This window comes from Streptomyces sp. NPDC048636 (assembly GCF_040650655.1).
Lineage (GTDB): Bacteria > Actinomycetota > Actinomycetes > Streptomycetales > Streptomycetaceae > Streptomyces.
Genome location: NZ_JBEZHR010000006.1, coordinates 57,003 through 112,881 on the forward strand (window position 1 = coordinate 57,003; position 55,879 = coordinate 112,881).

The 55,879-nt window shown below is 72.5% G+C and carries 40 protein-coding genes and 1 pseudogene (1 of these 41 running past the window's edge); 20 read left to right on the top strand and 21 right to left on the bottom strand.

Going from position 1 to position 55,879, the window contains the following annotated elements:
- A protein-coding gene (locus AB0C66_RS18240) for a helix-turn-helix transcriptional regulator (protein WP_362438985.1) crosses the window boundary here: on the bottom strand, window positions 1-4 show its 5' portion. It extends 857 nt beyond the left edge of the window; only the first 4 of its 861 coding nucleotides appear in the window; it begins with the start codon at window positions 2-4; its stop codon lies off the left edge, out of view.
- Between the two features lie 248 nt (window positions 5-252).
- Between AB0C66_RS18240 and AB0C66_RS18245 the strand changes: the two genes are divergently transcribed.
- Window positions 253-717: a hypothetical protein gene (locus tag AB0C66_RS18245; RefSeq protein WP_362438988.1), complete on the top strand. Its 465-nt coding sequence runs from the start codon at window positions 253-255 to the stop codon at window positions 715-717.
- A 1-nt stretch (window position 718) separates the two neighbouring features.
- Here the strand turns inward: AB0C66_RS18245 and AB0C66_RS18250 are convergent, their stop codons facing one another.
- Together AB0C66_RS18250 and AB0C66_RS18255 are read right to left on the bottom strand one after the other, a co-directional pair.
- Complete coding sequence (locus AB0C66_RS18250; protein WP_362438991.1) at window positions 719-2,554, bottom strand: histidinol-phosphate transaminase; 1,836 nt, start codon at window positions 2,552-2,554, stop codon at window positions 719-721.
- A gap of 234 nt (window positions 2,555-2,788) precedes the next feature.
- A complete protein-coding gene (locus tag AB0C66_RS18255) occupies window positions 2,789-5,164 on the bottom strand; it encodes a LuxR C-terminal-related transcriptional regulator (RefSeq protein ID WP_362438994.1) in 2,376 nt (791 codons plus the stop codon).
- Between the two features lie 330 nt (window positions 5,165-5,494).
- Here AB0C66_RS18255 and AB0C66_RS18260 point away from each other — a divergent pair, with 330 nt between their 5' ends.
- The 8 genes from AB0C66_RS18260 (at window position 5,495) to AB0C66_RS18295 (ending at window position 17,918) form a co-directional block, all read left to right on the top strand.
- Window positions 5,495-5,689, top strand: a complete 195-nt coding sequence (locus tag AB0C66_RS18260; protein WP_362438997.1) for a DUF5999 family protein — start codon at window positions 5,495-5,497, stop codon at window positions 5,687-5,689.
- A complete protein-coding gene (locus AB0C66_RS18265) occupies window positions 5,686-6,171 on the top strand; it encodes an ATP-binding protein (RefSeq protein ID WP_362439000.1) in 486 nt (161 codons plus the stop codon). Before AB0C66_RS18260 ends, AB0C66_RS18265 begins: the two co-directional genes overlap by 4 nt.
- Before the next feature lie 271 nt (window positions 6,172-6,442).
- Window positions 6,443-9,349, top strand: coding sequence for a LuxR family transcriptional regulator (locus tag AB0C66_RS18270; RefSeq protein WP_362439003.1), 2,907 nt, complete (start codon window positions 6,443-6,445; stop codon window positions 9,347-9,349).
- A gap of 58 nt (window positions 9,350-9,407) precedes the next feature.
- Complete coding sequence (locus AB0C66_RS18275; RefSeq protein WP_362439006.1) at window positions 9,408-12,212, top strand: LuxR family transcriptional regulator; 2,805 nt, start codon at window positions 9,408-9,410, stop codon at window positions 12,210-12,212.
- On the top strand, window positions 12,202-15,021 hold the full coding sequence (locus tag AB0C66_RS18280) for an AAA family ATPase (protein WP_362439009.1): 2,820 nt from the start codon (window positions 12,202-12,204) through the stop codon (window positions 15,019-15,021). Before AB0C66_RS18275 ends, AB0C66_RS18280 begins: the two co-directional genes overlap by 11 nt.
- 241 nt (window positions 15,022-15,262) lie before the next feature.
- Entirely contained in the window at window positions 15,263-15,949 is a 687-nt protein-coding gene (locus tag AB0C66_RS18285) for a LuxR C-terminal-related transcriptional regulator (RefSeq protein ID WP_362439012.1), read from the top strand.
- Window positions 15,946-16,701 carry a hypothetical protein gene (locus AB0C66_RS18290; RefSeq protein ID WP_362439016.1) on the top strand — a complete coding sequence of 252 codons (756 nt, stop codon included), beginning with the start codon at window positions 15,946-15,948 and terminating at the stop codon, window positions 16,699-16,701. Before AB0C66_RS18285 ends, AB0C66_RS18290 begins: the two co-directional genes overlap by 4 nt.
- Complete coding sequence (locus AB0C66_RS18295; protein ID WP_362439019.1) at window positions 16,698-17,918, top strand: cytochrome P450; 1,221 nt, start codon at window positions 16,698-16,700, stop codon at window positions 17,916-17,918. The genes AB0C66_RS18290 and AB0C66_RS18295 overlap by 4 nt, the downstream gene beginning before the upstream one ends.
- On the opposite strand, the gene AB0C66_RS18300 is transcribed toward AB0C66_RS18295, so the two are convergent.
- On the bottom strand, window positions 17,892-19,541 hold the full coding sequence (locus AB0C66_RS18300; protein WP_362439022.1) for a PucR family transcriptional regulator ligand-binding domain-containing protein: 1,650 nt from the start codon (window positions 19,539-19,541) through the stop codon (window positions 17,892-17,894). The genes AB0C66_RS18295 and AB0C66_RS18300 overlap by 27 nt on opposite strands.
- 191 nt (window positions 19,542-19,732) lie before the next feature.
- Between AB0C66_RS18300 and AB0C66_RS18305 the strand changes: the two genes are divergently transcribed.
- From AB0C66_RS18305 to AB0C66_RS18315, 3 genes are all read left to right on the top strand, one after another.
- The gene (locus tag AB0C66_RS18305) at window positions 19,733-20,992 is read left to right on the top strand and encodes an aminotransferase class III-fold pyridoxal phosphate-dependent enzyme (RefSeq protein WP_362439025.1); all 1,260 of its coding nucleotides are present in this window, start codon (window positions 19,733-19,735) and stop codon (window positions 20,990-20,992) included.
- A 29-nt stretch (window positions 20,993-21,021) separates the two neighbouring features.
- Window positions 21,022-22,494, top strand: coding sequence for an NAD-dependent succinate-semialdehyde dehydrogenase (locus tag AB0C66_RS18310; protein WP_362439028.1), 1,473 nt, complete (start codon window positions 21,022-21,024; stop codon window positions 22,492-22,494).
- 126 nt (window positions 22,495-22,620) lie between these two features.
- The gene (locus tag AB0C66_RS18315; protein ID WP_362439031.1) at window positions 22,621-23,937 is read left to right on the top strand and encodes a CAP domain-containing protein; all 1,317 of its coding nucleotides are present in this window, start codon (window positions 22,621-22,623) and stop codon (window positions 23,935-23,937) included.
- Window positions 23,938-23,986: 49 nt separating this feature from the next.
- Here AB0C66_RS18315 and AB0C66_RS18320 read toward each other — a convergent pair whose 3' ends face one another.
- The gene (locus AB0C66_RS18320) at window positions 23,987-24,775 is read right to left on the bottom strand and encodes a peptidoglycan-binding protein (protein WP_362439034.1); all 789 of its coding nucleotides are present in this window, start codon (window positions 24,773-24,775) and stop codon (window positions 23,987-23,989) included.
- 207 nt (window positions 24,776-24,982) lie between these two features.
- Between AB0C66_RS18320 and AB0C66_RS18325 the strand changes: the two genes are divergently transcribed.
- On the top strand, window positions 24,983-26,230 hold the full coding sequence (locus AB0C66_RS18325) for an FAD-dependent oxidoreductase (RefSeq protein ID WP_362439037.1): 1,248 nt from the start codon (window positions 24,983-24,985) through the stop codon (window positions 26,228-26,230).
- Between the two features lie 11 nt (window positions 26,231-26,241).
- Here the strand turns inward: AB0C66_RS18325 and AB0C66_RS18330 are convergent, their stop codons facing one another.
- Complete coding sequence (locus AB0C66_RS18330; protein ID WP_362439038.1) at window positions 26,242-27,762, bottom strand: amino acid permease; 1,521 nt, start codon at window positions 27,760-27,762, stop codon at window positions 26,242-26,244.
- 96 nt (window positions 27,763-27,858) lie between these two features.
- Window positions 27,859-28,866, bottom strand: a complete 1,008-nt coding sequence (locus AB0C66_RS18335) for a hypothetical protein (RefSeq protein ID WP_362439040.1) — start codon at window positions 28,864-28,866, stop codon at window positions 27,859-27,861.
- Between the two features lie 402 nt (window positions 28,867-29,268).
- On the opposite strand from AB0C66_RS18335, the gene AB0C66_RS18340 reads away from it, so the two are divergent.
- Genes AB0C66_RS18340 through AB0C66_RS18350 form a run of 3 tightly spaced genes read left to right on the top strand, consistent with a single transcriptional unit; the run spans window position 29,269 to window position 33,463 of the window.
- Window positions 29,269-30,747: an FGGY family carbohydrate kinase gene (locus AB0C66_RS18340; protein WP_362439043.1), complete on the top strand. Its 1,479-nt coding sequence runs from the start codon at window positions 29,269-29,271 to the stop codon at window positions 30,745-30,747.
- Window positions 30,744-32,192 carry an NAD(P)/FAD-dependent oxidoreductase gene (locus AB0C66_RS18345; RefSeq protein WP_362439046.1) on the top strand — a complete coding sequence of 483 codons (1,449 nt, stop codon included), beginning with the start codon at window positions 30,744-30,746 and terminating at the stop codon, window positions 32,190-32,192. The genes AB0C66_RS18340 and AB0C66_RS18345 overlap by 4 nt, the downstream gene beginning before the upstream one ends.
- Window positions 32,189-33,463: an FAD-dependent oxidoreductase gene (locus tag AB0C66_RS18350; RefSeq protein WP_362439048.1), complete on the top strand. Its 1,275-nt coding sequence runs from the start codon at window positions 32,189-32,191 to the stop codon at window positions 33,461-33,463. Before AB0C66_RS18345 ends, AB0C66_RS18350 begins: the two co-directional genes overlap by 4 nt.
- 68 nt (window positions 33,464-33,531) lie before the next feature.
- On the opposite strand, the gene AB0C66_RS18355 is transcribed toward AB0C66_RS18350, so the two are convergent.
- Complete coding sequence (locus AB0C66_RS18355; RefSeq protein WP_362439051.1) at window positions 33,532-33,906, bottom strand: RNA-binding S4 domain-containing protein; 375 nt, start codon at window positions 33,904-33,906, stop codon at window positions 33,532-33,534.
- A gap of 30 nt (window positions 33,907-33,936) precedes the next feature.
- Here AB0C66_RS18355 and lpdA point away from each other — a divergent pair, with 30 nt between their 5' ends.
- A complete protein-coding gene (gene lpdA / locus AB0C66_RS18360) occupies window positions 33,937-35,337 on the top strand; it encodes a dihydrolipoyl dehydrogenase (protein ID WP_362439054.1) in 1,401 nt (466 codons plus the stop codon).
- Window positions 35,338-35,379: 42 nt separating this feature from the next.
- On the opposite strand, the gene AB0C66_RS18365 is transcribed toward lpdA, so the two are convergent.
- From AB0C66_RS18365 to AB0C66_RS18390, 6 genes are all read right to left on the bottom strand, one after another.
- The gene (locus AB0C66_RS18365) at window positions 35,380-36,372 is read right to left on the bottom strand and encodes an MBL fold metallo-hydrolase (protein WP_362439057.1); all 993 of its coding nucleotides are present in this window, start codon (window positions 36,370-36,372) and stop codon (window positions 35,380-35,382) included.
- A gap of 76 nt (window positions 36,373-36,448) precedes the next feature.
- On the bottom strand, window positions 36,449-37,948 hold the full coding sequence (locus AB0C66_RS18370) for a glutamate synthase subunit beta (protein WP_362439060.1): 1,500 nt from the start codon (window positions 37,946-37,948) through the stop codon (window positions 36,449-36,451).
- Between the two features lie 237 nt (window positions 37,949-38,185).
- Window positions 38,186-39,232 carry a nitronate monooxygenase gene (locus tag AB0C66_RS18375; RefSeq protein WP_362439063.1) on the bottom strand — a complete coding sequence of 349 codons (1,047 nt, stop codon included), beginning with the start codon at window positions 39,230-39,232 and terminating at the stop codon, window positions 38,186-38,188.
- Window positions 39,232-39,981: a CoA-transferase gene (locus AB0C66_RS18380; protein WP_362439066.1), complete on the bottom strand. Its 750-nt coding sequence runs from the start codon at window positions 39,979-39,981 to the stop codon at window positions 39,232-39,234. Before AB0C66_RS18380 ends, AB0C66_RS18375 begins: the two co-directional genes overlap by 1 nt.
- Window positions 39,978-40,826, bottom strand: coding sequence for a CoA-transferase (locus tag AB0C66_RS18385; RefSeq protein ID WP_362439941.1), 849 nt, complete (start codon window positions 40,824-40,826; stop codon window positions 39,978-39,980). Before AB0C66_RS18385 ends, AB0C66_RS18380 begins: the two co-directional genes overlap by 4 nt.
- Before the next feature lie 20 nt (window positions 40,827-40,846).
- On the bottom strand, window positions 40,847-41,602 hold the full coding sequence (locus AB0C66_RS18390) for an enoyl-CoA hydratase family protein (protein WP_362439069.1): 756 nt from the start codon (window positions 41,600-41,602) through the stop codon (window positions 40,847-40,849).
- A 79-nt stretch (window positions 41,603-41,681) separates the two neighbouring features.
- Between AB0C66_RS18390 and AB0C66_RS18395 the strand changes: the two genes are divergently transcribed.
- Both AB0C66_RS18395 and AB0C66_RS18400 read left to right on the top strand, forming a co-directional pair.
- Window positions 41,682-42,500, top strand: a complete 819-nt coding sequence (locus AB0C66_RS18395) for an SDR family oxidoreductase (RefSeq protein ID WP_362439072.1) — start codon at window positions 41,682-41,684, stop codon at window positions 42,498-42,500.
- A 1-nt stretch (window position 42,501) separates the two neighbouring features.
- Window positions 42,502-43,413 carry an SDR family oxidoreductase gene (locus tag AB0C66_RS18400; RefSeq protein ID WP_362439075.1) on the top strand — a complete coding sequence of 304 codons (912 nt, stop codon included), beginning with the start codon at window positions 42,502-42,504 and terminating at the stop codon, window positions 43,411-43,413.
- Window positions 43,414-43,416: 3 nt separating this feature from the next.
- On the opposite strand, the gene AB0C66_RS18405 is transcribed toward AB0C66_RS18400, so the two are convergent.
- The 7 genes and pseudogenes from AB0C66_RS18405 to AB0C66_RS18435 form a co-directional block, all read right to left on the bottom strand.
- The gene (locus AB0C66_RS18405) at window positions 43,417-44,673 is read right to left on the bottom strand and encodes a transglycosylase family protein (protein ID WP_362439078.1); all 1,257 of its coding nucleotides are present in this window, start codon (window positions 44,671-44,673) and stop codon (window positions 43,417-43,419) included.
- A 159-nt stretch (window positions 44,674-44,832) separates the two neighbouring features.
- A complete protein-coding gene (locus AB0C66_RS18410) occupies window positions 44,833-47,838 on the bottom strand; it encodes a glycoside hydrolase family 38 C-terminal domain-containing protein (protein ID WP_362439081.1) in 3,006 nt (1,001 codons plus the stop codon).
- 75 nt (window positions 47,839-47,913) lie between these two features.
- Entirely contained in the window at window positions 47,914-50,025 is a 2,112-nt protein-coding gene (locus tag AB0C66_RS18415; RefSeq protein ID WP_362439084.1) for an endo-beta-N-acetylglucosaminidase, read from the bottom strand.
- A 57-nt stretch (window positions 50,026-50,082) separates the two neighbouring features.
- Window positions 50,083-51,312 carry a glycosyl hydrolase gene (locus AB0C66_RS18420; protein WP_362439087.1) on the bottom strand — a complete coding sequence of 410 codons (1,230 nt, stop codon included), beginning with the start codon at window positions 51,310-51,312 and terminating at the stop codon, window positions 50,083-50,085.
- 14 nt (window positions 51,313-51,326) lie between these two features.
- Window positions 51,327-52,154, bottom strand: a pseudogene (locus AB0C66_RS18425) (carbohydrate ABC transporter permease); the annotation flags it as partial.
- The gene (locus AB0C66_RS18430) at window positions 52,154-53,053 is read right to left on the bottom strand and encodes a sugar ABC transporter permease (RefSeq protein WP_362439090.1); all 900 of its coding nucleotides are present in this window, start codon (window positions 53,051-53,053) and stop codon (window positions 52,154-52,156) included. The gene AB0C66_RS18430 and the pseudogene AB0C66_RS18425, both read right to left, overlap by 1 nt.
- Before the next feature lie 8 nt (window positions 53,054-53,061).
- Window positions 53,062-54,357: an extracellular solute-binding protein gene (locus AB0C66_RS18435; protein WP_362439093.1), complete on the bottom strand. Its 1,296-nt coding sequence runs from the start codon at window positions 54,355-54,357 to the stop codon at window positions 53,062-53,064.
- 199 nt (window positions 54,358-54,556) lie between these two features.
- Here AB0C66_RS18435 and AB0C66_RS18440 point away from each other — a divergent pair, with 199 nt between their 5' ends.
- Window positions 54,557-55,609, top strand: coding sequence for a LacI family DNA-binding transcriptional regulator (locus AB0C66_RS18440; RefSeq protein ID WP_362439096.1), 1,053 nt, complete (start codon window positions 54,557-54,559; stop codon window positions 55,607-55,609).
- The last annotated feature ends 270 nt before the right edge of the window (window positions 55,610-55,879 follow it).

Sequence of the window (55,879 nt, forward strand, 5' to 3'; positions counted from 1 at the left end):
TCACCAGATACCTCCCCTGACCTCCCCCTTGCTGATGTTCGCAGTGTGCCATGCTCAGTACGGTGCAGACACACTGCACTTGCGACTCTGCACATTTCAGAGTGCCCCTTGCCAAGTGTGAGGGGCGGTGCGCATAGTGGCGTCATGATCCCGTTAGCGCAGCCGTGGCCGGGCCCTGCCCCGGACCGCGGCCGTGACGCCGCCGCACTCCGCGCAGGCGCAAGCGGCCCGACCTTTGCGATGTGCCCGTAGATGACTCACGCCTTCGCCGGTGCGCTGCCCGGCCTCGCCCGCGGCCGGTTCCGGCCGCGGAAATCCCGTCCGGAACCGGGCGGCCGCCGTCGGCTGGCGCTGCCGCCCGCGCTGCGGGCGGGACGCGACTACGACGCCGTCGGGCTGGTCGAGCGCGACGGGCGCCGGGTGATGGATCTGCTGCCCCGGGCGGGATGTGTGCTCGCTCATGGGGGCCGCTGGTGGTGGATCGTGCCCCCGCAGTCGGATGTCGGGGTCGAGTGGCCGCCGATCGCGCTGTACGCGGTCGGCGGCATGGTGTCCGGCGGATCCGAGGGCCGTTCCGGTGGCGCGGACGAGGAGCCCCGTGTGGTGCACTCGCCGGACGACCGCGAGCCGTACACCCATCCGCTGCTGCTGCATATCGCGGTCTGCGCGGTGGCCGGGGTGGCCCCGGCCTGGCCGCGCGAGGACCGGCGGCCGTAGCTCAGGTCAGGGTGTCATCGGTCCGGAGGTACGCGGCGGGGCGCGGATAGCGCTGGAGCGCCGGGGTCAGCCCGTCGGGGTCGTCGTCGACCACGGGCCGGACGGTGGCCCTGAGCTCCGCGGGGTCGTAGTCGATGGCCTGGGTCCGCTCCACCGGGGACGGCTCCGCCGCGGTGGTGTCCGGCTGCTGCCCGTAGACCGGGATCTGGTCGATGGTGGTGTCCTCCCGGCCGCCCTGTGTGGCATAGGCCGCGGACGGGGCCCGGCTCTGGACCATGGGCATCACCGAGGTCTGGGCGGCGGACTGGGGCTGTGGCTGCTGGGTGATCTGGGCCTGCTGCTCGGCCTGCAACTGCGCCTGGAGCAGGGCGAGCTGGCTGCGCGCCGACTGCATCGGGGGCGCCTGGTACTGGGCCGTCTGCACCGGCGGAGTGGCGACATAGGCCGGTGACAGCTCCGCCATCGGCTGCTGTTGCCCGAACCCCGTCATGCCCGTGCCGTATCCCCCCGCCTGCGCGTAGCCGGGAGCCGTTCCGCCGCCCATCGGCAGGGCGGCCGGGGTGTACATCTGCTGCGGCTCGGGCGCCATCGGCGCGGCGGACAGCTGCGGCGTCTGCTGGTACAGATAGTCGAAGTGCTGCTGCGGGGCGGGGTTGAGCGGCAGCTGCTGCTCCCAGCCGACCTGGGGTGCGTAGAAGGACGTCCCGTACATCACGGTGCTCAGCCCGGTCAGCAGCCGCTGCACATCGGGCTGTGAACGCACCACCAGCCGCATGAACTGACTGCTGCTCCCCAGCTTGTTGCCGCATTCGCGGACCAGCACCCCGTGCTGGGCGAGCAGTTGATCCCGGACCCAGGTGCCCTCCAGGCCCGCCGGGAGTTTGACGAAGACGAAGTTGCCCTGGGAGGGGTAGACCGTCACCCCGGGCAGCCCGGCCAGCTGAGTGATCATCTGCTGTCGGTCCAGGCTGATCATGCGCAGGCTGTCCATGTACTCCTGCCGGTACCGCTTCAGCATGAAGACGATGACCTCGGCGAAGGAGTTGAGGTTCCACTTCGGCAGCCGGGAGCGGATCTGCACCGCCAGTGCCGGGTTGGCCACCAGATAGCCGAACCGGACGCCGTGCAGCCCGAAGTTCTTGCCGAGGCTGCGCAGCACGATGACATTGGGCCGCAGCACGGCCTCGTCCACCACGCTCGGATAGGCCTCGGTGTCCGCGAACTCCAGGAAGGACTCGTCGATCACGATCAGGTCGAGATCGGCGAGGGCGTCCATCATGCCGATCACGGCCTGCCGGGACAGCAGCCCGCCGTCGGGGTTGTTGGGGTTGCAGATGACGGCCACCCGCGAGCCCCGGGAGCGCACGAAGGAGACGAACGCCGACGGGTCCAGCGCGAAGCCGTTCATCTCGGGGAGCTGGAACATGTCGACCCGCTTACCGGTCTCCATCGGCTGGTCGGTCCACCGCCCGAAGGTGGGGATCGGCACCGCCAGGCTCTCCTTGACCAGCAGGTGGTCGATCCAGGTGATGAGCTCGGTCGAGCCGTTGCCCATCGCCATGGTCTGCGGCTGGAGCCCCAGCACATCGGCCAGTTCGGCGGTGATGGTGTCGGCGGGGCTGGGGTAGTACGTGAGGATGTCGCGCAGCCGGACCGCCATCACCGCGAACATGGCGGGGGTGGGGAAGTACGGGTTGCAGGGGATGCAGAAGTCCACGAGCTCCTGTCCGCCGCCCATGACTCCGGCGCGGTTGAGCGCGAAGTACGACGGGCTGTGGGCGGTGCCACGGAAGAGTTCCGTGGCATCACCGGTAGGACCGACTGCGGCTACAGTCACGGCGGGACCTCCTCGGTCGCGTCGGTCGTGCGGACACGACCGTTGCGGCTCGTCCCTCGAGCCTGACGCATGATCCCTCGAACCTGGGCCAGGTAACGATTTTCGTGTCGGCTGTGAAGAAACTGAGGACAACTGGGCCTGGTTCGAATAAAATTCCGCCCCCTGCCGCTCTTTCGGGCCTGTCTCAACCGGCCTCACCGGGTGGTTTCACCGGGAACGCGGCGGTTTCGACCCTCAGGGCGCGGTGTCGGACCGGTCTTCCCCGTCGGTGAGTGCGCTCCGGCCCTGTTCCGCTACCCACACCGCCACCTGCGCACGCGAGGTGAAACCGAGTTTGCTCAGAATGTGCTCAATATGGCCCTCGGCGGTGCGCTGGGCGATCACCAGGGACGCGGCGATCTCCTTGTTGCTCAGCCCCTGGGCGACCAGTTGCGCGATCTCGGACTCCCGGCGCGTCAAGGGAGACGGCCGTTCGGCCACCACCGGTTCCTCCGTGGGGAGTTCATTCTCCAGGGCGAAGACCAGCCCTTCCTCGTAGGAGAGCCGGGAGCCCTCCTTGACCGCCGCGTTGAAGGCCGATTTCCCCAGGGCCCGGCCCACCGCGGCCTCGCACTCCTCGTGATAGTGGACCAGATGACCGTAGCCGGAGAGCGGGGCGCCCACCGCCCGCCAGACCGTACGGACCACGCCCAGCAGCCGGGCCGCCCGCTCGGCGTCCCCTTCGGTGGCGGCGATCCAGGCCAGCACCTCGAGGTTGACCCCGACCCCCAGCGGGTCGTCCAGTGAGCGGTTGAAGTCGAGGCTCTCCCGCTCCAGGGCGGCGGCGCGCTCGGTCTCGCCCTGCCGCCACACCTCGACCCCCAGCGCCATCATCGTGTAGGCCCGGTGCCATCCCTCGCCGTAGGCGTCGCACACCGCCAGCGACTCCTCGCCCAGCGCGATGGCGCGCGGTGAGTCACCGATGAAGGAGTGGGCCAGCGAGAGCCGGATGAGCGACAGCGTCAGCCCCACCGGGTCGCCGGTGGCGCGGTGGCGGTCGACGGCCTCCTCGTAGAGCGCGATCGCGGCGTCCGCGTCGCCCCGGTACATCGCGACCATGCCCGAGTAGAGCGCGGTATAGGCGAGCACCGGCTCCAGACCCAGCCGCTCGCCGATGGCCCGGCTCTCCTCGAGCATGTCCGAGGCGGCGTCGGTGTCGGACTGGATGATGGCCAGCCAGCTGTCGGTCCACAGCGCCCGCGCCCGGACATCGGTCGGCTCGGGGCAGGCGGCGAGGCCGTCGTCCAGCCAGCGGCGCCCCTCGCTGAGGTAGTAGCTGGTGATCCAGTGGTAGAGCAGATCGGCCGCGATCCCCAGACCGCATACGGTCTCGCCCGGGTCGTCGTAGCAGGACTCCAGCGCGGTCCGCAGATCGGCGTGCTCGAGCTGGAGCCGGGAGAACCACTGCACCTGGGCCGGTCCGAACAGCGCCGCACGCGCGTCCGCCGCCAGCTGCCGGTAGTAGTCGCGGTGGCAGCGCAGCCGGGTGGCCTCCTCGCCGGACTCCTCCAGGCGCTCCCGGCCGTACGCGCGCAGGGTGTCCAGCATCCGGAAGCGCACCGCCGCGTCGTGCTCCTCGCGCAGCAGCACCGACTTGTCCACCAGCTCGGTCACCAGGTCGAGGATCTCCTCACGGACCAGGCCGTCGCCCGAGCAGACCGCCTCGACGGCCTCCAGGTCCAGGCTTCCGGCGAAGACCGAGACCCGGGCCCACAGCAACCGCTCGCGCTCGGTGCACAGGTCGTAGCTCCAGTCGATGAGCGCCCGCAGCGTCTTGTGGCGGGGGAGTACCGCCCGGGAGCCGGTGGTCAGCAGCCGGAAGCGGTCGTCGAGCCGGTCCAGCAACTGCTCCACGGACAGGGCGCGCAGCCGGACGACGGCCAGTTCGATACCGAGCGGAATCCCGTCCAGCCGCCGGCAGATCCCCTCCACGGCGTCCCGGTTGGCCTCGGTGACGGTGAAGCCGGGCAGCACCGCACGGGCCCGCTCGGTGAACAGCCGTACCGCGTCGCACTGGGCGAACGCCCCGAGGGACAGCCGGGGCCCGGCGGTGTCGGGCAGCGGCAGGGTGGGGACGGCCAGCGTCTGTTCGCTGCCGATGCCCAGCACCTGGCGGCTGGTGGCCAGCACCCGCAGCAGCGGGGCCTCGCGCAGCAGCCGGTCGGTGAGCAGGGCGCAGGCGTGCAGCAGGTGCTCGCAGTTGTCCAGCACCAGGAGGACCTGGCGGTCCCGCAGATGATCGATCAGCACGTCCATCGGCGGGCGGGAGGAGTGGTCCCGGATCTCCAGGGCCTCGGTGAGGCTCTGGGCGAGCAGCGCGGGACTGTCGAGTTCGGCGAGTTCGGCGAGCCAGACGCCGTCGGGGAAGGCCCGGCGCGCGTCCTCGGCGACCCGCAGGGCCAGCCGGGTCTTGCCGACGCCGCCGACACCGGTGAGGGTCACCAGCCGGGAAGCCGACAGCATCCTCTTGACCTCGGCCGCTTCATGCCGACGCCCTACGAAGCTCGTCACCTCGGACGGCAGCCTGCCGGTCTGCCGTCCGGTCGAGATGTCCGTTGCCACCGTACCCATCGATGCCTCGAACCCGGCTCGGTGGCGTGGGCGGGACCCCGCTCACGCGGACCCAGCCGATACCACCAAGGCTATGCCTCCGCCGAGGCCGTCGCACACCCCGTCGGACGGTCTCGGGGCGACGCTGTGTCCGCACTCCACGACCAGGGGTGCGGGTCTGTGTACCGGTGGTGAGCGGTGGTGGCCGGGTGTGACCTCCCCGGGGGTCGATGGGTGGGATCGGGTACCGATGCGGGGATATCTCCCCTCGTCGCGGACCCGCGCCCGGACCGATGCTGACGACGTTGGAAGAGTTCCGCCGACCGTCGGCGGAAGAGCGAAGGTTCAGTTATGTGCCTCCATCAGCCCACCTGTCCCTCTGCGGACGCGCCCGACCATGATTCCGCGCGTCTGGTGGCCACCCATCCCGAGCAGGGCTGGAGCCTGCTCTGCAATGGAGTGGTGATCTTCGCGGACACGGGCGAACTGCTCCCCGACGGGCGCGTCATCCCCGCGCCCCGGGCCTGCCCCGACCAGTCGGCATGAACGTCCCGACCCTCACCATCGCCCCGCCGGCCCCGATGAGCGCGGCCCGGCGTCCGGTGCGCAATGCCCCGGCCACCAGCGGTGGGACCTCGTGGCTGCTGCCGTCCGAACCCGCCTCGGTGTCCCAGGCCCGCCGTCTCACGGTCGCGCAGCTGACGGCCTGGGCCCTCAGCGATCACATCGACGACGCCGAACTGCTGGTGAGCGAGCTGGTGACCAATGCGGTGCGGCACGCCTGCGGCCCGATCCGGCTGACCTTCTCCCTGTGCGCGACCGACCGTGCCTTCCGGTGCGAGGTCGCCGACGAGGACTGCGGAAAGCCCCGGCTGTGCCGGGCGGGCGAGAACGACGAAGGGGGACGCGGGATCCATCTGCTGGAACTGCTCTCCCGCTGCTGGGGCAGTACCAGCACGGCGGTGGGCAAGGTCGTCTGGTTCGAGCTCCACGCGCTGACTCCGAACCGATCAGGCGTGACTCCGTAAGAAACGTGACTCGATCAGATTCGTGACGCGACGAAAGGAGACGCCATAGAGAACTCCACACCTCGTACCCACACGGTGAAACCGCACGGCCCGGGGTGCGGACCGGTGTAAGCCTCACCCACACCGCCCGCCTCCGGGCCCCTTCAGCCTCTGCGCACGTCATTGATCGTCCTCATACCGTTCATGTAGCCTGACGATCGCTCCGAGTAGCGTAGTTTTCGAGTTTTTCGCAGTTTGTAGTAGTGCCGTGTGTGGGGCCGAGGGGGCTGTCGTGGTGGACGAGCGGACCACGGCCTCCGGCCCCTCCGGCGCTCTCGTCGGCCGCACCGGGGAACTCGCGGCGCTCACCGCCCACGCCGAGTCCGCCGTCGCCGGACGCTCCGGACTCGTGCTGCTGACCGGCCCGGCCGGAATCGGCAAGACCAGTCTGCTCAGCGCCTTCCTCGAGAGCGACGCCTGCCGGAAGCTGACCGTGCTCCACGGCACCTGCCGTGAGGTCGCCGCCGGTACGGGCTACGGCGGCGTCCGCGCCCTCTTCGCCACCCTGGGACTCAACCACGCGAACGCCGGGGACTCCCCGCTGCTGCGCGGCAGCGCCGCCCGCGCCCTCCCCGCCCTCACCCCCGACCCCGGGCATGACGAGCCGTGCGCGGCGGCGCCCGCCTATCCGGTGCTGCACGGGCTGTACTGGCTCGCCGCCAATCTGATGGGCCAGGGCCCGCTGGTGCTCGTGCTGGACGATGTGCACTGGTGCGACGAACGGTCGCTGCGCTGGATCGACTTCCTGCTGCGGCGCGCCGACCACCTCCCGCTGCTCGTGGTGCTCGCCCAGCGCACCGAGGCCGAGCCCACCGCGCCCGCGGCCCTGGCCGATATCGTCGCCCACCCCCGTACCTCGGTGCTCCGCCTCGACCCGCTCACCGGTACGGACGTGGGCGAGATGGCGCGGCTGGTCTTCCCCACCCCCGTCGCGCCGACGTTCGCCGAGCGCGCCGCGGCCGTCTGCGGCGGCAATCCGCTCACCGTGGCCCGGCTGCTGCGCGAGCTGCGCGCCAAGGGCGTATCCCCGGACGAGCGCGGTATCCAGGAGATCGCCGAGGTCGGCCAGCACGTGGTCGCGCTGTCCGTGCGCGCGCTCTTCGACCACCGGCCCGACTGGGTCCGGGACGTGGCGACCGCGATCGCCGTTCTCGGCGACGAGGACACCGGACATATCGGCGCGCTCGCCGGTGTCCCCGCCACCCGGGTCGAGGAGGCCGTCGCACTGCTGCGGGACGCCGAGGTGATGGCGCCGGACCGCCCGGACCTGGCGCATGACGTGGTGCGTTCCGCGGTGCTCGAGACCGCCGGGGCCCCGGCGCTGGCCGCGCTGCGCGCCAGGGCCGCCCTGCTGCTGAGCGATATCGGACGGCCCGCCGAGGAAGTGGCCAACCAGGTGCTGCTGGTTCCCGGCACCCCCGAGCCATGGATGCGCATGGTGCTGCGCGAGGCCGCGTCGCAGGCCGAGCACCGGGGCGCCCCCGAGGCGACCGCCCGCTATCTGTACCGGGTCCTGGAGGCCGAGCCGGACAGCGTTCCGGTCCGGGTCCAACTCGCCCGGGCGCTGGCCGAGATCAATCCGGTGGAGGCCGTCCGGCTGCTCGAGCACGCGCTGTCGCTGACCTCCGACGTCCGCGCCAAGGCGCCCATCGCCGTGCAGTACGGCATGACCTGTCTGCCCGTGCAGCGTTCCCGCAGCGCCGTCCGGGTGCTCACCTGCGTACTGGACGCGCTCGAGGCGGCGACGGGACCCGATCCCGACCCGGCCGACGCCGAATTGCTCACCCTCGTCCGCTCCGCGCTGCTGATCACCGGCTCCGATGAGAAGGCGACCATCGACACGGTCCGGGAGCGGTTCGCGCGGCTGCCCGAGCCGCCCGGGGACACCCCCGCACAGCGCCAGGTCCTGGCCGTGATGACGCTGCACTCCGCGCTGGGCGGCAGCTCCGCCGCGCGAACGGTCTGCCGGGCCCGGCACACCCTCCGCTCCTCGGGGGTCGCGGTCGACAACTGGTCGGTGCTGCTGTCCTCGGTCAGCCTCAGCCTGGCCGACGACACCGAGGGCGCGCTGGAGGCGCTGGACCGCTCGCTGCGGCTCAGCCAGGACAACGCCGCGGTGTGGTCGTATGTGATCGCCCTGGCCAGCCGCGCCCTGGTGCTGCACGGGATCGGCGCGATGGCCGACGCGCTCGCCGACGCCCAGACCTCCGTGGAGATCATCGGCGAGGAGCGGTGGTGCACCAACGTGACCATGCCGCAGACCGCGCTGGCCACCGTCCTGATCGACCGCGGTGAACCCGAGCGCGCCGAAGAGCTGCTGGCGCGGGTCACCCGGCCGAACATCGACGGGTTCGCCATGGAGTACCACTGGTATCTGATGGCCCGCGCACGGGCCCGGTGGGCGCTGGGCGACGGCGACACCGCGCTGCGCCTGCTGCTGGACTGCGGAGCCTCGCTGGCCGAAGCCGGGCTCACCAACCCCGTCTTCGTCCCCTGGTGGGCCGAGGCGGCCTGTCTCTGCGCCGCGGAGAAGCGCCCCGACCGGGTGCGGGACGCCGTCGACCACGGCACCGAACTGGCCCGGCGCTGGAACACCCCCCGGGCGCTGGGTCTCGCCGCCCTCGCCCGCGGAGTGATCACCCCCGGGGCGTCCGGTATCGAACTGCTCACCGAGGCCGTCGACCAGCTGTCCGGCTCACCGGCCCGGGCCGAGTACGCCCGGGCGGAACTGCTGCTCGGCGGGGCGCTGCTGGACGCGGGCGATCCGCGCGGGGCGCGGGAGCGTCTGCGGACGGCCGCGGACCTGGCCCAGAGCTGTGGCGCCCTCGCGCTCGCCCGGGAGGCCCGGGGGCGGCTCGTCGCCGCGGGCGGCCGGATGCGGGAGATCACCGCCTCGCCGGTGGACCTGCTCACCGGCACCGAGCGCACCGTCGCCGGACTCGCCGCGCGCGGCGCCGGCAACCGGGACATCGCCGAGTCGCTGTTCGTCACGGTGCGCACCGTCGAAACCCATCTCACCAGCGTCTACCGCAAGTTGGGGGTGAACCAGCGCACCGAGCTCGCCTCGGTCCTGCACACCCCGAGCGTTCCCGATCCACGCGCCCCGGCCTGGGTCTCCGTCTCGCGCGGACGACACTGACCACTATGTGACGACCCGGGTCGGCTCCCGGGCAACGCCCCGGACATATAGTCACACCATGCAGTTCAACGGGCTCCCGTTCCCCGGGCGAGAACGAGAGCAGGCCGCGCTGTCGCGGGTCATCACCGACCTCGGCAGGGGTCGGTCGGCGATCGTGACGATCGCCGGGCGGCCCGGCTTCGGACAGCGCGCCCTGCTCGGATGGGCGGCCCGGCTCGCCGTCGACCGCGGAATGCGCGTCCTGCGTGCCGAGGCCACCGCCAGCGAGAGCGGCCTGCGCTACGGCGCCGTCGACCAGCTGCTGACCCCGGTGGACGGGCTCGGCGACGGCACCCGGCGGGCCCTGTCCGGACACGGCCCGGACAGCCGTTTACCGGGACTGGCCGAACTGCTGCGCACCGCCCGTGACCGGCCCACGCTGGTGACCGTGGCGGACGTGGGCCGACTGGACCCGGCCTCGCTGCGCTGGTTCGGAGCCCTGATACGCAGACTGCCCGGCACCCCGACGGCGGTCCTGGCCAGCAGCACCGGTGACCATCACGCGGGCTGGAGCGGCATCGTCTCCGCCGCCGACCCGGTACCCGTCACCCAGCTCACTCTGTCCGCACTGACCGACCGGGACATCGCCACCGCGGTGGCGATGCTCTGCGGTGAGCCCGGCGAGGAACCGTTCACCGCGGCCGCGGCGGAGGCCACGGCGGGCAATCCCGCGGTGGCGCACGAGGCGTTGAGCCGCTTCGCCGGGCGCGGCCTCCGGCCGCTGGCCTCGCGCGTGCCCGAGCTGCGCGCGCTCATCACCTCGGTCACCGGTGAGCACACCACCCGGGCGCTGAGCGGACTGCCGGACACCGCCGTGGCGGTGCTGCGGGCGCTGGCGGTCTGCGGTGAATTGCTCGATCTGCCCCTGTTGTACGCCCTCGCCGGGCCGAGAGCGGCCCGGGAGCCGGGGCTGCGCGCCACCCTGGAGGCGACCGGACTCACCGTCGCCACCGGCACCGGCACCGGCACCGCCACCGGCACCGCCACCGGCACCGGCACCGGCACCGGTCTTCGGCTGCGCAACGCCGACGTACGGGCCCGGGTCCTGGAGGAGATGACCGCCGCCGAGCGCGCCGACCTCTTCGCCCGGGCCGCCGAACTGGCGCACCGGGCCGCCGTGCCCGACGAGGACATCACCCGTCTGCTGCTCGCCGCCCGCCCCGCCGGAGAGCCCTGGGCCGTCCACACCCTGCGCCGCACCTGCGCCGCCGCACTGCGGGCCGGCCGGTCCGCCGAGGCCATCGCCTGTCTGACCCGAGCATTGGAAGAGCCCATGGAACCCGGATCGCGGGCCCGGCTGGGACTGGAACTGGCCGCCATCGAGGTGCTGGCCGCACCCGAGGCAGGGGACCGCCGCCTGGAGGAGATCATCCGCACCGGGGGCGATCAGCTCGCCCGGGCCCGCACCCGCGCCGCCGACCTGGGGCTGACCCGCGGCGATGTCGAGGGGCTGCGCCGCGCGGTGCTGAGCGCGCTGCCCGCCGCCCACGACGCCGAGCGGGCCGAACTGGCCGCCCTGTATTGGCTCTCCGAGGAGGAACGGGAGGGTGACAGCGCGCTGACGCTGGCCGATGTCCCCCCGCTGCCCGACCGGCCACCCTGCCCGGCGCAGGCCGGGGCGCGCGCCTGGCAGCTCGCCCTGCGCGCCGAGGACCTGCCCCTGACCCGGGAGCTGGCCCGCCGCGCGGTCACCGGCCAGGAAGGCGGCGGCGCGCTGATCCTGCCCCGGCTCGCCGCGGCCCGTGCCCTCTTTCTCACCGACGACGTGGAGGAGGCCGAAACCCGGCTGGACGTCCTCCACACCGAACTGCGCCGCCGCCACGCCCGCGCCGCCTCCGCGCTCGTCCTGGCCGTCCGCGGCGAACTCCATCTGCGCCGCGGACGGCTGGACATGGCCGAGCGGGACGCCGCCGCCGCCGAACGCTGTCTGCCCCACGCCCGCTGGCATCCCGACACCGCCCCGTATCTGTCCGCCGTGCAGATCATCGTCGCCCTGGAGAGCGGTCAGTCCGACCGGGCCCGGGCGCTCGCCGCGACCGCCCCGCCCACCGGGGAGCGGCAGGCCACGGCCTGGGCGTATCTGCTCTTCGCCCAGGGGATGGTGGACCTGCTGGACGGCCGCGTCACCGACGCCGGAGAGCGCTTCCGCTCCGCCGGACGACGGCTGCTGCGCCGCGGTCACCTCAACCCCGCGCTGATGCCCTGGCGTTCGATGGCCGCCCGCGCCTGCCAGCGGGCCGGGGACCATGAGGAGGCCGAGCGGCTGACGCAGGAGGAGCTTGCGCTGGCCCGGCGGTGGGGTGCGCCGAGCGCCCTCGGCTGGGCCCAGCTCGGTGCCGGGCGGGTGGCCCGCGAAGCCCGCGCCGAACGGCTCCGCGAGGCCGTGCGCACCCTCCGCGGCACCCCCTCCCTGCTGGCCTTCGCCGGGGCGCTCGCCGAGCTGGCCGGGACCGAACTCGACGCCGGGGACCACCGCGCGGCCTCCGCGCTCCTCGCCGAACTGGCCACGTTCACCACCACCCACCGGCCCTCCAGCAGGCTGGCCGCGCGGGTGCGCGTCCTCACCGGGCGACTGAGCCGGTCCGCCGCGTCCGGTGTGGTGCCGCATCCGGCGTGGGCCACGCTGACCGAGGCCGAACGGCGCACCGCGACCCTGGCCGGACATGGCCGCGGCAACCGCGAGATCGCCGAACTGCTGTCGGTGACCACTCGCACCGTCGAGCTCCGGCTCAGCGGCGCGTACCGAAAGCTGCGGATCCGCGGGCGGGCGGAACTGCGCACGCTGATCCGGGCGACAGAGGGGTACGGGACGGATGTTGCTTGAGCGCGAGGCCGAGCGGGCCCAGGTCGCCGAGGCCGTGAAGGCCGCCCGCGCGGGAGAGTCGTCACTGCTGCTGCTCACCGGCCAGCTCGGGATCGGCCGCACCGCGCTGCTGCAACAGCTGGCCGCGCCCACGGAGGACGACGACGTACGGGTGCTGCGCGCCAACGCCGCCCCCATGGAGCAGGACTTCGCCTTCGGTGTGGTCCGCCAGCTCTTCGACAGTCTGCTCACCGGCGCCCCCGAGGAGCTTCGCGAACGCTGGCTGCGGCAGCACGGCGGTTTCACCCGCACCGTCTTCGCCGACGACGCCGTCCCGGCGGGGGAGGGGCGGGCGGCCGCCGCCAGCGAGGCGGTTCTCTACGGTCTGCGTTCCCTGCTGGCCGACGTCTGTGCCGACGGCCCGCTGCTGATCCTCGTCGATGACCTCCAGTGGGTGGACACCCCTTCCCTGCGCTGGCTCGCCTATCTGGTCAAGCGGTTGCACGGCTTGCGCGTCGTCCTGGTGTGCACCCTGCGGGACGGCGATCCGCGCGCCCAGCACCCACTGCTGACCGAGGTCACCGATGGGGCCGCGCGGGTGCTGAGCCCCGCGCCGCTCACCCTCGAGGGCACCCAGGAGATGATCCGGGAGCAGTTCGGCGAGCGGGGGGATGAGGAGTTCGCGCGCGCCTGCCACGAGATATCCGGCGGCAATCCGCTGTTCCTGCTGTCGGTGCTGCTCGGCCTCGCCGTGGGCGGCCACCTGCCCACCGCGTGCCACGCCGACGCCGCCCGCGAACTGCGCCCCTCCCAGCTCCGGGAGCGGCTCGCGGGCTGTATGCGCACCCAGCCGCAGCCGGTACGGGACCTGGCCGCGGCCATCGCGGTCCTCGGCGACCAGGGCGAACCCGATCTGATGGCCCGGCTCGCCGGACTGGACGCGATCGGCTACACCGCCGCCCTGCGCGCCGTCCACGAACTGGGACTGACCGCCACCGAACAGGAGCCGCGCTTCGTCCACCGGGTGGTGCAGGACGCGGTCGAGTCCTCCATGACCGTGGCCGAGCGCGAGCGGCTGCACGACGCCGCCGCCGAACTGCTGTACCGCAACGGATGTCCCGCGGAGCTGGTCGCGGCCCAGCTGATGGCCGTCACCGCCTCCCGGCACCCCTGGTCGGTGGAGGTGCTGCGGGCCGCCGCGGACACCGCGCTGCGCCGCGGCGCGCCGGATATCGCCGCCCGCTATCTGCGGCGTGCCCTGCTGGACGGCTCCCTCTCGGGCGAGGGGCGGGCACGGCTGCTGATCGATCTGGCCACCGCGGAGCGCGGATTCGACCCGGCCGCCTGTGAACGCCATATCTCCCAGGCGATACCCCTGCTGCCCTCGGCCCGGCACCGGGCCGCCGCCGCGCTGCGGATCTCGCCGACCATCGTGGGACTCACCCCGCCCTCCGTCCTCGATCTGCTGCACCAGGTCGCCGAGGACCTGGGCCCGGTGGCCGGACTGGAGGGCACCGCGCGCGACCTGTCCCTGCGGCTTGAGGCGCGGCTGCGGCACGCCGGGCACGAGGATCCGGCCGAACTGGCCGCCTCCGTGGCCCGGTTGAGCGGTATGGGGGAGGAACCACCGCTCGGCTCGGCCGCCGAACGCGAGCTGACCGCGGTCCTGCTCACCGCGGCCACGCTCACCGCCCGGCTGCCCACCGCCCGGATCACCGGAATCGCCCACCGCATCCTGGAGCGCGAACCGGCCACCTCCGCACGTGTGCACTCGGCGCTGCCCCTGGTGGTGATCGCCCTGGTCGCCTCCGACTCGGTGCGGGACATCCGCTCCTGGCTGTCGGCCGAGCGCCACACCGTGCGGCAGGACGCCACCGTCGTCGACGCGTTCGTCCACCTCGAGCAGGCGATGGTGCTCACCGCCCGAGGACGGCCCGCCAAGGCGCTCGACCACGCCGAGCGCGCCGCACGGCTGGCCGAGGCGCACTGGCAGGAGATCGGGGTCATCTCCACCGTGGCCCTGACCGGTGTCGCCCTCGAACTGCGCGACCCCGCGCTCACCGAGCGGATCCTCGACCGGCTCGGCCGGCGCCGCTCCGCCAGCCTGGCGCTGACCGCCGCGCTCCAGCTCCTCAAGGCGGTGCAGGACTCCGGGCACGGCCGGTGGAACGCCGCGCTGGACACCCTGCTCGCCTGCGGACGGCAGCTGGAGGCGTCGGGCTGGCGCAACCCCGTGCTCTTCCCGTGGCGGCCCTGCGCGGCCGCCCTCCAGGTGCGCGTCGGTGACGCCCGCGCGGCGTTCGCCCTCGCCGAGGAGGAGCATCTGCGGGCCGTGGAATGGGGCGCGCCGGTCGCGGTCGGCCGTGCCCTGCGGCTCAAGGGACGGCTGCACGGCGGCGACCGGGGGGTGAACCTCCTGCGGGAGTCCGTCGATGTCCTGCGCGCCTCCGCCAATGAGCTCGAACTCGCACGCGCCCTGCTGACCCTGGGCAGACGGCTGCGCTGCGGCACCGAAGCGGAGGCCGTACTCCAGGAGGCGGCCGGCCTCGCCGCCGCCTGTGGCGCGCCCTGGCTGGGCGAACGCGCCCGCACCCGGAACGGCCGCGCGGCGCCCGCCGCACGGCCGGAGACCGGTCTCACCCGCACCGAACACACGGTGATCGCCCTCGTCGGCCGAGGGCTCACCAACCAGGAGATCGCCGGTGAACTCGGCGTGACCACGCGCGCGATCGAGAAGCACCTCACCCACGCCTACCGGAAGCTGGAGGTCTCCGGTCGCCGCGAACTCATCGGTCTGCTGCCCCGCCTTCAACCGCAAAACCGCAGTTAACGGCGGTAATTGAGTGACGATCGGCGTCCCGGGTGAACCACCGAACCGAACCACCGAAACCCGGGGGTGCGGACCGAACCCCCGGACCCCGCCGACCACGGGATTGGGCGGCAACGCCGCAGTTGACGTTGACTGGATCAGCCACTCCTCCCTAGTCTCCATTGTGAAATCACATTCGAAAAACAATTGCGCGCGCAATTCCCCCCGGTAAATTCAGAATTCAGGAAGGGATGGCAGTCCCTTGGCAATGTCCGCACTAGCAGATTCGGCTCGGCCAACCCCCCACGAGCTCGGATGTGAACAGGCCGAGTACGCCGACCTCCTGCGCCAGTTCGAGCAGCCAGGGGTGTGTGTCGTATGTCTCGACCCGTCCCTGACGGTCCAGCAGGCCAGTCGGGAGTTCTTCCGCCAGTTCGACGACGCGTCGGCCGATGTCTGTGGCCGCGACTTCTGCGATCTGGTCCACCCCAGCGTTCAGCAGACCCTGCGGCGCCAGTTCACCGGGCTCGTGGACGGCTCCCGTCATCGCGTCGCCGCCCATACGGTGCTCGTCGGACCCCAGGGTTCGGCCTTCACCAGTGTGCTCACGGCCGTGGCCGTACGCGAGGGCCGCTCCCATGTGGCCTCCATCCTCGTGCTGTTGCGCCCCGCGGCGGGCGACGGCGAGGTCGACATGGTCACCGAACGCAAGAAACTGCTCACCGAGATCGAGGCGCGCATCCTGGAGGGGATCGCCGCCGGTCTGTCGACGATCCCCCTGGCCGCGCGGCTCTACCTCAGCCGCCAGGGCGTCGAGTACCACGTGACCCGGCTGCTCCGTAAGCTGCGGGTGCCCAACCGGGCGGCCCTGGTCTCCCGTGCCTACTCGATGGGCATCCTCAATGTGGGCTCCTGGCCCCCGAAGGTCGTCGAGGACTTCGTCAAGTGACCCCGCCCGAGGGGTGGGCGACACGCGGCCACAGCCGGTCCGGCGCGGACCGGCTGTGGCCGCGCCGCCACTCCAGGACCCATGAGGCGGCCCGGGCCCTCGCCGGACTGGATCCAGCGGTCGCCGACTACACCCGCGACGGAGCCGTCCGCACCGTACGGATCGCCCGCACCACCCCCCTCCGCGCCGACATCCTCCAGCTGCGCCGGGCCCATCACGGGCGGACGCTGCACCGCCTCGGCGTTCCGGTCTGGGACGAGGACGACGAGCGGGCCGTCCATCTGCTGTGCACGGAGGGCGACGCGGTGGCCGGCGCGCTCCGGGTCACCGTCGGCCGGGCCGGACAGGGCGAGCTCTACGAGGACTTCGGCCCGCTGGAGGAGACGCTCGGCGACGGTGAACTGCTGATGTTCGCCCGGCAGATCGTACGGCCGCGACGGCGCGGTACCGAGGTCGCCACCGCGCTGGCCCACGCCGCGTGTCTGTGGTGGAGCGTGCACTCCCGGCTGCGGCGGATCGCCTTCACCGGGATCACTCCCGGGGCCGTCGTCCCCGTCTTCGGAGCCGGTGCGGTCACCCCGCCCTTACCTCTGGGCCCGGAGTCCGTCCCGGTCGCCGTCTTCACCGGGCGGCTGGACACGGTCGCCGACGAGACCGCCCGGCGGCTGCTGCGGACCGGGTGGTCGATCACCCTCCGGGAGGCCCTGTGCGCGGACGGAGCCGGGGGCACGGCGCCCGGGGACGTCCCGTGAGCGATCCGCGGGCCCCCGCCGGGCCGCCACGGCTGCCGTTCCCCGGCGACCACCCGGCGGAACCGCCCACGTGCTACGCGCGGATGCGCCGGGAGTGCCCGGTCAGCCGGGTCCGGATGCCGTCCGGCGACCTCGGCTGGCTGGTCACCCGGTACAAGGACGCCCGGTTCGCGCTCTCCGACAGCCGGTTGAGCAAGGCCGCGCTCACCGCACCCGGCGCACCCCGTATCCGGCCCGGGGTCCTGCTGCCGGGCCTGCTGTTCACCACCGACCCGCCCGAGCACACCGCGCTGCGCACCCGGGCCACCGCGGCGCTGACCCGCACCCGGATCGACGGGCTGCGCCCCGCGGTCGCCGGGATCGCGGAGGAGCTCGTGGACGGCTTCGCCGCCCGTGCCGAGGCCGACCTCGTGGCCGATTTCGCCCGTCCGTTCGCCATGCGCGTGATGTGCCGGCTGCTGGGCGTCCCCCTGGGCGACCGCGACCGGTTCGCGCACTGGGCCGAGACGGTGCTCGCGGTCGACGGACACAGCCCCGATGAGGTCGAGCGCGCCCAGCGCGACCTCATGGCGTACACCGGAGCGCTGGTCACCGCCCGCGCCGCGGCGCCCGCGGACGATCTGGTCTCGGCGCTCGCCCGCGACGGCGACGACGCCACCGCCGTCTCCCTCGCCGCCACCTTCCTGGTCACCGGCTACGAGACGATGGTGGCCGCCGTGGCCAACGCGGTGCTGACCCTGCTCACCCGGGGCGGCCTGCCCGCGCCCTGGCCCGCCGACTCCCGGGCGCTGATCGAGGAACTGCTGCGGCTCGGCACCTTCGGCGACGCGCTGCGCTCCCGCCGCGCGACCGCCGACATCACCATGGGCGGGGTGGTGGTGCCCGCCGGAGACGTGGTGCTGGTCTCCCTCGCCTCGGCCAACCGTGACGAGACCGTCTTCACCGCCCCCGATGAGCTGCTGCCCGGCCGCACCCCGCGCCACCTCGGCTTCGGCCACGGCGCGCACTACTGCCCCGGCGCCCGGCTGGCCCGGGTGGAGCTGGAGACGGCCCTGCGCACGCTGGCCACCCGCCTCCCCGGGCTGCGGCTGGCGATGGCGCCGACGGAGGCGGTGCCGCGGGCGGGCTCCGCCGAGCGGCCGCCCGAACGGCTCGCCGTCCGCTGGGACCCGCCGGGCGGCGCGGACGGCTCAGGGCGCGGAGGAGGGACCCTGTGACAGCCGCAGTACCTGGAAGGCGGTGAGCGCGACATGGAGCTCGGTGCGCTGGACGCCGGACTCCAGATCACAGCCGAGCAGCCGCTCGATCGAACGCAGCCGCTGGTAGAACGCCTGACGTGACAGGTTGGCCCGCTTGGCGGCCACGGTCTTGTTGCCCGCCGCGTCCAGATAGGCGCGCAGCGTCGACAGCAGATCGGTGCCATGCCGCTCGTCGTAGTCGACCAGCCGCCCCAGCTGCCGTTCCACGTACTCCTGCACCCGTACATCGCCCCGCAGCGCGTACAGCAGCTGCCGTAGTCCGATATCGCACAGCTCATGGAAGGGCTTGTCCGGAAGTCCGGGGACGGCGGCGTCCGCGACCCGGGCCGCCTGCTGGAAGGAGCGCGCAAGCCGCGACAGATCCGCCACCTCCGAGCCCGCGCTGACCACCGCGTCCGGCCGTGACTCCCGCACCGAGCGGCTCAGCCGCTCCACCAGCGGACGCCAGGAGACCGAGGGCGCAAAGCCGAGCAGCACCCCGATATGGTCCCCGGGCACCGCGCCCACCAGCACGGACGTCCCGTCCGTCGCCAGCTCGGCGGTCAGCCGGTCGGCCAGCTCCGCCGACTCCTCGGGCCCCGGCCCCCGGGCCAGGGTGACCAGGGCGACGAGGAACCGGCGCCCGCGCACCGGTGTGCCCAGCGCCTCGGCCCGCGCCCTGGCCTCCCCGGCGGACCGGCAGCGCTGCTCGACCAGGTCCAGCAGCAGGGTGCGCTGCGCCCGCCGCTCCCACCGGGTGTGCTGGGTCAGCCGCGCGATGGTCAGGGCGGTGGCCGTGCGCTCCAGGACCATCGCGTGCTCGGGCCCTGTGGCCGGGGCGCCGGAGGCGTCCGGGAGCATCAGCAGCCGTCCCCAGCGCTCGCCCCGGTACTCCACCGCCGTCACCAGCCAGTGCTCCGGACCGCTGAGCTCGGTGCGGTCGGGGGAGGGGGTGGCGCGGGACCTTCGCTCCCAGCCGGTCAGCGCCTCCTCGACGCCCGGCCCCGGCGGGCCGCAGATCACCGCCTGGTGCACCAGGTTCTCCAGCACCACGGGATGGCCGCTCATCTCGGCCGCCATGCCCACCACCTCATCGGGCTCGGCGCCGCGCAGGGTCAGTGCGGTGAAGGTGTCATGGACGTCATGGGCCCGCCGCAGGCTCTCGATCTGACTGCCGATGATCATGGAGTGGACGATCTGGGTGACCTCCACGAAGTTCACGCTCCGGGAGAGCAGCACCAGCGGGAAATCCCGGTCCAGACAGGCGCGCACCAGCTCCTTCGGCGGCCGGTGGTAGCGCCGGACCAGCTCTATCACCAGCCCCGCCGCGCCGATGTCCGCCAGCTCCTCCACATAGCGCCGGACCTGCGAGGGGTCCTCCTCCGGCAGTGGCATCCCGGTGGTCAGCACCAGCTCCCCGCCCTTGAGGAACGAGGCCGGGTCGAGCAGCTCGGTGATATGCACCCAGCGCACCGGACGGGACAGCTGTCCCTGGCCGGAGACCACCTCCGGCAGCCCCGCCGCCAGCACCGGCAGCCGCAGCGCGGCGTCGAGCGTGAGCGGCCCGTCGGCCTCGTACGCGATACCGCCGGAGCCGTTCATGCGGATCACTCTGACAAGCTCCCGTCCCGTGCGCAACGGGCCCCCTTGACACCGTGCCGGTGCGGAGCCGTTGACAGATCGTCCATACCGATCACCACAGAGCGACACAATGATCATTGTCTTCGCCCGGTCCGCTCCGGCACGCTCGAAGAGTCCGTGGAAACGCCGACCTGTTGGGTGTGGGAGAGAACATGACCAATCTGTCGCCGCAGCTTCGCCAGGCCACCCCGGTGGTCGCCGTCCGTGGAGAGGGCGTCCACGTCGACGGCGAGGACGGCCGGCGGTATCTCGACTTCACCGCGGGCATCGGCGTCACCAGCACCGGACACTGCCATCCGCGGGTCGTCGCCGCGGCGCAGGAGCAGGTGGGCACCCTCATCCACGGCCAGTACACGACCGTGATGCACCCGCCGCTGCGGCGGCTGGTGGAGAAGCTGGGCGAGGTGCTGCCGCCGGGGCTCGACAGCCTGTTCTTCGCCAACTCGGGCAGTGAGGCTGTCGAGTCGGCCCTGCGGCTGGCCCGTCAGGCCACCGGACGGCCGAATGTCCTGGTCTGCCACGGCGGCTTCCACGGCCGTACCGTCGCGACCGCGTCCATGACGACCTCCGGCACCCGCTTCCGCTCCGGTTTCTCGCCCCTGATGAGCGGTGTGGTGGTGACCCCGTTCCCCACCGCCTACCGGTACGGCTGGGACGAGGAGACCGCGACCACGTTCGCCCTGCGCGAGCTGGACTACGTCCTCCAGAGCATCTCCCACCCCGACGACACCGCGGCGATCATCGTCGAACCGGTGCTCGGCGAGGGCGGCTACGTACCCGCCACCGAGGGCTTCCTCCAGGGGCTGCGCGAACGGGCCGACCGCCACGGCTTCCTGCTCATCCTGGACGAGGTGCAGACCGGCGTCGGGCGCACCGGAAAGTTCTGGGGCCATGACCACTTCGGGACCCGCCCCGACATCCTGGTCACCGCCAAGGGCCTGGCCAGCGGCTTTCCGTTGTCCGGTATCGCGGCCTCCGAGGAGCTGATGAGCAAGGCATGGCCCGGCTCCCAGGGCGGTACGTACGGCGCCAATGCCGTGGCGTGCGCCGCCGCGGCGGCCACCCTCGACGTGGTGCGCGAGGAGAACCTCGTCGCCAACGCCGCGGCCATGGGGGCGCGGCTGCGCGGCGGGCTCGAGGACGTGGCCGCGAAGACCCCGGCCATCGGCGATGTCCGCGGCCTCGGTCTGATGCAGGCCAGCGAGTTCGTCACCGAGGACGGCGAGCCGGACCCGGCGACGGCCGCCCGGGTCCAGAAGGCCGCGATCGACGAAGGGCTGTTGCTGCTGCTGTGCGGGGCCTGGAACCATGTGGTCCGGATGATCCCCGCCCTGGTCGTCGACGAAGCGGCGATCGACGAGGGTCTGCGCGCCTGGTCCGCCGCCGTGAGCGCCGGCACGGCGGGCTCCTGACGCACCGCACCCCGAAGGAGACTGCCGCCATGTCCACCCCCTCGTTCCCCGCCGCGGCCGATGTGCTCGCCACGGTGCCCAAGAAGCTCTACATCGCCGGATCCTGGTCCGACGCGGCCGGTGGCCTGACCATGCCGGTCGACGACCCGGCCACCGGTGAGGCGCTGTGCGAGGTCGCCGACGCCAGCCCCGCGGACGGTCAGCGGGCCCTGGCCGCCGCCGAGGACGCCCAGGAGAAGTGGGCCGCCACCGCGCCCCGGGCCCGCAGCGAGATCCTGCGCCGCGCCTATGAACTGATCCTGGAGCGCGCCGACGCGCTCGCCGCCCTGATGACGGCCGAAATGGGCAAACCGCTCGCCGAGGCGCGCGGTGAGGCCGCCTACGCCGCCGAGTTCTTCCGCTGGTTCTCCGAGGAGGCCGTCCGTATCGACGGCGGCTTCGCCACGATGCCGGACGGCAAGAACCGCATGCTGCTGATGCGCCGCCCCGTCGGCCCCTGTCTGCTCATCACCCCGTGGAACTTCCCGCTGGCCATGGGCACCCGCAAGATCGGCCCGGCGATCGCCGCGGGCTGCACCATGGTGCTCAAGCCCGCGCCCCAGACGCCGCTGTCCAGCCTCGCCCTCGCCGGGATCCTGGAGGAGGCCGGTCTTCCGCCGGGCGTACTGAACGTGGTGACCACCTCACGCGCGGGAGAGGTGGTGGAGCCGCTGCTGACCGGCGGGCAGATCCGCAAGCTCTCCTTCACCGGCTCCACCCAGGTCGGGCGCACCCTGCTGGCCCAGTGCGCGCCCGCCGTCGTCCGCACCTCCATGGAACTCGGCGGCAACGCGCCCTTCGTCGTCTTCGACGACGCCGACCTCGATGTCGCGGTCGAGGGCGCCATGATGGCCAAGATGCGGAACATGGGGGAGGCGTGCACCGCGGCCAACCGGTTCTTCGTGCACCGGTCCGTGGCCGCCGAGTTCGCCGAGCGGCTCGCCCGCCGGATGGGCGCGCTCGAGGTGGGCCCCGGCAGCCGCCCCGGTGTCGACGTGGGCCCGCTGATCGACCGGGCGGGCCGGGAGAAGGTCGAGGAGCTGGTCGCCGACGCGGTGGCCCGCGGCGCCGAGGTCCTGGTCGGCGGCAGCACCCCGGACGGACCCGGCTGCTTCTACCCGCCCACGGTGCTCACCGGAGTGGACCGCGCGAGCAGGCTGATGGAGACCGAGATCTTCGGACCGGTCGCGGCCATCCTCAGCTTCGACGACGAGGACGAGGTCGTCGCCACCGCCAACGCCACCGAATGGGGGCTGGTGGGCTATGTGTTCACCCAGGAACTCAACCGGGCGCTGCGGATGAGCGAACGGCTCGAGGTCGGCATGGTCGGCCTCAACACCGGACTGGTCTCCAACCCGGCGGCCCCCTTCGGCGGGGTCAAGCAGTCCGGACTCGGCCGTGAGGGCGGCCGGGTCGGCATCGACGAGTTCCTGGAGTACAAGTACGTCGCGGTCCCGGTCTGACCGCGCCGCCCGGCTGAACCGCGCCCGCCCCGGCTCCCACGGCCCGGGGCGGGCGCGGACCCGTTTTCCGGAACCACCGGCCCGGCCGGGGCGTTGCCCCCATGAACGCGGTGGTGAGGAGCGGACATGGGCGAGTTGGTCCCCGGCGGCAACCTGCCGCTGCCCGAGGGCGCGCTGACGATCAGGGTGCCCGGTCCCTTCGACCTGTCCGCGCTGATCACGGGCGCGGACGGAAAGGTCGCGGGCGACGCCGACTTCGTCTTCTTCAACCAGCCCTCGGCCCCCGGCGCGCGGCTGCACGGCGACACCCTCACCCTCGACCCCCGGCGGCTGCGCCCGGCCGCCGAGCGGATCACCGTCGTCGTCAGCCCCGGCGACCCCGCCACCCCGCTCGGGCGGCTGCCGGTGCCCGTGCTGACCGTCCTGGCGGGCGGCGGCGCGCCGGTCGCCCGGTTCACCCCGCCACGCCCCGCCCAGGAGACCGTGCTGCTGCTCGCCGAGGTCTACCGGCGCGGCGGCCGGTGGAAGGTGCGTGCGCTCGGCCAGGGGTATGCCGACGGACTGGCCGGAGTGGCGCGGGACTTCGGAGTCGAGGTGGCCGAGGACGCCCCGGCCCCGCCCGCCGCCCCGGCACCCTCCCCGCTCCCGCGGCAGGGGCACTGCCCCGCGCCGGAAGGATCGCTCGCCGTGGTGAACGCCGCGCGGGCGCGGGCCGGAGCGCCGCCCCTGACCCTCGACCTCCGGCTGAGCACGGCAGCGCGGAAACACGCCGGGTCCATGGCCGCCGTCGGCCGGCTCGCCGTGGAGGGCCCGGACGGGGTCTCACTGTTTCAGCAGATCGCCACCTCGGGCTATCGTTGTCTGACCGTCGAAGAGCACCTGGTCTCCGGTCCGCGCACGCCCGAGGAGTTCGTGGAGTACTGCCTGTCCGGCGGGGAGCGCCGCGGCCCGTTCGGCGATCCGGCCGTGGTCCACCTCGGCCTCGGCCGGGCGGTCGGCCCCGGCGGTGACGTCTACTGGACGGCGGTGTGGGCCCGGCCGTTCACCCCGGACGGTCTGAACCGGCTCACCTCCGAGGTCATCACGCTCACCAACGCCGAGCGGGCCGCCGCCCGGCTCGCCCCGCTCACCGCCGAACCGCGGCTGACCACGGCCGCACAGCGGCACAGCGACGACATGGTCGCCCGTGACTTCTACTCCCACACCGCGCCCGAGGGGCAGCAGCCCTGGGACCGGGCCCGGGCCGCCGGAGCCACCCACCGGGGCATCGGGGAGAACATCGCCTGCGGGCAGCGCTCCGCGGCGGAGGTCGTCCAGGGCTGGATGAACAGCCCGGGCCATCGCGCCAATATCCTCAAGCCCGACTTCTCCCATATCGGCGTCGGCTACGCCACCGGCAGCCGGGCCGGTACCTACTGGACCCAGGTCTTCGGCAGCGTCTGACGGCCGCGGCGGGTCCGGGTCCGGGTCCGACGGACGGTGCGGGGGCCGTTCAGGTGCGGGACTCCAGATCGCGCCGGGTGGCGTCCCCGTACACCCCGTTGGCGTCACCACGGATCCCGTACCAGACCTGGAAGCGGGACACGGCCTCGGCGAGGGTCTGGTCGTACGTGCCGTTGACCTGTCCGCCCCGGTACACCTCCGGGATCCGCAGCAGCCGCGTCTGGAGCTCGGTGACCTGCGGACCGCTGTCCCCGAGCGTCAGGATGTTCGGATGCGCGTTCTGCTGCCACTCCCCGTCCGGCGTCCGCTCCCGGGGCTGTGACGGAGGCGCTGCGGGCTCCGTGGGTGTGATGGCGCCCCCGGCCGACGGCGGTGCGCTCACCCCGCCCGTCACCGGAGGGGCGGCCGCACCCGTCGCCGCGTCCCGGGGCAGCACCAGGACCAGCGTCAGCGCGACTCCCGCGCCCAGTCCGCCCATGAGCAGCGCCGCGGCCCGGGAGCGGCGCCGTACCAGCGGGCCGGGTACGCGCAAGGCGCCGGAGGCCGGAGCCAGGGGCACCGCGTCCCAAGAGCCCGGCACCCCCGGACGGGGCTCCATCTCCTGGGTGTCGGCCTCGGCCATCTGATGGGCCACCGGCGGCAGCGGAGCACCGGGCGGGCGGAACAGACGCAGTTCCTCCATCCACTCCTCGACCGGAGGCCCCGGGGGCGCGTCCGGTCCCCGCGCCGCACCGGGCTCCGGGACTGGACCGGGCGCGGGCACCGTGCGGAAGGTGCTGCCGGTCGGCTGGACCGTCCGGCGTCCGGTCCGCCGGCCGGGATCGTGTTCGGCTGCCATACGACCTCCTTCTGCGCCCCACACCGTCAAGCGGTCATACGGACGGAAGTCCGGGACGTCTCAAGGGGACGGCACACCGAGCACCCCGGATCAGTGACCCCACTGGTCCCTCCGCTCCCCGCACCGGTGGTGATAGGGCGTGGCTCCCCGGGGTACCGATTCTGAGGTGTTGCCCTGTCTCCTGACATAGCGAAGGGAGCGCAAGCGATGGAACGGACCACGTGTTGTGTGGTGGGCGGTGGTCCCGCCGGGATGGTCCTCGGGCTGCTGCTGGCCAGAGCGGGCGTCGAGGTGACCGTCCTGGAGAAGCACGGCGACTTCCTGCGCGACTTCCGCGGTGACACGGTGCACCCCAGCACCCTGGCGCTGCTGGAGGACCTGGGCCTGGCCGAGCGGTTCGCCGCCCTGCCCCAGCGGCACGTCCGCACCGTCCAGCTGCCCATCGGGCCGGACGGCGACCTGGTCACCGTGGGCGATATCGGCGCCCTCTCCGGGCCGTACAACTACGTCGCCATGGTGCCGCAGTGGGACCTGCTGGACCTGCTGGCCGACGAGGCCGCGCGGGAGCCCTCGTTCCGGCTGCGGCTGAACACCGAGGCCACCTCCTTCCTCCGGGAGGGCGGACGGATCACCGGGGTGCGCTATCGCGAGCACACCCCGGACGGCGCCACCGGCGAACTGCACGCCACCCTCACGGTGGCCTGCGACGGCCGGGGCTCCCTGGCCAGGGCCCTGCCCGAGTTGGGGCTGCGCTCCTTCCCCTGCCCGATGGACGCCTGGTGGCTGCGGCTGCCGCGGCGTGCGTCGGATCCGCAGGGGGTGGTGGGCAACGCGGGCGACCGCTTCCTCACCGCCATGATCGACCGTGGTGACTACTGGCAGTGCGCCGTCCTCATCCCCAAGGGCGCCGACGAGGAACGCCGCGCCGCGGGTCTCGACCGGTTCCTGGCCGAGTTCGCCGAGGTGGCCCCGTGGCTCGCCGACCGCGAGCCGGAGCTGAAGTCCTGGGACGAGGTGAAGCTGCTGGACGTACGGATGGAACGGCTCCGCCGCTGGCACCGCCCCGGGCTGCTGTGCATCGGCGACGCCGCGCACGCCATGTCGCCCGTCTTCGGGATCGGGATCAATCTCGCCGTCGAGGACGCCGTCGCCGCCGCCCGCCATCTCGTCCGGCCGCTGCGTGCGGGCACCGTCGGACTGCACGACGTCCGCGCCGTCCAGCGCCGCCGGTGGCCGACCACGGCGGCGACCCAGGCACTCCAGCGGCTCGCCCATGCCCGCGTCATCGAACCGCTGCTCAGCGGGCGTTCACCGGTCGGCAAGGCGGTGGGCGCCCTGCGGATGGCCGATCTGCTGAACCGGGCGCCGTGGCTGAAGCGGGCCCCCGCGTACTTCCTCGCCTACGGCGCGATGCGCGAGCGCCCGCCCGCCGCGTCGCTGCGCCGACCGGGCTGAAGCCGGGTTGCTCAGATGATGCCCTCCGCGATCTCCGCCTGCTCCCGGGCGGTCCCGTAGCCGGTGGGGGTCTGGTACGAGCGGCGGGCGACGAACCACCAGACGGTGGCCAGCAGCAGCACCACGGCCAGTGCGAGGGAGGCGTAGTTCATCGAGCCGACCGTCACCGGGCTGGACTGCGGGAGACAGAACAGCACGGTCACACAGGCCACCCACACCACCGCCACCCAGCCGACCGGCTTGCTCCAGCGGCCCAGGTGCCACGGCCCCGGACGGAAGCGGTCCCCGGCGCGCAGCCGCAGGAAGATGGGGATGGCGTAGGCGGGGGTGATACCGATGACGTTGATGGCCGTCACCGCGCCGTAGGCGGTCTCGGAGTACAGCGACGGCAGCGCCAGCACACACGCGACCGCCACCGCCAGCCACACCGCGGGCACCGGGGTCTGGGTGCGGGAGCTGACCCGCTGCCACAGCCGGGACCCGGGCAGCGCCCCGTCCCGGCTGAACGCGAACACCATCCGGCTGGCCGCCGCCACCTCGGCGTTGCCGCAGAACAGCTGCGCCACGATGACGATGAGCAGCATGGCGGTGGCGCCGCCGGTGCCGAGGGCGTCGATGAGGATCTGCGCCGGGGGCACCCCGGTCTCGCTGTTCCGGGCCCCGGCGTAGTCCTGGATGGCGAAGGTCAGCCCGGCCAGCAGTACAAAACCGGCCACCCAGGACACCCAGATGGCGCGGACGATCCCGCGTGCGGCGGACACCGAGGCGTTGGAGGTCTCCTCGGACAGATGCGCGGAGGCGTCGTACCCGGAGAAGGTGTACTGCGCGAGCAGCAGCCCGATCGCCGCCACGTACAGGGGGTTCGACCAACCGGTGTCATTGACGAACTCGGTGAACACGAACTCCGGCGACTGGTGGTGGGACGGAACGATCGCCAGCGCCCCGACGATCACGGCCACCCCCGCCAGGTGCCACCACACACTGATCGAGTTGAGCAGGCTGACCAGCCGCACCCCGAACAGGTTCAGCACCGCGTGCAGCAGCAGGACGCAGATGAAGATGACCATGGTCGATCCGGGGGTGGGATCGAAGCCCCACTGGAGCTGGAACAGCGCCCCGGTGAACAGCGCGGCGCCGTAGTCGATTCCGGCGATCGCGCCCAGCAGCCCCAGCAGATTGAGCCAGCCGGTGTACCAGCCCCAGGCCCGGCCGCCGAGCCGGTCGGCCATGTAGTACAGCGCGCCGGAGGTGGGGTAGGCGCTGGTCACCTCCGCCAGCGCCAGCCCGACGAACAGGACGAACAGACCGACCCCGGCCCAGCCCCACAGCATCACCGCGGGACCGCCGGTCTCCATTCCGAAGCCGTACAGCGTCATACAGCCGGACAGGATCGAGATCACCGAGAAGCTGATGGCGAAGTTGCCGAAGCCGCCCATCCGGCGGGCCAGAACCGGCTGATAGCCCAGTTCCCGCAGCCGCTGCTCTTCGTCCGGCCGTGGGGCGGGCCCTGACTGCGACCATGCCGTGGACATGAAGGTACCTCCGGAATCGGAAAGCGGAGAACGTTCACCATGAGGGGGTCAACGCGAGGGGTCGGCGCGGGGCGAGGGGGAGCCGAGTGGCGGCGCTCAGCCGTTCGGCCCGGGTCTGGGCCCGCGGGCGCCCGCGAGACAGCGGGTCCGGGCGCGCAGAAAGGTATCCTCGGCCTGTGCGCGGTCCGCGGGGTCGGTGGTGCGACAGGCCCAGGGGAGCGTGGTGAAATACGGTCCCAGCGCCTTGAACACCCGGGCCGCGTCCGGGAATTGCAGCCCTCCCCACAGGGCGTGTGCCAGGTGGTTGAGGTCCAGCAGGGAACTTGTCATCGGGTCCGCCCGCTCGAACCAGCCGTGCAGCGCCCGGTTGGCGTCCCGGGCCGCGTCCTCGGTGGCCCAGTGCAGGTCGAGCGCCTTCTCGAAACCGCGCTCCTCCCGGTAGCGCTCGACATGGACATAGAGCGGCAGCACATACAGGGGTGATCCCTCGGGCGCGCCCGAGACCACCCACTGCACGAAGTTGACCGCCTCGGCCAGCGAACCACCCGCCCGCCGCATGTACACGAACTGGAGCATCCGGTGGTACGCCTCGCGGTTGTACGGATCGCGCCGGTCGGCCTCGGCCAGCAGCCCCCAGGGGCCGGGGAAGAGCAGTGGCCCCGGCGGATCCACCCGGTGCTCGGCCATCCGCTGCCGGCCGTCCAGCTGTGCCAGGGCCAGCAGACACACCCAGGGCACCGGGTCCGCCGCGGAGTTGTGCGCGGCCATCCGGCAGGACTCCCACGCCTCCTGCCACAGCTCCCGGGTGCGCTGATGTCCCTCCCGGTGGGCGCGGACCGCCCGTTCCACCATGACCCGGGTGTGCATCACCAGCGCCGCCACACTGCGCGGCTCCTCGGTCCGCCAGGTGTCCACCACATTGGATCCGGCGGCCACCGCGGCCAGCACCTGGGTGCGCTGTGTCCACAGCGCCCAGGTCGGGGTCTCCGCCAGCAGGTTGCGCATCGAGATCCAGCGGCCGGTCCGCAGGTCCTGCACGGCGATGCGCAGCCCATCGTCATGACCCGCCGGGTGGTAGACGGGGCGGAACTCTTCCTCGGCCATCGGATGACTTTCCTGCGGTGCTGACGTGACACGAACCGGACGGGGAGCGGGCTGCTCGGGCTGCTCGGGCTGCGCGGGTCGCTGATGAGCGACTACTGATGGAGCGTCATATATGCGGGTACGCCGGGGATGCCGCTTCCGGGCGTGCTGGCTGGCTGGTGGATGTGGAGGATCCTAGGGCATGTCCGTGTCGGGTACACGACCGCGTCTCCCGCCAATCCGCCGCCCACGGCCGGTGGTGTGGAGAAATGGCGCCGGTTCGGAGCCGCCCTTGACGCCGCGTGGACGCTGCCAGCAGGCTTCTGTACGCGATCATCGACACCACCACGACCGGCCGACCTCCGATCGACACCCCTCGATCGAGCGAACACGATCGACGAACTCCCCTGCGGAGAACGGGACATGCTGTCAGCAGAGCGCCGCGAACCCACCCCGGCCGACCCCCTGAGCGGCCCGGTGCTCGCCGTCGACCAGGGCACCTCGGGCACCAAAGCGCTGGTCGTATGTCCCGAGCGTGGTGTGCTCGGCACCGGTACGGCCACCGTGCGCCCCCGCTTCCTGCCCGGTGGACTGGTCGAGGTGGACCCCGCCGCGCTGCTCGGCTCGGTCATCGACGCCGGACGCCGGGCGCTCGCCGCGGCGGGCGAACCGGTGGTGGCGGTCGGGTTGGCCAATCAGGGCGAGACCGTGCTCGCCTGGGACCCCGCCACCGGGACCCCATTGACCGACGCCCTGGTGTGGCAGGACCGGCGGGCCGAGACGGTGTGCGCCGATCTCGCGCCCCACGCGGACACCCTGCGCGAACTGACCGGACTCCCGCTCGACCCCTACTTCGCGGCGCCCAAGATGGCGTGGATCCGCCGCCACCGCACCCGCGACGGCGTGGTCACCACCAGCGATGTCTGGCTGGTCCACCAGCTCACCGGAGAGTTCGTCACCGACGCGGCCACCGCGGGCCGCACCCAACTGCTCGACCTGGACCGGGTGGAGTGGTCCCCCAAGGCACTGGACCTCTTCGGGCTGAGCGCCGAGCGGCTGCCGCGGGTCGTCGACTCCGACACCGCGGTCGGTACCACCACCGCCTTCGGCCCCCGGATCCCGCTCACCGGGCTGCTCGTCGACCAGCAGGCCGCACTGCTGGCCCAGCGGGTGACCCGGGCCGGTGCCGCCAAATGCACTTACGGCACCGGTGCCTTCCTGCTCGCCCAGACCGGCCCCCGGCCCCGCCGCGGCACCCACGGCCTGGTCAGCTGTGTGGCGTGGCGACTCCGCGGGCGCACCAACTACTGCCTGGACGGGCAGGTGTACACCGCCGCCTCCGCGGTGCGCTGGCTCACCGACCTCAAGGTGATCGGCGGACCCGAGGACCTCGACCCCGTCGGCGGAAGTGTGCCGGACACCGGGGGAGTCACCTTCGTACCGGCGCTCGCCGGACTCGCCGCGCCATGGTGGCGCGGCGACGCACGGGGCTCGCTCACCGGGCTGGGCCTGGACACCACCGCGGGCCATCTGGTGCGCGCGCTGTGCGAGGGCATCGCGGCCCAGGTGGCCGAGATCGCCACCGCCGCCTCCGCCGATCTGGGCGCACCCCTGACGAGCCTTCGGGTGGACGGCGGACTCACCCGCTCGGCCCTCCTGATGCAGACCCAGGCCGACCTGTTGCAACGGCCCGTGGAAGTGTCCGCGCTGCCCGACGTCACCGCGCTGGGCGTGGCCGCCACCGCCCGGCTGGGACTCGACCCCGGCCTCGCCGTCGAACGGGCCGTCCCCGACTGGGAACCCTCCGCCGTCTACGAACCGCGGATCGGCCCCGACCGGGCCGCCGAGCGGCTGGCGCGCTTCCGGGCGGCCGTGGCCGCGCTGCCGGATGCCGCGGCATGACCGTCACGACCACGGGTGGCCTCCCGGACGAGGTCTATGACGTGGCCATCGTCGGCGCCGGGGTGGTCGGCACCGCCATCGCCCGCGAACTGGCCCGGCACCGGCTGCGGATCGCGCTCCTCGAGGCGTCCGACGACGTCGGCAACGGCACCTCCAAGGCCAACACCGCGATTCTGCACACCGGTTTCGACGCCACCCCGGACACCCTCGAAGCCCGGCTGGTGCGCGACGGCTACCAGCGGCTGAACACCTACGCCGCCGAGGTGGGCATCCCGGTGGAGCGGCTCGGCGCACTCCTGGTGGCCTGGGACGCCGAACAGCTCACCGCGCTCCCGGCACTCGCCGGGAAGGCGGTGCGCAACGGCTGCCACCAGACCCGGATCCTCGACGCCGACGCTGTCCACGCCCGCGAACCGCGGCTGGGACCCGGTGCCCTCGGGGCGCTCGACGTCCCCGGCGAGAGCATCATCTGCCCCTGGACGACCACCCTCGCCTACGCCACACAGGCGGTGCGCGCCGGTGTCCACCTCCATCTCCACTGCGCGGTACGGGACGTGACCCCCGGCGAACCCCACCGCGTGGCCACCACCCGGGGTGTGCTGCGCACCCGCCACCTGGTCAACGCGGCGGGTCTGTACGCCGACGAGATCGACCGGCTGCTCGGCCATGGCGACTTCCGGGTGACCCCGCGCCGTGGCCAGCTCATCGTCTTCGACAAGTTCGCCCGCGGACTGGTGAACCACATCCTGTTGCCGGTGCCCACCGCACTCGGCAAGGGGGTGCTGGTCGCGCCGACCGTCTACGGCAATGTGCTGCTCGGCCCGACCGCCGAGGACCTCGGCGACAAGTGCGCCACCGGCTCGTCGGCCGACGGGCTCGCCCTCCTCCGCGAGAAGGGCGCGCGGATCATGCCGGAGCTGCTGGACGAGGAGATCACCGCGGTCTACGCCGGACTGCGCGCCGCCACCGAACACGGCGACTACCAGATCCGCGCCCACCCCGCCCAGCGCTATGTGTCCGTCGGCGGCATCCGCTCCACCGGGCTGACGGCCTCGCTGGCCATCGCCGCCCATGTGGCCGAACTCCTCACAGGATGCGGACTCGACCCCGGTCCCGCGCGGGAGCTCGAACCGCTGCGGATGCCCACCCTCGGCGAGGCGTTCCCGCGCCCCTACCAGCGGGCCGACCTCATCGCCGCCGACCCCGCCTACGGCACCGTCGTCTGCCACTGCGAACGCGTCACCCGCGGTGAGATCCGCGACGCGCTCAACAGCACCGTGCCGCCGGGCTCCCTCGGCGGTCTCCAGCGCCGCACCCGCGCGCTGGGCGGCCGCTGCCAGGGGTTCGCCTGCGGAGCCGCCGTACGCGCCCAGTTCGACGAGCACCTCGCGTCCGGCGCACCCTTCCGCACCCCCGGCACACCACCGACGAAGGCACGGCGATGACCCACCCGACCGACCCCGCTACCGCCCCGTCCGGCCGCCGCCCGCGCAGCGTCGACGTACTGGTCGTCGGCGCCGGACCGGCCGGACTCGCCGTCGCCGCGCGGCTGGCCGCGGCGGGGGTGCGGGTGGAGGTGCTGGAGCGTGAGCGGTACGCGGGCGGCGTCACCCGCCACTGCCACCACACCGGATTCGGACTGCGGGATCTGCGGCGGATGATGAGCGGCCCGGACTACGCCCGCCACCACCTCGCCACCGCCCTGCGCGCCGGCGCGGGTGTGCGCACCGGTGTCACCGCCACCGGCTGGGCGGGACCGCGCACCCTGGACACCACCGGCCCCGGCGGCCTGGAACGGATCACCGCACGGGCCGTGGTCCTCGCCACCGGAGCCCGTGAACGACCGCGCGCCGCGCGGCTGGTGCCCGGTGACCGCCCGGCCGGTGTGCTCACCACGGGCCAGCTCCAGCAGGCCGTCCACCTCCACCACCAGACCGTCGGCCGCCGGGCGGTGGTGATCGGCGCCGAACACATCAGCTACTCCGCCGTTCTCACCCTCCGCCACGCCGGGGCCGATGTTGCCGCCATGGTCACCGACTTGCCACGCCACCAGACCTTCCGGGCGTTCGACCTCGGCGCCCGGCTGCGCCACCGCTTCCCGCTGCTCACCGACACCACGGTGACCGAACTGACCGGACGGGGACGGCTGGCCGGGGTACGGGTGCGCCACCGCGACGGCAGAACCGCGACCATCCCCTGCGACACCGTGGTGTTCACCGGCGACTGGATCCCCGACCACGAACTCGTCCGGAGCGCCGGAATCGCCCTGGACCACGGCACCCGCGGCCCCGCGGCGGACACCGAGTTCCGCACCGGAGAGCCCGGGGTGTTCGCCGTGGGCAATCTGCTGCACCCCGTCGAGACAGCCGATATGGCCGCCCTCGACGGCCGGTTCGCGGCCGGACCGGTGCTGCGCCATCTGACGGACGGACGATGGCCCGCGGACCCGCTGCCGGTGCGCGTCGCCGCGCCCCTGCGCTGGATCGCGCCCAACCGCGTCGACCCCGACGGCCCCCGTCCGCCACTGGACCGGTTCACCCTGCGGACCGCCGCGTTCCTGACCCGGCCGGACCTCACCGTCCGTCAGGACGGCCGTACGCTGCACCGGCGGCGGGTGGCGCGCACCGCGGTACCCACCCGTCCGCTATACCTCGGCGCCGACTGGATCGTCTCGGCGGATCCGCGCGGCGGGCCGGTGCTGATCACCGTGGACTGACCGCCGCGAGACCCGGCGGGCGGGAGTGCCCCGGCCCGTGAGCGGCGGTCGGCCGCACCCCGGCGCGCTCACAGACCGCGCAGCCGCTCCATATCCCGCCGGTCCCGCTTGGTCGGCCGCCCGGTGCCACGGTCACGCAGCGCGATCGGGACCGTCTGTTCGCGCGGCGGCGGAGGCGGGCTCTTGTCCATGTAGCACTCCACCGCGACGGGCGCTCCGACGCGCTTGCGCACGATCCGCGACACCACCACGATCCGGTCCCGCCCGCCGTGGCGCAGCCGGACCTCGTCCCCGGCGCGTACCGCGTGAGCGGGCTTGACCCGCTCGCCATTGACGCGCACATGACCGGCACGACAGGCCGAGGCGGCCGTCGAACGCGTCTTCGTGAGCCGCACGGACCAGATCCAGCTGTCCACCCGTACGGACCCCTCATCAGAAGCCATAGTCCGACTCTAATGTCTAAGGTGCGACGCATGAGCGCACATTTCGACGTCGTGATCCTGGGAGCGGGATCGGGCGGCTATGTCGCGGCGATCCGCGCCGCGCAGCTCGGTCTGACCACGGCCATCGTGGAGGAACGCTACTGGGGCGGCGTCTGTCTGAACGTGGGCTGCATCCCCTCCAAGGCGCTGCTGCGCAACGCCGAGCTGGCCCATCTGTTCACCCATGAGGCGGCGACCTTCGGGTTCCGGATGACCGGCGATGTGACCCTCGACTACCAGGCGGCCTTCGACCGCAGCCGGAAGGTGGCGGACGGCCGGGTGCGCGGCATCCACTACCTGATGAAGAAGAACAAGATCACCCAGTACGACGGGCGGGGCACCTTCACCGGCTCCCACGACATGCGGGTCGCCCTCGCCGACGGCCGCGTCGAGACCCTGACCTTCGACCACTGTGTGATCGCGGCGGGCGCGTCCACCAATCTGCTGCCCGGCACCTCGCTGAGCGACCGTGTGGTGACCTACGAGGAGCAGATCCTCTCGCCGGAGCTGCCCGGCAGTGTGCTGATCGTGGGCGCGGGCGCCATCGGCGTCGAATTCGCGTACATCATGCACAGCTACGGGGTGCAGGTGACGCTGGTGGAGTTCCTGGACCGGATCGTCCCCCTGGAGGACGAGGAGGTCTCCGCCGAGCTGGCACGCCGCTACCGCAAGCTGGGCATCCACGTCCTGACCTCCACCCGGGTCGAGGCGATCAACGACTCGGGCCCCGCCGTCAAGGTCATGGTCACCACCGGCGGTCAGCGGCAGACCCTCCAGGCCGGGAAGGTGCTCCAGGCGATCGGGTTCAGCCCCCGGGTCGAGGGATACGGGCTGGAGCACACCGGTGTCCGGCTCACCGAGCGCGGCGCCATCGACGTCGACGGCCACTGCCGTACCAATGTGCCGCATATCTTCGCGGTCGGGGACGTCACCGCCAAGCTGATGCTCGCGCACGCGGCAGAGGCCATGGGCATCGTCGCGGCCGAGTCCATCGCCGACGCGGAGACCATGGAGCTGGACTACGTCATGATCCCGCGCGCCACCTTCTGTCAGCCGCAGATCGCCAGCTTCGGCTGGACCGAGGCCCAGGCCCGCGAGCGCGGCTTCGACGTACGGGTGGCCAAGTTCCCGTTCAGCGCCAACGGCAAGGCCCACGGTCTGGGCGACCCCATCGGGTTCGTGAAGCTCATCAGCGACGGCCGCCACGGTGAACTGCTCGGCGGCCATCTCATCGGTCCCGAGGTCACCGAGCTGCTTCCGGAGCTCACCCTCGCGCAGCAGTGGGATCTGACGGTGCACGAGGTGGCCCGTAACATCCACGCGCACCCCACGCTCAGCGAGGCCGTCAAGGAAGCGGTCCATGGGCTGGCGGGACACATGGTCAATATGTGATCCGCCCATCGGGCCACCGCTCGGTGCGTTCGAGGGGGGTGGCTACTCCGCCACCGTCATATCCCGGCGCTCCCAGGCGACCTGGGCGAGATCGGCCATGACCGCGAGGAGGTCAGGACCGTCCGCCGCGCCGTCGAGATGGCGGTATTCGGTGGTCACCGTGATGACCATCCGTTCGGCCAGACCCAGCAGCGGAAAGGTGTTCTCGGCGATGAGGGTGCGGGCCGCGTCCAGGGCGGGGACCCCGGCCGTGTGCAACTGGTGGGCGCGGTCGCGGAGGTGTTCGAGGTAGCGGATATGGCCGCGGACACCCTCCCGGTCGAGCACCGGGCCATGGCCGGGAACGATGATCTCCGCACCGGTGGCCAGCACCCGCTCACACGCGGCGATCACCTGGCTCAGCGGGCCCGCCCAGTGCACCGGGTGGTCGCCCGGGTCCTCCGGGCCGGAGGCGAAGATGACATCGCCGGTGAACGCCACGCGCTGCCGCGGCAGATAGGCGATCAGATCGCCGGTGGTGTGCGCCGACGGCAGTGCGAACAGCTGGACCGGCACCTGTCCGACCCGCAGATCGAGTTCACCGGTGAACGTCAGGGTCGGCTCGACGACATCGGTGGCGGACCAGTCGAACCGTCCGAAGTGGCGCTGGAGGTACCAGCCGAGCGGGGTCTCCGGATCGCTGCCGTGCACCAGGGCGTGCAACTGCCGCGGTGTGGGCTCCCAGGCGATATGGCCGAGCGCCTCACGGGTGGCCACGACCTCCGGGTCCGGCAGCACCTCCGCACCCCACAGATGGTCACCGTTGGCATGGGTGACGATCACCCGCCCGATGCGGCCGCCCTCGGGCAGCAGGGTCCGGCTCCGCTCCAGGAAGTCCAGCGCCATCCGGCGGTCGTAGGGGGTGTCCACCCAGGCGGCCGAGCCGTCGGGGGAGACGATCAGACCGCAGTTGGCCAGCCCCCATCCGGTGCTCGGGGTGGGGGACCACAGGTGGACTCCGTCGGCGAGGGCGATGAGCGGCGGCTGCGAGATCATGGAGGCCAGTATGGGGCCGGGTATTCAGGGGTCTCTCCGTTCGACGGAGACATCGCGCCATAGGAGTCCGGCGGCATCACGCCGTGAGCGGCCGGTCGGCCGGTTCGACCGGCGCCGGAAGCGTCGTGGCGCCCGTCAGATAGCGGTCCACGGCCGCCGCGGCCGACCGGCCCTCGGCGATCGCCCAGACGATCAGCGACTGGCCACGGCCCGCGTCCCCGGCCACGAAGACCCCGTCCGCCCCGGTTCCGAAGTCCGCGTCGCGGGCGATGTTCCCCCGGACGTCGACCTCCAGCCCGAGCTGGTCGAAGAGACCGTCGCGCTCCGGACCGCGGAATCCCAGGGCCAGCAGCACCAGATCGGCCGGCAGCACCCGCTCACCGCCCGGCTCCGGCCGCCCCTCGCACTCCGCCCCGACCAGCCGCAGCGCCCGGACGCTGCCGTACGGCGGTGCCGCGTCCGGTGCGGTCCCCTCGAAGCGGACGGTGGTGGCCGAGAACACCCGCGCGTCCACGTCCGCCTCCGGCGCGGCCGCCAGCTCCCGCGCCTCCTCGTGCGCCGCGGACATCCGGTAGATCTTGGGGTAGGTGGGCCAGGGTTCGCCCTCGTCCCGCTCGTCGCCCGGCCGGGGATGGATGTCCAGCTGGGTCACCGAGGCGGCGCCCTGCCGCAGGACGGTGCCCAGACAGTCGGCGCCGGTGTCCCCGCCCCCGACGATGATCACGTGCTTGCCCTCGGCGGTGATCGGCGGCCGGAGGTAGTCGCCCTCCTGGACCCGGTTGGCCATCGGCAGGAACTCCATCGCCTGGTGGATCCCGGCCAGCTCCCGTCCGGGTACCGGCAGCTCCCGCCAGGCCCGCGCGCCCACCGCGATCACCAGCGCGTCATAGCGCGATCTGAGCTCGGCGGCGTCCACATCGGTGCCCACGCCCACCCCGGTGCGGAACTTGGTGCCCTCCGCGCTCATCTGTGCCAGCCGCCGGTCCAGGTGGTGCTTCTCCATCTTGAACGCGGGGATGCCGTAGCGCAGCAGACCGCCCGCCCGGTCGTCCCGCTCGTACACCGCCACCGTGTGGCCGGCCCGCGTCAGCTGCTGGGCCGCGGCGAGACCCGCCGGGCCCGAACCGATCACCGCGACGGTCCGGCCGGTCAGCCGATCGGGGGGCCGGTGCGGGACACGGCCGCTCTCCCACGCCCGGTCGGCTATCGCGACCTCGACGTTCTTGATGGTGACCGCGGGCTGGTTGATGGCCAGCACACACGCGCTCTCGCACGGGGCCGGGCACAGCCGCCCGGTGAACTCCGGGAAGTTGTTGGTGGCGTGCAGCCGCTCGCTCGCCCGCAGCCAGTCGTCCCGCGAGACCAGGTCGTTCCACTCGGGGATGAGGTTGCCCAGCGGGCAGCCCTGGTGGCAGAACGGGACCCCGCAGTCCATACAGCGGTCCGCCTGGGCGTTGATGATCGGCAGCAGCCCGCCGGGCTCGTAGACCTCGTCCCAGTCCCGCACCCGCTCGGCCACGGGGCGGCGCGGGGGAAGGCGGCGCGGTGTGGTGAGAAAGCCCTTCGGGTCGGCCATGACGGCCTCCGTCACCCGTGTACATGGTCCCGGGTACATGGTCCCGGCCGGTGTCATGATCCGGTCAGGGAGGGCCCGGTCGTTCACCGGGCTTCCGGAGCGGCGGCGGTACGCGGCGCCGTCACGCGTTTCTCCCCACTGTACGACCGGTCCCGTACGGCGTGGCGGGGTCCCGTACGGCGGGGCGGGGCGGCCACCACGGGCCGGGCCGAGCGGTCCGTTCGCGCGCCGCGGCGGCTACCCGACCGGCAGCTTGGCGCGTACCTCCTCGGCCTGCGCCATCACCCGGTCCACCAGCTCCGCGCAGGACGGCAGATCGTCGATCACCCCCGCCACCTGACCGGAGGCCATCACCCCGGTGTCGGTGCGGCCGTCGACCATCGACGCCTTGAGCAGCATCGGGGTGGTGGCGGCCAGCAGCACCTGGCTCCAGGTGAGCTCCCGGCCGCGGCGCATGGCCCGTCCGTCGCGTGCCATCCGCGCCCAGCCCATCCCGGACAGCCGTCGGAAGGCGGCGGCGTGGCGCACGGCGCGGACGAGGGCGGCGGCGCGGCCCGAGCGCTCCAGGGCGTCGACCAGTTCGCTGCGCAGCATCCGGTGCGGCAGCCCGTCCACGGCCGTGGTGACGGTGACATCGGTGACCGCGGCGGCCAGGTAGCGGGCCTTCACGGCCGCCGGCACCGTGCTGTCGGAGGTCAGCAGGAAGCGGGTGCCCATCGCGATCCCGGCCGCGCCGTAGGCGAGCGCGGCCACCAGACCCCGTCCGTCGTGGAAACCGCCCGCGGCCACCACCGGGATCTCCACCGCGTCCACGACCTGTGGGAGCAGCACGCTGGTGGCCACCTCACCGGTGTGGCCGCCGCCCTCGCCGCCCTGCACCACCACCGCGTCCGCGCCCCAGGCCGCCACCTTCTCCGCATGCCGCCGCGCACCGACGGACGGGATGACGACCACGCCCGCGTCCTTCAGCCGGGCGATCAGCTCGCGGGTGGGGGCCAGCGCGAAGGACGCCACCCGTACGCCCTCCTCGATGATGATCCGCACCCGCTCCGCGGCGTCCCCCGCGTCGGCCCGCAGATTGACCCCGAAGGGCGCGTCGGTGCGCGCGGCGACCTCCCGCACCGCCGTCCGCAGCCGGTCCGGGGACATGGTGGCGGAAGCGAGGATGCCCAGCGCCCCCGCGTCGGCCACGGCGGACACCAGCCGGGGTCCGGCGACCCAGCCCATACCGGTCTGGACGATCGGATGGCGGACACCGACGAGTGCGGTCAGCGCGGTGTCCATCAGGACGGCACCTCCCGCTCGCGCAGCCCCTCCGGATCGATGACCTCGCGGATCAGCCGCAGCTCGGCCCCGCTCGGCGCACGGGTGTACGGCACGTCGTCGGCGATGGTCAGCGGGAAGCCGGTGGACTCCCGTACCTGGTCGGCGGTCACCCCCGGGTGCAGCGAACACACCCGCAGGGTGCGGTCGGGGGTGGCGAAGTCCAGGACGGCGAGATCGGTCACCACGCGCCGCAGCCGGTGGAAGCGGCCGGCCGAGGGCCCGGCCGCCGCCGCCCGGTCGTGGCCGACCCCGCACACCATGTCCACGCGCTCCACGAAGACCCGCCGGGAGTGCCGGGGTACCCAGTAACTCGTGGGGTTGTTCAGGGTGTTGACGGGCGCTCCGCGTACCCCCAGCAGCTGCCGCCGGGGCCGCTTCCAGTCGCCGACGCAACTGATGTTCTGGTTGCCGTACCGGTCGAGCTGGCTCGCGCCCATCATCACATGCCGTTTGCCGCCGCTGACCAGCGCCAGATGGCGGCGGTACGGCAGCCAGCCCTCCACCACCACCTTCCCGTCGTCGTCGGTGCCGATGAGCATCGCCTCACCGTCGGTCAGCAGCAGTTCCGGCGTGAAGGTGAGCCTGGCCAGCCGTGCGCCGATCCGGGGCACCACGCCCATCGGCGCGGCCAGCACCTCTCCATCGCCCCGCCAGGTCTCCGCGCACGCCACCACGCAGTACTCGGCCCGGCTGATGTCCCCGGTCATCGGCGCTCCCTTCCGAAGTCCGCCACCGCGGCCCGGTACGCGTCCTCGTCCCCGGAGAGGAAGCGCGTCTGGAACTCCCGCCATGCCCCGGGGTCGGCGGCGGCCTTGGCGTACGCGCTCTGGAACGCCTCGTCGCGGCCGTAGTCCGGGACGCAGGAGGTGAAGTGGGCGCCGTGCGGCGCCTCGATCACACCGGTCACACTGTGCCGGGCGACCAGCAGCGTCTGCGGGCCGCCCGCCGCGGTGAACTCCGCGGTGTCGACCACGCGTTCGCAGCTGACGTACGCACGCTCCGCCGCCTCGCAGAACAGGTCGTCGAAGTAGGGGTCGGGCCCGAGGTACTGGCCGTTGCCCGCGGCGTCCGCGCGGTTGAGGTGCACCAGCGCCACGTCCAGCCGCAGGGCCGGTACCGCCACCAGCTCCTCGCCGTCCGCGTACGGTGAACGGACCGTCCGCAGCCCGGGGTTGACCGTCATCACATCCGAGCCGAGCCCCGCGCGCACGGGCAGGAACGGCAGCCGGTGCACCGCGGCGGTCAGCCCCCACATGACCATCGCCTCGTCCAGCTCGACCAGTTCGAGGGTGCCGCCCTCGCGCGCCGCCCGGAAGTGCGGCTCCAGGGCGATCGAGTCCAGGGTGGCGAACGCGGCGACCAGTTTGCGGATCTTCCCGGCGGCGGCCAGCAGCCCCACGTCCGGGCCGCCGAAGGAGACCACCGTCAGATCGGTCACGTCCGTGCGCAGCAGGGCCCGCACCAGGGCCATCGGTTTGCGGCGCGAGCCCCAGCCGCCGATTCCGACCGTCATCCCGCTCTCGATCCGGCCGACCGCCTCGGCCGCGCTCATCCGCTTGTCCGGGCCCGGGCTCACCGCCGCTCACCGCCCCGCGCGAGGAAGGCGTCCCGGTGCCGGTCGGAGAGCCCGCCGAGATTGGCCTCGAAGGTGAAGCCCTGCTCGAAGCGGTAACTCCGGCGCACATCCACCGGATCGATACCGTTGATGGCGGCCTTGGCCAGCCGCAGCAGCTCCCCGTCCTTGGCGGCGATCTCCCGCGCCAGCTCCAGCGCGGCGGTACGCACGTCCGCGCGCGGCACCACCCGCCACACCGAACCGTGCCGGTGCAGCTCCTCGGCGGTGGCGGTACGCGCGGTGTAGTACAGCGCCCGCATCAGATGCTGCGGTACCAGCCGGGCCAGGTGGGTGGCCGCGCCCAGCGCGCCGCGGTCCAGCTCCGGTAGTCCGAAGGCCGCGTCCTCGCTCGCCACGATCGCGTCCGCGTTGCCGACCAGGCCGATACCGCCGCCGAGGCAGAAGCCCTGTACGGCGGCGACGACCGGCACCGGACAGTCGTAGACGGCGGCGAACGCCTCCGCACAGCCCCGGTTGGCGCCGAGGAGCGCCTCATGTCCCTCGGCCCGCTGCATCTCCTTGATGTCCACGCCCGCGTTGAACCCCCGGCCCGCGGCGGCGAGGACCACGCAGCGCACTTCAGGGTCGGCGCCCGCGTCGCGCACGGCCGCGGCCAGTGCGTACCAGCCGTGCACGGGAAGGGCGTTGACGGGCGGGAAGTCCACGGTGACAACGGCGACGCCCGCTTCCGGGGCGGTGGTGGAGACACCCATGAGCAGATCCGCTACCTTTCCACCAAACATTTGTTAGGTGAGAAGGTAGCAGCGCTCACCGCGCAGCGGGAGGTGTTGTGTGGCCGTCACCATCGACCTCGCCGGACAGGTCGCCGTGGTCACCGGAGGAACGCGCGGCGTCGGGGCGGGCATCGCCCGGTCCCTGCTCACCGCCGGTGCGGAGGTGGTGATCTGCGCCCGCCGGGCCCCCGGCGACCCGGTGGTGGCCGCCGGGCGCACCGCGCGCTTCCGGCCGCTCGACGTCCGTGACCCCCTCGCCGTCGACGGCTTCTTCGACTGGCTCCGCGACACCTACGGACGTCTCGACCTCCTCGTCAACAACGCGGGAGGCAGCCCCTACGGGCTGATCGCCGCCACCGGCCCGCGCCGCGCCGCCCGGGTGCTGGAGCTGAATCTGACCGCGCCGATGACCGTCGCCCTGGCCGCCCACGAGGTGATGCGCCATCAGGACGGCGGCGGTGCCATCGTGATGATCGGCAGCGTCAGCGGAACCCGGCCCTCCCCGGGCACCGCCGCCTACGGGGCGGCCAAGGCGGGTCTGGAGAATCTGGCGCGCACCCTGGCCGTGGAATGGGCCCCGGCGGTGCGGGTCAACACGCTTGTCCTCGGCATGGTCCGCACCGAACTGTCATATCTGCACTACGGGGACGCCGACGGGATCGCCGCCGTCGGCCGCACCGTACCGCTCGGACGGCTGGCCGAACCCGCCGAGGCCGGTGACGCCTGTGTCCTCCTCGCCTCCGGTCTCGCCCGCTATATCACCGGCGCCAGCCTCGCCGTGCACGGCGGCGGCGAGCGCCCTGCCTTTCTCGACGCCGCCACGGCCGACGCGGCCGACGGCGCCACCCCGAACGACCCCACCACCCAGGAGGAGTGAGATGAGCGGACTGTGCGGCGGACGTGTCGCCGTTGTCACCGGAGCGGGCCGCGGTCTCGGCCGCGCACACGCCCTCGCCTTCGCCGCCGAGGGCGCGAAGGTCGTCGTCAACGACATCGGCGCGGGCCCGGACGGCGCCGGGCGGTCGGCCGACCCGGCTCAGGAGGTGGTGGCGGAGATACGGGACGCGGGCGGCGAAGCCGTCGCCCACAGCGGGGACATCGCCGCCGCCGACGGTGCCGCCTCCCTGATCGCCACCGCCCTCGACACCTACGGACGGCTGGACACCCTCGTCAGCAACGCCGGTTTCCTCCGCGACCGGATGCTCGTGAACCTCGCCGAGGACGACTGGGACGCGGTGGTCCGGGTCCACCTCAAGGGCCACTTCCTGCCGCTGCGGCATGCCGCGGCGCACTGGCGCGCCGAGGCCAAGGCCGACCGCACACCGGCCGCCCGCGTCATTCACACCAGCTCGGGCGCGGGGCTCATGGGCAGTGTGGGTCAGGGCAACTACGCGGCGGCCAAGGCCGGGATCCTCGGTCTCACCCTGGTCGCCGCGGCCGAACTCGAGCGCTACGGCGTGCAGGTCAACGCGGTGGCCCCGGCGGCCCGCACCCGGATGACGGAGACCACCTTCGCCGCCACCATGGCCGCCCCCGACCGGCCGGGCGCCTTCGACGCCATGGCCCCCGCGAATGTCTCCCCGCTCGTGGTGTGGCTCGGCTCCGCCGCCTGCGCCGGGGTCACCGGCCGGGTCTTCGAGGCCGACGGCGGGCGCATCACCGTCATGGACGGGTGGCGCCGGGGGCCGACCGCGGACAAGGGCGCCCGCTGGACCCCGGCCGAGGCGGGGGAGGCCGTGGCGAAACTGCTCACCGCGGCCGAGCCGCCGGAGCCGGTCTACGGGGTCTGACGCCTAGATACCGACGCCGTGGGCGCGCAGATACGCGAGCGGGTTGATGTCGGAGCCGTAGCCGGGGCCGGTCCGGATCTCGAAGTGGAGATGCGGACCGGTGGCGTTGCCCGTCGAACCGGAACGGCCGATCTGCTGACCCCCGTTGACGCTCTGCCCCGCCCGCACCGACAGCTGGGAGAGATGGGCGTACTGGCTGAATCTGCCGTCCGGGTGGCGGATGACCACCTCGTATCCATAGGCGTCTGCCCACCCCGCCGAGACCACCCGGCCGGTGCCCACGGCCTTGACCGAGGTGCCCACGCCCACGGGGAAGTCCACGCCCGTGTGATGGCCGCTGGACCAGCTGGAACCGGCCGCCCGGTAGGCCGTGGTCGGGCTGACCCCGCTGACCGGTGCGCTGAATCCCGCGCCGGTGGCGGGCTTCGAGGCGGACTTGTGGCGGCTGGAGTGCTGCCTCTCCGGCTGCGGCCGCGGTTTCGGCTTGGCCTTGTGGTGAGTCTCCGGCGTGGGCTTCGGCCTGGCCTTCGGCGCGGTGTCCGCCTTCGGGGCGCTCTTCTCCGGCGTGGTCTTCTCCGGCGCAGCCCTGCCGCTGCCGCTCAGGGCCAGTTTCTGACCGGGGTAGATCAGATCCGGATCGCCGCCGATGGTCTGCCGGTTGGTCTCGTACAGGGTCCGCCAACCGCCCCGCACATTCTGGTCATCGGCGATCCGGGATAGCGTGTCACCGCTGACGACCACATAGCGGCCGGATCCGGACGGCGCCTGGCCGGGCAGCCGGGTGGGTGTGGGCTTGCTCCGCTCGGTCTGCTTCCGCTGGGTCTCCCGGGTCCGCTGCGCGGACGCCTTGACCGCCTCGGGCGCGCCCCGGGGCGCTGACGCCTCCCGGCTCAGCCCCGCCTTGCCGGAGCAGACCGGCCAGGCCCCGGGTCCCTGGGCGTCGAGCACCTTCTCCGCGACGGCGATCTGCTGGTCCTTGGTGGCCAGATCGGCCCGTGCCGCATAGGCGGTTCCGCCGTACGCCTTCCAGGTGCTCTGGGTGAACTGGAGCCCGCCGTAGAAGCCGTTCCCGGTGTTGATGGCCCAGTTGTCGGTGGACTCGCACCGGGCGACCTTGTCCCAGGTCCCCTCCGAGGCCGCGTGCACGCCCGTGGCGCCGACCAGTGGCAGGGCGAGTCCGGCGCCGCCCGCCGTGACGCTCAGCGAGGCACGGGAGATGCGAGGGGGCTTCGGACGGCGGTGGCGTCCCCGTAAGGGCATGGACGGCTCCTTTTCCTGCTGCCGGTGCGGCGCGCTGCCGGGCGCGCCAAAGATAAGGGGCCCGATTCGGCCACAACAAGAGGGAGTTGCCCCGGAAAGAGGGCCGCAGTGCGCTGTGCTGCGACCCTCCTCAGGTGATGTGATGTGTGTCACATCATTTCACTCGGTGGTGTGGGAGAGACGCAGGGTGACGAGCTCGAACGGGCGCAGCACCAGCGGACAGTGTGGGCCCTCGTGTTCCACGGGACCGGTCGGCCGCTCCAGCAGATCGCAGAACGCGGCGCCGGACAGCGGGAATCCGGCGGTCAGCCGGGTCCGCACCCGGCCGCCGCGCGACTCGTACAGCCGCACCACCACATCGCCGCCGCCGTCATCGGCCAGTTTGACCGCCGTCACCACTACGGCGTCGTCCTCGACCGACACCAGGGGGGCCACGGCCGCGCTCCCCGGCACCCGCCGCTCGGGCAGATTGATCCGGTACCCCTCCCGCACCGCGTCCCCGATCGCCGCCCCCGGCACCAGCGCGTAACGGAAGCGGTGCGTTCCCTGATCGGTGTGCGGATCCGGGAAGCGCGGGGCGCGCAGCAGCGACAGCCGGACGGTCGTGGTGTGCGCGGTGCGTGTGACGTCGTAGCCGTAGGTGGAGTCATTGACCAGCGCGGCACCCCAGCCCGGCTCCTCGACCTGGACGAAGCGGTGCTGACACGCCTCGAACTTCGCCGCGTCCCAACTGGTGTTGGTGTGGGTGGGCCGGTGGAGATGGCCGAACTGGGTCTCGGCGGCGATCCGGTCACTGCGCACGTCCAGCGGGAAGGCGGCCTTGAGGAACTTCTCCGTCTCGTGCCAGTCCACCTCGGTGTCGATCTCCAGCCGCCGCTCGCCCTCCGGAAGGGTCAGCCGCTGTTCGACCCGGGAGGAGCCGAAGGTCCGCACCACCCGTACCGAACCGTCCGCCCAGGCCAGCTCGCGCACCTCCGTGAGATCGGTGACGGTGTTCCGGTAGAAGTGGTCGACGTCCCACGCGTCCCACATGTTCGGGAAGTCCGGGTGCAGTTGGAGGAGATTGGCCGCTTGTCCGGGGGCCACCGTCTCGCGGTCCGCGACGAGGTCGTAGACCGACACCACCAGACCGCGGCCGTCGATGCCGACCCGCAGCAGGCCGTTGTCGAGCACGAAGCCACCGCCCTCGCGCGGTGCGGAGGTCACCGGCGCCCCCGCGCCCTGACGCACGGGTGCGGCGCCACCCGCCGGAACTCCGGCCCGCTCATGCGGAGCCGCGTTGAACACCAGCTCCGCACCGCCGCCGTCGACACCCCCCGCCAGGGCGGCCAGTGCCGCCGCGACGATGTGCTCCAGCTCCTCGGCGACCCGTGCGTAGGTGCGCTCCGCCTCCTGATGCACCCAGGCGATCGACGACCCCGGCAAGATGTCATGGAACTGATGCAGCAGCACCGTCTTCCACAGCCGGTCCAGCTCCTCATGCGGATAGCGGAATCCGGCCCGTACCGCCGCCGTCGACGCCCACAGCTCCGCCTCGCGCAGCAGATGCTCACTGCGTCGATTGCCCTGTTTGGTCCTGGCCTGGCTGGTCAGCGTCGCCCGGTGCAGCTCCAGATACAGTTCGCCCACCCACACCGGGGCATGTCCGTACTCCTCCCGGGCCTTCTCGAAGAACGCCGAGGGACGCTCGAAGGCGACCCTGGCCGAACCCTCCAGATCCGCCAGCCGCTTGGCCCGCGCCACCATCTCGCGGGTGGTGCCCCCGCCGCCGTCGCCCCAGCCGGTCGGCGCGAGTGAACGCCCCGCCGAACCCTTCTCCCGGAAGTTGCGGACCGCGTGCGCGACCTCCTTCCCCGACAGCTGTGCGTTGTAGGTGTCGATCGGCGGGAAGTGGGTGAACACCCGGGTGCCGTCCAGCCCCTCCCACCAGAAGGTGTGATGCGGAAACGCGTTGGTCTGGCTCCAGGAGATCTTCTGGGTGAGGAACCACCGCGCCCCCGCCTGCCGGACCAGCTGCGGCAGTGCGGCGGAGTAGCCGAAGGTGTCCGGCAGCCACACCTCCTCGGTCTCGATCCCGAACTCCTCGAGGAAGAACCGCTTGCCGTGTACGAACTGCCGGGCCAGCGCCTCCGACCCCGGCATATTGGTGTCCGACTCCACCCACATCCCGCCCACCGGCACGAACCGGCCCTCCGCCACGGCCTTCTTGACCCGGGCGTACACCTCCGGCCGGTGCTCCTTGATCCAGGCGAACTGCTGCGCCTGCGACATCGCGTAGACGAAGTCCGGCTCGTCCTCCAGCAGCGCCGTCATGTTCGCGGTGGTGCGGGCCACCTTGCGCACCGTCTCGCGCAGCGGCCACAGCCACGCCGAGTCGATATGGGCATGGCCCACCGCGCTGATCCGGTGCGCCGAGGCATGGGCGGGGGCCGCCAGCGCCTCGGCCAGCGGCTCCCGGGCACGGGCCGCCGTACCGCCCACGTCCTGCAAGTCCACGGCGTCCAGGGCCCGTTCGACCGCACGCAGGATCTCCCAGCGGCGCGGGGTCTCGGGCGACAGCTCCGCCATCAGCTCGCCCAGCACCTCCAGGTCCTGCACCAGCTCCCACACCGTCCGGTCGAACACCGCGAGGTCCATCCGGGCCAGCCGGTACCGAGGCTCGCTGCCCGCCGTCAGGGGATCGCCCAGCTCGGTCGGCTGGAAGGGGTGGTAGTCCAGCAGCACCGGGTTGGAGGCGGCCTCGATATGCAGCACCACCTCCTCGCCGCCCGCGACCGGGTCCCCCACCCGGACCCACTGGTTACGCGGATTGAGCCCCTTCACCGGGGAGCCGTCCGGGCGGTAGACCAGCCCCTCGCACTGGAAGCCCGGCATGTTCTCGTCGAAGCCCAGATCCAGTACCGCCTCCACGGTCCGGCCCGCCCACCGCGCCGGGACCGTGCCGCGCACCGTGAACCAGCTGGTGCCCCACGGCGGCCCCCAGGCCGCGCCGACCGCGAGGGGGGTGCGGGGCGCGGCCAGCCCCTCGGCCACGGGCACGGGTTCGCCCGGGGCGTTCCAGATCCCGGTCTCGAGCGGTATGGACTCCGGATACACCGCGGGGCGGATGCGCTCCTCCAGGACGCGCTTCAGCCGGGCTTCGGTGACGGCACGGTCGCTGTGCATGGGGTGTGAGCTCCTTGCTTGCCGGAGGTGACTGACGGAGGTGGCCGGTCTTGACCGCCGGGCGTGGTGGGGGTGTTACCAGGGGAACGAGACCGAGGCGGGCGGGGAGGAGGTGAACAGCTCGTCCACGGCCCGTACGTCGATCCGGGACGACCGCTCACCGTTCACCCGGCGCAGCGCGGGTACGTAGTACGCGGTGCCGCAGGTGCCGCCGAGGAACCGCCGGCCGCCGTCCGGCAGCGCCTGGTGCACCTCGTAGTGGCGTACCGCGCCGGACGAGCGCCCCCAGGACAGCCGCAGCGCGGCCGTCCCGGCCTCGGCGCCGGGCCGGGAAGCAGTCACCGTCAGCGGTCCGGGCGCGTCCGGAGCCTCGGGGGCCGCGTCCCGTACCGCGAGCGCCCCCAGCCGCCAGCGCACGGTGCCAGCGCCGGGCGCGGTCAGCCGGATCCCGAGGGCCCGCACCGACTCCGCCCGGAGACCGTGCCGCCGTCGGCCGATCCGCAGAGTGGCGGTGGTCCAGCCACTTCCCGCGCGCAACGTGCCCGCCGGGACGTAGCCGAAGTCGTAGGCGCCGCCCGGCGCGTCCGGCTCCTGTACGGCCACCGCCAGCTCGACCCGGACCGCGGCCGACCCGGCGTCGGCGCGATGGGCCAGCTCCACCACGGTGGCGGCCGACAGCGGCAGCCGGACCGAGTGCAGCTCGACCGTCGTGGGCGCGTCCAGGGCGCCGTCCACCAGCAGACTGCTGCCGCCGCGCCATGCGTCGGCGAAGTCGAAGGTGACGGCGGGGCGGGCACCGTTCGTCCGCACCACCCAGCGGCGGCCGGGCAGCCGGTCCTGGAGTCCCAGATGGTTCCAGGCGGTGTCGGAGACCGCCGTGCCCTCCTCGTACCAGCGCAGGCCATGGCCGGTGTTGAAGGACGTGGCGAAGGGCAGCGCGGTGACGGTGGAACGGTCCGCCACGGAGAGGGCCGGCGCCCGCCACTCCCCGGTGCCGCTGCCCGGCGTGGACGGATCGAGGGAGGCGCCGGTCCAGAAGCGGTCGTCGCGGGCGTGGAAGGCCGCCGGGGTGCGCTGCCCGGACGGCAGGCTGGTCCAGGTCCACTCGGGGCGGTAGAAACCGTAGCCGGTGGTGTGCGGGGCGTCGGCGGGGACGATGGCGTCCCAGTCCACCGAGGTCTCATAGCCCTCGGACTCCACGTCGATCCCGGCCCACAGCTCATAGCGGTCGCGGTCCAGATCCCGCGCCAGCCGCCCGGAGGAGACCAGCCCCGACCGGCTCCAGTCGAAGTTCAGGAACATGGTGTCGGAGGCGCGGAAGAAGGCCGCGTTGCGGTCGTTGAGCGCGTTCTGCCAGCGCACGGCGCCACTGTCCACCATCGCGTCGTACCAGGTGATCCGCAGCCCCTCACCGTGGTCGCGCAGATGGCGCAGGAAGTCCCGCATATCGGTGGCCAGTTGAGCGTCCCCGCCATCGGTCTCCGCGTTGATGAACCAGCCGTCGAAGCCGTACGCCTTCGCCACCTGGATCAGCTTGTCCGCGATCGGGAACCCGCCACCGCCGCGCTGGACCAGCTCGCGGGTCCAGCGCAGCTGCCCGCCGTACGCCACGGGCGGCAGGAAGACCGTGCCGAGCACGGGTACGCCATTGCGGTGGGCGGCGTCCACGACGGGCGCGTTGGGCGCCAGGATCAGCCCCTCGCCGGAGGAGCCGCCCCAGAACACCAGCTCATCGAGATAGGCCCAGTGCGTGAGCGCGTAGAAGTCGGCCGTCGCGGCCCCCTGGGAGGGATTACCGGCGGTGGGGGCGAAGGCGGCCAGGGCGGACACCCGGGCCTGACCGGTGCGCGCGGTGGTGTTGGGCGCCACCGGAGCGAAGCGGGACGCGAGCGGAACCGTCGCGGAGTTGAAGGCGAGATCCGGATCGGACTCCGGGGTCCACGACTTCAGCGCCCGCCAGACCACACCGTCCCCCGGGCTGCCCGAGGGCAGGCTGTCGGGGAACCAGTACGAGGCATACGGCCGCAGATCGTCGATGGCGGTGGCCGCCGTGGGCGTCCGGCCCGCGGCGGCCGCGAGGCCCGGGGGAAGGGCGGCGGCTGTCGCCGTGGCCGCGCCCGCGGCCAGCACATGGCGGCGTCCGGGGCGGGCGGGCACCGTACGTCGGGTTGCGGATCTGTCGTACACGCTGGACTCCTTCGCTGGGAGGTCAGGTGGTGGGAGGACGCCCCATCGGAGGGCGGCTCATCGCAGGGCGTCGACGGTCAGTACCTCCGTGATGCCGCGCGCCGCCAAGTGCGTGGTGTCCGAGGCCCGTTCGGCCAGTACCACGGCCGGTCGCGTCCCCCCTGCGGCGGCCCTCATCCATGCCTCGAAGAACACCCCGCCCGGTGCGCACACCGACCGCTCCCGAGCGGATTCGCCGCCGACGTCCACCACCAGCGCCGTACCGCGTGGCGCGGGCGGCCGCCCCGGCCGCTCCCGGACCATCCGGGCCAGCGCCCGCCCGGCCGGTTTGACCCGGCGGTCGTTGGTCAGCAGCCCGAGCCCGTACTCCAGCTCGGGGAAGTCGGCGAGCCCGCGGTCCACATCGTGCGAACACCACCAGGTCACCCCCCATACATCAGGGCAGTCCAGTGCCTGGGCGACGGTGGTCTCGGTGAAGGCGGCGGCCCGCTCGGGCGGGATATGCGGTGCGGGCGCGCCGACCTCCTGCAACCAGACCGGCCGGTGCGGATCCGTCGCCCATGCCTTGGACAGCTCGATGAGGTACGCGGCGTGCAGTCCGGTGGCGGCGCCCGTCGCCCCGTGGCGCTGGGCCGTGCCGTTGAACACCCAGGAGTGCACCGCGGTGGCGGCGCCGAGCCGGGCCGAGTGGGCGGGGGTGAACGGATGGTCGTCCTGGTACCAGGCGGCGTCGTAGGAGGCGTGCAGATGCGGCCGCCCCGGTGCGCCCTTCTCGCAGGCGTCGAGCATCCTGCGCAGCCACGCCCCGGCCTGTGCGGGGGTGATGCGGTCGGGGTCGGGATGGGGCGCGCCGGAGAACTGGTTGATCTCGTTGCCGACGGTCATCCCGAGGAACGCGGGCCGGTCGGCCAGGGCGGCGGCGAGCGTGCGCAGATACTCCGCCTGGGCCTCCACCACATCGGGGTCGGTGAAGAGGTTGCGCCGGTGCCAGGTGGTGGTCCACGAGGGGATGAAGTCGAAGCTGGACAGATGGCCCTGCAAACCGTCCACGTTCACCTCGAGACCGCGTTCCGCCGCCGCGTCGACGAGTTGGACCAGCTGCTCGACCGCGCGCGGGCGGATCAGGGAGCGGTTGGGGTGGAAGACCGGCCACAGTGGGAAGACCCGGATATGGTCCAGGCCCAGGGCGGCGATGGAGTCCAGATCGGCGCGGACCTCGTCGAGGTCGAAGTCCAGCCAGTGGTGGAACCAGCCGCGGGTGGGGGTGTAGTTGACGCCGAAGCGCACGGAAATCGATCCCTTCAGCCCTTGATGGCGCCCTCGCCGACGCCACGGAAGAAGTACCGCTGGAGACAGGCGAACATCACGATCAGCGGGGCGACCGCGATGATGGTGCCCGCCGCGACGAGCCGCGGATTGTTGGCGAAGGTGCCGTGCAGATAGTTGAGGCCGACGGTCAGGGTGAACTTGTCGGAGTCGGAGAGCACGATCAGCGGCCACAGGAAGTCGTCCCAGGCGCCCATGAAGGCGAAGATGGCCACCACCGCCAGGGTGCCCCTCACCGCGGGCAGCGCGATCCGTACGAACCGCTGCCACACATTGGCCCCGTCGATGACCGCGGCCTCCTCGATCTCGTACGGGAGGTTGGCGAACGCGTTCCGCATCAGCAGCACGTTCAGCGCGCTGACCGCGCCCGGCAGCACCACGGCGGTGAGGGTGTTGTTCAGCTCCAGCTCCCGCATGGTGGTGAACTGGGCGATGATGATGGACTCCAGCGGCACCAGCAGCGCCAACACAAAGGCGAGCCCTGCCGCCCTGCGGCCGCGGAACCGCAGCCGCGCCAGCGCGTATCCGGCCATCGCCGCGCCCACGCAGTTGGTGAGCACATTGGCCACCGCCACCTTGAGCGAGTTCAGCGCGTAGTCCCACACCGGGACGATGTCGGCGACCCCGGAGTAGTTGTCGAGCGTGGGGTGTTCGGGCAGGAAGGCGGGTGGCGAGGTGTAGATGTCCTCGGTGGTGCTCTTGAGCGAGGTGGACAGCTGCCACAGGAACGGCCCCACCGTCAGCGCCAGCACGGCGAGCAGCAGCAGATAGCGCAGCGCCTTCTCCCAGCCGGACATCCGCCTCACCGCGGCTCCTCCCGGCGGTCGGCGCGCAGCACCAGCAGCATCAGTACGAGGGTGAGGGCGAAGACCACGAGCGACAGCGCGGAGGCATAGCCCACCCGTCCGTTCAGACCCGTGCCCACCCGCTGCACCAGCATGACAAGCGTGGTGTCCTGCCCGGCCGGGCCGCCGGTGGGCCCGGCCAGCAGATAGACCTCGGAGAACACCTTGAACGCGGCCACCGAGGAGAGCGCGCCGACCAGCACCATGGTGGAGCGGACGGCGGGGACGGTGACGCTGAGGAAGCGGCGGACCGCGCCCGCGCCGTCCACGGCGGCGGCCTCGTGCAGTTCGGGCGGTACGTTCGCCAGCGCGGCAAGGTAAATGATCATGTAGTAGCCGAGCCCCTTCCACACCGTCAGCGCCATGGCGCTGAACAGCAGCAGCCACTGGTCGCCGAGGAAGCCCACGGGGCCGGCGCCGAGGAAGGTGAGGATGCCGTTGACCAGACCGCGGTCGTCCAGCATCCACCCCCAGATCAGGGAGACCACCACGACCGACGCCACCACCGGGGTGTAGAAGGCGGCCCGGAAGAAGGTGACACCGGGGATCTGCCTTCGGACGAGCAGGGCCAGCAGCAGCGGCAGCAGTACGGTGCACGGCACCACCAACACCACGTACAGCAGGCTGTTGCGCAGCCCCACGGTGAACTGCTCGTCGTCCAGCATGGTCCGGAAGTTCGCGAGGCCCACCCAGGAGCCGCCGGTGAGCGTCCGGGTGTCGGTGAACGCCAGGTGGATGGTGGTCAGAAAGGGATAGAGGGTGAACGCGGTGACCACGGCGAGCCCGGGGAGCAGAAAGAGCCAGGGGCTCGCGGCCCGGTGTGTCCTCACGGAGGGAGCGGCGGGGCGGCGGCGCATCGGTGCCCCTAACCCTGCTGGAGCAGCTTGTTGCTCTGTGCCACGGCGTCGTCCAGCGCCTTCTTGGGCGACTTCTTGCCCTGGAGCGCCTTGGCCACCTCGTTCTGGAGCACGGTCTTCATCTCGTCGCTCATCACGACGGGGGTGTAGTTGACCGCGCCCTTGAGCAGCTTCGCCGAGGCGACCCGCACCCGGCCCTCGTCGGTGCCGTCGTCCTTGGTCCAGTAGGGCTTCTCCAGCGACCCCTTGGTGCTGGGGAAGATCGCCACCTTGTGCGCGAAGGACTCCTGGTTCTTCTGGTCGGTGACGAAGTGGGCGAACGCGATGGCCGCGGCCTTGTGCGCGCTGTTCTCCTTCACCGCCAGGCCCATCACATACATGTTGGGTTTACCGGTGTTGTTGGGCGCCTCGGTGATGCCCAGGTTCTTGTAGAGGCTGGGCGCGTCCCGTTTGAAGGTCTCCAGGTCATGGGCGCTGCCCGGGTTCATCGCGACCTTCTGCTCCAGGAACTTCTGCCCGGCCTTCTCCGGGGTGTTGGTGAGCGCCTGGCCGTCCAGACCGCCCTTGTCATAGAGCTTCTTGTACCGGGTGAGCAGCTCGACGCCCCGGGACTCGTTGTAGGTGAAGGCGGTGGCGTCGCCGTTCATCAGCTTCACGCCGTAGCGGCCGAAGTCCTCGATGGACGGGGTGCCCGCGAGCGTGGCCACCTCGCCGTCGGAGGTCTCGGCCATCGTGTCGGCGGCGCTGAACAACTCGTCGTAGCTGCGCGGTGGGTCGGCCGGATCGAGCCCCGCCTTCCGGAAGAGCGCCTTGTTGTAGAACATCGGCCCGGTGTTGAGGTACCAGGGGAAGGCATAGGTGCCGTCGAGGCCCGGGAGGGCGTTGCCCCGCCATGCCTCTGGGGTGTATTCGGGGCGGTACCGGGAGCTGGCCTTCTCCTGGTCCAGGTTCATCAGCACACCGGCCTTGGCCAGCGGATGGGCGAGATCCGGGGACACATTGACCACATCGGGGAGATTGTCCGATCCGGCGTCCGCGCTGAGCTTTTCCGCATAGTTCTCGGCGGGCTGATCCAGCCAGGTGACCTTGACGTCCGGGTACTTCTTCTCGAAAGCGTCGACCAGATCGTTGAAGTAGTCCTTGAAGTTGGCCCGGAGATTCCAGGTCTGGAAGCGGATCTCGCCCTCGATGGCACCGTCCGCGCTTGATCCGCCTCCCTTGTCGCCACCATCGCAGCTGGTCAGGGCCATGGATGAGAGGAGGAGAGGGAGGATGGCAGCGGTCGCTCTACGGGATATGGGCATGGCCGACGAGCTCCTTCGATGAGCCGGCGTGAGTCCGGTGGGAGCGGGAGAGTGCGGGAGGGGGCGGATCAAAAACTGCACCCGGAACAGGAGTTGCGTCAAGACTTCCGTCGCCAACTAATGCGCTTTAGTCTGAATCCAGCTCAAGCGCTTTAGTGATCTCCCCGAAGGGCACCGCCCGGGGAGCGGGAGGAAGCCCATGCGCCGGACACCGGCCCGACGCCCCACGATGAAGGACATAGCCCGCCGCGCCGGGGTCTCCGAGAGCGCGGTCTCCTTCGCGCTCAACGACCGCCCCGGGGTCTCGGCGGCCACCCGTGACCGGGTGCGGCGCGTCGCCGAGGAGCTCGGCTGGCAGCCCAGTACGGCCGCCCGTGCCCTGTCCGGAGAGGGTTCGGCCACCCTCGGCCTGGTGCTCGCCCGGCCCGCCAGCACCCTCGGTGTCGAGTCGTTCTTCCTGCAACTGGTCTCAGGGGTACAGGAAGCGCTCTCCCCACGCCGTCTCGGACTGCTCTTCCAGGTGGTGGAGGACCTGGGCGCGGAGTGCGCCACCTACCGCCGGTGGTGGGCCGAGCACCGGGTGGACGGCGTGCTGGTGGTCGATCCATGCCGTGACGACCCCCGGCCGGCACTCCTCGACGAACTGGGCCTGCCCGCCGTGGTGATCGGCTCCATGACCGACGACCCGGCCGCCGAGCCCACCGCCCACCCGGGCATCTCCAACCTCTGGGCGGACGACGCCGCCGCGATGGCCTCGATCGTCGGTCATCTCCACGAGCTCGGTCACCACCGGATCGTGCATATCGCCGGACTGCCCGAACTGGCCCACACCCGGCGCCGGATGCGTTCGCTGCGTGCCGAGGCCGAGCGCCGCGGACTCACCGAGGTGGACTCGGTGACCACCGACTACTCCGACGCCCAAGGGGCCGAGGCCACCCGCCGGGTGCTCGCACGGGACCGGCCGCCCACCGCCCTGGTCTACGACAACGATGTGATGGCGGTGGCCGGACTCGCCGCCGCGGCCGAGCGGGGGCTGGCCGTCCCGGCCGATCTGTCCATCGTGGCCTGGGACGACTCCGTCCTGTGCCGCAGCACCCACCCCTCGCTGACCGCACTGGTGCGGGACACCGCGGCCTTCGGGCGGCATGCCGCCGAGCGGCTGATCGCGCTGCTCGACGGGGAGGCGGCCGTACGGGTCCAGGACGACATCCCGCGGCTGGCCCCCCGCGGCAGCACCGCCCCGCCGCGCTAGGTCCTGTACGGCGGATCCGAGGAGCGGTCCGCGGCGTCCGGCGCGGGGGCACCGGGTCCGGGAGCATCGCACGGCGGGGGATCGCCCTCGCACCCGGGCGCACCCGGGCGCACCCGGGCCGCTCCGGCGCCTCGGCGAGGTGCGGTGCGGTGCCGGGCGTCGCGGGCCCGACGGGTTTCGCCGGACAGGGCCCGCGCCCCGGTACGGCGGTGGGGGGCCGCCCGGGCCCCGGGGGGGGCCCCCCGCTCACCGGGGGGGGCTGTCTACGGG

Excerpts from the sequence above, each read along its gene's own strand:
- AB0C66_RS18325 (WP_362439037.1), top strand. The coding sequence starts at position 24,983 with ATGGAACGGACCACGTGTTGTGTGGTGGGCGGTGGTCCCGCCGGGATG.
- AB0C66_RS18405 (WP_362439078.1), bottom strand. The coding sequence starts at position 44,673 with ATGCCCTTACGGGGACGCCACCGCCGTCCGAAGCCCCCTCGCATCTCC.
- AB0C66_RS18365 (WP_362439057.1), bottom strand. The coding sequence starts at position 36,372 with ATGATCTCGCAGCCGCCGCTCATCGCCCTCGCCGACGGAGTCCACCTG.
- AB0C66_RS18255 (WP_362438994.1), bottom strand. The coding sequence starts at position 5,164 with ATGGGTACGGTGGCAACGGACATCTCGACCGGACGGCAGACCGGCAGG.
- AB0C66_RS18390 (WP_362439069.1), bottom strand. The coding sequence starts at position 41,602 with ATGGGTGTCTCCACCACCGCCCCGGAAGCGGGCGTCGCCGTTGTCACC.
- AB0C66_RS18330 (WP_362439038.1), bottom strand. The coding sequence starts at position 27,762 with ATGTCCACGGCATGGTCGCAGTCAGGGCCCGCCCCACGGCCGGACGAA.
- AB0C66_RS18345 (WP_362439046.1), top strand. The coding sequence starts at position 30,744 with ATGACCGTCACGACCACGGGTGGCCTCCCGGACGAGGTCTATGACGTG.
- AB0C66_RS18300 (WP_362439022.1), bottom strand. The coding sequence starts at position 19,541 with ATGAACGGCTCCGGCGGTATCGCGTACGAGGCCGACGGGCCGCTCACG.
- AB0C66_RS18410 (WP_362439081.1), bottom strand. The coding sequence starts at position 47,838 with ATGCACAGCGACCGTGCCGTCACCGAAGCCCGGCTGAAGCGCGTCCTG.
- AB0C66_RS18310 (WP_362439028.1), top strand. The coding sequence starts at position 21,022 with ATGTCCACCCCCTCGTTCCCCGCCGCGGCCGATGTGCTCGCCACGGTG.
- lpdA (WP_362439054.1), top strand. The coding sequence starts at position 33,937 with ATGAGCGCACATTTCGACGTCGTGATCCTGGGAGCGGGATCGGGCGGC.
- AB0C66_RS18380 (WP_362439066.1), bottom strand. The coding sequence starts at position 39,981 with ATGACCGGGGACATCAGCCGGGCCGAGTACTGCGTGGTGGCGTGCGCG.
- AB0C66_RS18245 (WP_362438988.1), top strand. The coding sequence starts at position 253 with ATGACTCACGCCTTCGCCGGTGCGCTGCCCGGCCTCGCCCGCGGCCGG.
- AB0C66_RS18260 (WP_362438997.1), top strand. The coding sequence starts at position 5,495 with ATGTGCCTCCATCAGCCCACCTGTCCCTCTGCGGACGCGCCCGACCAT.
- AB0C66_RS18400 (WP_362439075.1), top strand. The coding sequence starts at position 42,502 with ATGAGCGGACTGTGCGGCGGACGTGTCGCCGTTGTCACCGGAGCGGGC.
- AB0C66_RS18265 (WP_362439000.1), top strand. The coding sequence starts at position 5,686 with ATGAACGTCCCGACCCTCACCATCGCCCCGCCGGCCCCGATGAGCGCG.
- AB0C66_RS18315 (WP_362439031.1), top strand. The coding sequence starts at position 22,621 with ATGGGCGAGTTGGTCCCCGGCGGCAACCTGCCGCTGCCCGAGGGCGCG.
- AB0C66_RS18370 (WP_362439060.1), bottom strand. The coding sequence starts at position 37,948 with ATGGCCGACCCGAAGGGCTTTCTCACCACACCGCGCCGCCTTCCCCCG.
- AB0C66_RS18430 (WP_362439090.1), bottom strand. The coding sequence starts at position 53,053 with ATGCGCCGCCGCCCCGCCGCTCCCTCCGTGAGGACACACCGGGCCGCG.
- AB0C66_RS18435 (WP_362439093.1), bottom strand. The coding sequence starts at position 54,357 with ATGCCCATATCCCGTAGAGCGACCGCTGCCATCCTCCCTCTCCTCCTC.
- AB0C66_RS18340 (WP_362439043.1), top strand. The coding sequence starts at position 29,269 with ATGCTGTCAGCAGAGCGCCGCGAACCCACCCCGGCCGACCCCCTGAGC.
- AB0C66_RS18375 (WP_362439063.1), bottom strand. The coding sequence starts at position 39,232 with ATGGACACCGCGCTGACCGCACTCGTCGGTGTCCGCCATCCGATCGTC.
- AB0C66_RS18355 (WP_362439051.1), bottom strand. The coding sequence starts at position 33,906 with ATGGCTTCTGATGAGGGGTCCGTACGGGTGGACAGCTGGATCTGGTCC.
- AB0C66_RS18440 (WP_362439096.1), top strand. The coding sequence starts at position 54,557 with ATGCGCCGGACACCGGCCCGACGCCCCACGATGAAGGACATAGCCCGC.
- AB0C66_RS18280 (WP_362439009.1), top strand. The coding sequence starts at position 12,202 with ATGTTGCTTGAGCGCGAGGCCGAGCGGGCCCAGGTCGCCGAGGCCGTG.
- AB0C66_RS18385 (WP_362439941.1), bottom strand. The coding sequence starts at position 40,826 with ATGAGCGCGGCCGAGGCGGTCGGCCGGATCGAGAGCGGGATGACGGTC.
- AB0C66_RS18275 (WP_362439006.1), top strand. The coding sequence starts at position 9,408 with ATGCAGTTCAACGGGCTCCCGTTCCCCGGGCGAGAACGAGAGCAGGCC.
- AB0C66_RS18305 (WP_362439025.1), top strand. The coding sequence starts at position 19,733 with ATGACCAATCTGTCGCCGCAGCTTCGCCAGGCCACCCCGGTGGTCGCC.
- AB0C66_RS18320 (WP_362439034.1), bottom strand. The coding sequence starts at position 24,775 with ATGGCAGCCGAACACGATCCCGGCCGGCGGACCGGACGCCGGACGGTC.
- AB0C66_RS18350 (WP_362439048.1), top strand. The coding sequence starts at position 32,189 with ATGACCCACCCGACCGACCCCGCTACCGCCCCGTCCGGCCGCCGCCCG.
- AB0C66_RS18335 (WP_362439040.1), bottom strand. The coding sequence starts at position 28,866 with ATGGCCGAGGAAGAGTTCCGCCCCGTCTACCACCCGGCGGGTCATGAC.